Here is a 57,671-nt window from a genome sequence, read left to right as displayed (position 1 = left end):
CTCCAAGTACTTCAACCAGTTCGGCCTCGACGGCAAGACCCTGTGGGAGCAGGCCAAGGACCGCGGTTTCCAGACCGTCCAGTCTGGTGATGTCGCCGGCTTCAAGGCCCTGAAGGAAGCTGACCAGAGCAAGCCGGTCCTCGCGCTGCTCGGCGACGGCAACCTGCCGACCCAGTACAACCCGTCCGTCGCCACCAAGTACAGCGCGGACAAGGACGCGAACCCGACCGTCTGCACGCCGAACGACAAGTGGCTCGGCAACCAGGGCGCCTCGCTCGCCGACTTCACCAACAAGGCCATCGACCTGCTGTCTGCCAACCCGAACGGCTCCAAGAACGGCTACTTCCTGCAGGTCGAAGGCGCGTCCATCGACAAGCAGGACCACAACGCCAACGCCTGCGGCCAGATCGGCGAGACCGACGACCTCGACAAGGCCATCTCTGCCGCGCTCGCCAAGGTCGACCTGAACAACACGCTCGTCATCGTGACCGCCGACCACGCGCACACCTCGCAGATCGTCGAAGCCCAGCCGTACTACGCGCTGAGCACCGTGCTCAAGAACCACGACGGCTCCAAGACCGTCATCTCCTACGGCACCTCCGACGCCCCGGTCTACCAGGACGCCGACGGCAACGCGATCGACGACGACGAGTACACGCAGGGTGAGAACGGCGACGCCAACACCGACGAGAAGTTCGCCGGCGCGCAGGGCAACATGAGCCACACCGGCACGCAGCTGCGCATCGCGGCCTCCGGCCCGGGCGCCTCCCGCGTGGACGGCCTGACCGACCAGACCGACAACTTCTACACCATCGCCAACGCGCTCGGCCTCGCGGCCGACACCACCGCGCAGAACGCGCTGTCCGACGGCGCCAAGGTCGAGGTCAAGAAGAACGCCGACGGCAAGTACTTCGCCGAGGCCACCGGCTTCAACGGTGACGCGGTCCTGTCCTACAAGCTGACCGACAAGGCCAGCGGCAAGGTCGTGGCCCAGTCCGCCGACAACGACACCAACAAGACGCCGGTCGCCGGCGTGCGTGTCGCCACCGCGCAGACCACCGAGATCGCGCTGCCGAGCGACTTCACCCCGGCTGAGGGTGCGAACTACACGCTGACCGTGACCGGTCGCCAGTCCGCCAAGGCCGTGGCCGTTGACTTCGCGGGTGCCAAGGGCTCCGCGGACAAGCAGCCGGGCGCCGATAACAACGGTACGAACAACGGCAAGACCGATGCGAACGGCAACCAGACCGTCGCCTCCGGCGAGGTCAAGAAGCCGGCCGCTCCGCTGAGCAGCACCGGTGCCGCCGTGCTCGGCGTGGTGATGGCTGTGCTGGCGCTCGTCGCCGGCGGTCTGACCATCAAGTTCGCCAAGGCCGGCCGCCGCTGATCCTTCCGAGCTGAACGGTCGCTGATCTGACTGCAAGGGCTTCCCTGACTGATGTTGGGGAAGCCCTTTTGCGTGTGGCGTGGTGTGCGCGGGATCGGTCGCCGAGCGACCGATGCTGTTGGTTGGCGGCGCTGATGAGCCGCCGGCGCTCCCTCAGCCGAGGGGGAGACGAGGGGCTTTCTGATTGTGCTGGTTTTGCGACTGCGGACAGCCTTCGGCTGGCTGGCTGGCTGGTTGGCGCCGCTGTGCGGCCGCGTACCCCAACCCGCCCGGCCTTCGCCGGGCACCCTCCCCTGAAAGGGGAGGGAAGTGTGGACGGGTTTCCCTCCCCTTTCAGGGGAGGGTGTCAGCGAAGCTGACGGGTTGGGGTACGCGGCGCATCAACGCCGCCAACAGCACAGCCAGCCGAAGGCTGTCCGCATCTGCGAGACAAGCCGTATCGAATCCAAAGGTGACTCGGCTCCCTCGGCTGAGGGAGCTGGCCGCCGTAGGCGGACTGAGGGAGCGTCCGCGGCGCGCGGCGCCGCCAGCAGCACAGCATCGGCCGAGGGCCGATCCCGTTTTCCGATGCGCTTCCCGTCTCCCCAAAAAAATCTTCGGGAATCGGGAATAAAAAGTTGCGACACAAAGTTGAGTGGTGTAGGCTCAAGTTTTGGAAAACAAAAAAAGGCCGACATCCTCGAGACGAGGGCGGTACGGCGGCGATCATGAGATCGCGGCCGCGCGGCTTCCCGGAACTTGAGCGAAGAAACGTCAACGAATCATCAATCAAAGGAGCACATTATGGGACGTGCAGTAGGTATTGATCTTGGTACTACGAACTCCTGCATCGCTACGCTGGAGGGCGGCGAGCCGACCGTCATCGTGAACGCGGAAGGCATGCGTACCACGCCGTCCGTCGTCGCGTTCTCCAAGTCCGGCGAGATCCTTGTCGGCGAGGTCGCCAAGCGTCAGGCCGTCACCAACGTCGACCGCACTATTTCTTCCGTCAAGCGTCACATGGGCACCGACTGGACCGTCGAGATCGACGGCAAGAAGTGGACCCCGCAGGAGATCTCCGCGCAGATCCTGATGAAGCTGAAGAGGGACGCTGAGGCGTACCTCGGCGAGCCGGTCACGGACGCCGTCATCACCTGCCCGGCATACTTCAACGACGCCCAGCGTCAGGCCACCAAGGACGCCGGCACGATCGCCGGCCTGAACGTGCTGCGTATCATCAACGAGCCGACCGCGGCCGCACTGGCGTACGGTCTCGAGAAGGGCAAGGACGACGAGCACATCCTCGTCTTCGATCTGGGCGGCGGCACCTTCGATGTCTCGCTGCTGGAGATCGGCAAGGACGAGGACGGCTTCTCCACCATTCAGGTGCAGGCCACGAACGGCGACAACCACCTCGGCGGCGACGACTGGGATCAGAAGATCATCGACTGGCTGGTCGGCGAAGTCAAGAACAAGTACGGCGTTGATCTGAGCAAGGACAAGATCGCGCTGCAGCGTCTGAAGGAAGCCGCCGAGCAGGCGAAGAAGGAATTGTCTTCGTCCACCTCGACCTCCATCAACATGCAGTACCTGGCCATGACCCCTGACGGCACCCCGGTCCACCTTGACGAGACGCTGACCCGTGCGCACTTCGAGGAAATGACCTCCGACCTGCTCGGCCGCTGCCGCACGCCGTTCAACAACGTGCTGCGCGACGCGGGCATCGGCGTGAGCGACATCGACCACGTCGTGCTCGTCGGCGGTTCGACCCGTATGCCGGCCGTCAAGGAGCTCGTCAAGGAGCTGACCGGCGGCAAGGAAGCGAACCAGTCCGTGAACCCGGATGAGGTCGTGGCCGTCGGCGCCGCCGTGCAGTCCGGCGTCATCAAGGGCGACCGCAAGGACGTCCTGCTGATCGACGTGACCCCGCTGTCGCTGGGCATCGAGACCAAGGGCGGCATCATGACCAAGCTCATCGAGCGCAACACCGCCATCCCGACCAAGCGTTCCGAGGTCTTCTCGACCGCCGAGGACAACCAGCCGTCCGTGCTGATCCAGGTCTACCAGGGCGAGCGTGAGTTCGCCCGCGACAACAAGCCGCTGGGCACCTTCGAACTGACCGGCATCGCGCCGGCTCCGCGTGGCGTCCCGCAGATCGAGGTCACCTTCGACATCGACGCCAACGGCATCGTGCACGTGTCCGCCAAGGACAAGGGAACCGGCAAGGAGCAGTCGATGACCATCACCGGCGGCTCGGGTCTGCCGAAGGACGAGATCGACCGCATGGTCAAGGAGGCCGAGGCCCACGAGGCCGAGGACAAGCAGCGCAAGGAGGAGGCCGAGACCCGCAACCAGGCCGAGGCGTTCGCCTACCAGACCGAGAAGCTCGTGAACGACAACAAGGACAAGATCTCCGACGAGATCGCCAAGGAAGTCACCGAGAAGGTCAACGCGCTGAAGGAAGCCCTCAAGGGCGACGACATCGAGAAGGTCAAGACCGCGCAGAGCGAGCTCATGACCTCCGCCCAGAAGATCGGCGAGGCGCTGTACTCGCAGCAGGCCGCGGCCGGTGCCGCCGGCGCTGCTGGCGCGGGTGCCGCCGCTGGTGCCGGTGCGTCGGGCGCCTCGAACGGTGGCGACGACGACGTGGTGGACGCCGAAGTCGTGGACGATGACGACGACAAGAAGGACAACAAGTAATCATGTCCGAGTTCAACAAGGACGATTACCTGAACGACCTGCCGGACGTGGATGACGTGGCCGCTGGTGCGGCTACGTCGGGCGCGGCCGGCTCGGCCGCCTCTGCGACGGCTGGTTCGGCGAAGACCGAGCAGCCGGCCTCGGCTCCCTCGGCTGAGGGAGCTGGCGCGGCGAACGCCGCGAATGAGGGAGCGTCGGAGGGCAAGCCCTCCGCAAAGGAAGAATCGACTGAGAAGTCCGAGGATTCCAAGGCCGCTTCCGCTGATTCCGCTGCTGCCGCTTCCGACAAGTCCGCCGACGACACCCTCACCCCGCTTGGCAAGGCCAAGAAGGAGGCCGCCGACTATCTCGAGGCCCTGCAGCGCGAGCGTGCGGAGTTCGTCAACTACCGCAACCGCGCCCAGAAGGAGCAGGAGCGCTTCCGCCAGCATGGCATCATCGATGTGCTGACCGCGCTGCTGCCCGCCCTCGACGACATCGATCGCATTCGCGAGCACAGCGAGATGGATGATTCCTTCAAGGCTGTGGCCACGAAGATCGACAAGGCGTTCGAGAAGTTCGGCGTCGAGAAGTTCGGCGAAAAGGGCGAGGACTTCGATCCGACGAGGCATGAGGCGATCCTGCACAAGCCGGACGCGTCGGCCGAGAAGGAAACCGTCGACACCGTGGTGGAAGCCGGCTACCGCATCGGCGACCGCGTCATCCGCGCCGCCCGAGTAGTCGTAGCCTCCCCCCAAAACTAAATCCCATCCCAATCCCCAACAAAAAACGGTTTGTAGAAGTCGCCCATCCGATCCCAATCATCGGCAGTCGTCTTCTACAAACGGGGATAGGTGAAACGCACATAACTGAACGTATATATCGACCGACGTCAGTTATATGCGTAACCGAGCGTGGGGCGGCGGTATATGTTGCCCGGCCGTAAGACTCGGCCGAGCGGCCTGGAGCGTGCCGGGCAACATATACCGCCGCCCCACGCGGCCACCGCAGCAAATAAAACTGCATGAGCCGTATCAATCGTTTATCTTTACCCCCTCAGTCAGTTACGCTGACAGCCCCTATCAGGAGCGCAAAAGGGAAACGTAACAACTCGCCACGCGCGAGGTAAGAAGAAAGGAGACATGATGGCTGAAAATGAATGGCTGAGCAAAGACTTCTACAAAGTCCTTGGTGTCTCCAAGGACGCCAGCGAAGCCGACATCACCAAGGCATACCGCAAGCTGGCCCGCAAATACCATCCTGATCTGAACAAGACCAAGGAAGCCGAGGAGAAATTCAAGGACATCTCCGAGGCGTACGACGTACTCAACAACAAGGAAACCCGTCAGAAGTACGACGCGATCCGCCAGTTCGGCATGGGCGGCGCGCGCTTCGCCGGCGGCTCCGGCAGCGGAGGATTCGACGCGTCCGGTTTCTCCGACGTCTTCGGTTCGATGTTCGGCGGCGGCAACGGCGGCAACATCCGCTTCTCCACGAGCGGCGGCGGCCCGACCAATCTCAACGACATCTTCTCGATGTTCGGCGGTGCGGCGGGTGCCGGCGGTCGTGGCGGCTTCGGTCAGCAGGGCAGCCCGTACGGCCAGTATTCGCAGTACGAGGCCGCGCCCGAGCCGGAGAACGGCGAGGATCGCACGTCGAAGATCAAGTTGACGTTCCGTCAGGCGGTCAAGGGCGCGACTGTGTCCTTGAGCGTGGACGGCAAGAAATTCAAGACGCATATTCCGGCCGGCGTGAAGGACGGTCAGAAGATTCGTCTGGCCGGCAAGGGCAAGCCGGGCCGCAACGGCGGCAAGACCGGCGACCTGTACCTGAACGTGAGCGTGGCGGATGACCCGAAGTTCACGATGAGCGGGCATGATCTGGTCGTGGATCTGCCGGTGACCGTGGGCGAGGCCGTAGCCGGCGCGAAGGTCGAGATGAAGGACATCGACGGCGAGCCGGTGACGTTCAAGGTGCCGGCGGGTTCGTCGAGCGGTACGGAAGTGCATGTTGCCGGTAAGGGCGTGAAGAACGGTAATGCGTTCGGCGACCTGATCGGGCGCGTGCAGATTCATGTGCCGGCCAAGCCTGGTCTGGGTCTGAAGCATGCGGCGAAGGAGTTCGACAAGGCGTCGGGCGACTTCGCGGCGGAGCTGGCCGAGCAGCGGTGATGTGACGTCCTTGAATGGTCCGAATAGTCGTCAGTGTGCGCTGACGGCTATTCGGGCTTTGATGTGATGACATTTTCACCCCCTCAGTCAGCTTCGCTGACAGCTCCCCTTCAGGGGGAGCAGGGCACTTGGCTGAGGATGTGGTCATGCGGCCATCTGACAGCCCCCTGAAGGGGAGCAGAGCATGACGAGGCGTTCCGATTGGTCGTAAGGCCATGATAAATGAACGATAAGGAGATGAGTGCATATGGCGAGAATCGCGCAGGAAGTCAAGCGTGCCTACGCTGCGTGTGCGGCGGCGCTCGTCTCCGGTCGTGCCGATCTCGACGCGGTGGACTCGTTGGGATTGAATGTGGAACTGCCCGTGTTCGCGGTCGGGCAGGCGGCCGAATTGGCGGGTGTGCACCCGCAGACGCTGCGGCAGTATGACCGGCTCGGGCTGGTCGTGCCCAAGCGCACCGAGGGCGGTGCCCGCCGCTACACGTTGCGCGACATCGACCGGCTGGCTCAGTCCCAGCATCTGAGCCAGGTCGAAGGCATCAATCTGGCCGGCATCACGCGCATCCTCTCGTTACAGGAGGAGAACCGCCAGCTGCGCCGGCAGAACCGACATCTGCGCCGTCGTCTCGAGGGCGACAGCGTGTTCGAGGCCGGTATCGATGGCGAGGTCGTCGAGGTGCGTCAGGCCAAGTCGAAGTACTACCGCATCTGGCGTCGCGGCAGTGGCAAGCCGTTGCAGATCACGGCCGGCCCGGCCGACGAGGCCGAACTCGTCCCCTCGGAACTTGTGCTGCTTGGCGATTGAGAGGCTGAATCCGTTTGCTGTTTTGGTCGGTTTAACGATCGAGAGGCATACATTCGTGGGATATGACCCATTCTAGGGGTGTAATTGCGCTAAAACGGGCTTGGCGACCGGGATGGGCGCCTCTCTATCGTCAAACTGACCCGTGCAAGTGCCTGTTTTAGCCTCTCGATCGTCAAACCGTGGTGCCGCGGCTGTCTGAACAGGCTTGCCCGATCTTGATATGGGCCGATACGGAATCAACATCGACCCGCGCGCGCTCGTCCGTGAGGTTTGGTGAGATAGAGGTATCAGTCAAATCGTTTCGAGCCGCGAAACGATCGAGGGAAAGGTGCCTTGCGATGTTGCTCAAAGCCGTGTTCTGGGATATGGATGGCACGCTGATCGATTCCGAACCGTACTGGCATGCCGGCGAGATGGAGATCGCCAAGGCGCATGGCGGCTACTGGGATCTCGATCTCGCATGGCAGGGCTCCGGCACCCCGGTGCCGCAGGTCGCGCAGCGCATGGTCGAGCACGGATGCCAGCTGTCGATCGAGGAGATCGGCAAGGGCATGATCGACTATGTGGCGAAGGCCGAAGCCGCGCACATGCCGTGGATTCCCGGCGTGACCGCCGTGCTCGAATCGTTGATCGCCGTGGGCATCCCGTCCGTGCTGGTCACCACGTCGCCGCGTCATCTGGCCCAGGGACTGGTCGACCAGGCGCCGAAGGGCGCGTTCGCCGGGTTCATCTGCGGCGACGACGATGTGGAGAAGAAGCCGTCCCCCGCGCCGTATCTGGCCGCGGCCAAGCTGCTGGGCATCGCGCCGGAGGACATGGCGTATTGCGTGGCGCTCGAGGATTCGATGAGCGGGCTGAAGTCGGCCGCCGCGTCCGGCGCGACGCTGATCGCGCAGACCGGATACATCAATACGGACACGTCCAACGGCCCGCAGTTCGCGTCGATCTCCTCGTACGACGGCGTGACGGCCGAGACGCTCGACGGCTACGTGCGCCAGCGCGTCGGCGCGTGAACATCCCCGAAAATATAGCTTGCGGGGAGTAGGCTGGACAATGACCATACACGCGTATTAAGGAGGCGTATCATGGCTGATTTTGATTTTGGCGATGGCCTGCGCAAGGTGTTCCTTGCGGGCATCGGTGTTCTTGCCACCACCGTGGAAAAGAGCCAGGAGATCGTCGATGATCTCGTCAAGAAGGGTGAACTGACCGTCGAGCAGGGCAAGGCGCTTAACACCGAACTCAAGCGCAAGGCCGCCGAGGTCAAGGAGGAGTCCGCCAAGAAGGATGCTCCCGCCGCCCCGGCTGCCGACGAGACCAAGACCGAGTGACCGCGCGGTCGCTCATGGTACTGACGTGACGACATCACGATCGAACATCGGTGTTGCACGTTGTCATTTCGACCGAACGTCAGTGAGCGGAGAAATCCTGTGAAGCCTACCGGCGCATAGGGTTTCTCCGCTTATCATTATCAGGGCCGACCAGGGGGTGTTCATGGCCAGCGAAACCAACGCATACACGCAGACCGAATGGCCGGGCGAAACGCTCGACCTGTTCGGCCCGCGCCGCGACGTGTTCTCCGAACGGTACCATCTCACCCGTTGGGGCAAGATCAAGCGGCTCAAGCAGATCGCCGGCATCGCCAGGCAATTCGACGTCGCCCACGGTCTGACCCCGGTCAAAATGCGGCTCATGCTCGAGGCGCTCGGCCCCACGTTCGTCAAGGTCGGCCAGATCCTGTCGATGCGTTCGGAAATGCTGCCGCAGTCGTTCTGCGACGAACTGGCCAAACTGCGCGCCGATGCCGATCCGATGCCGTATGAGACCGTCGTCGAAACACTCTCCCACGAATACGGCCGCCCGGTCGACGAGATCTTCGAACATATCGACGCCACGCCGCTCGGTTCCGCGTCGCTCGCGCAGGTCCACCGCGCCACACTCCTCACCGGTGAGGACGTGGCCGTCAAGGTGCAGCGGCCCGGCGTACGCGAAACGATGGCGCAGGATGTGTCGATCATGCGATCGATCGCAAAAGTCGCCACCAAAGTCGTCTCCACCGCGCAGGTCGTGGACCTCGGCGGCGTGGTCGAGGAGCTGTGGGACACGTTCGAATCCGAGACCGACTTCCTCGTCGAGGCGCGCAATCTCGCGGAATTCAAGCGATTCTGCGAACCGTACCGGTACATGGACTGCCCCAAGCCGTACATGGACCTGTGCACTGAACACGTTGTCGTGATGGACTACATCGAAGGCATCTCCGTCTCCCATCCCGAACGACTCATCGCCGCCGGCTACGACCTCAAGGAGATCGGCACCAAACTGGTCGACAACTACGCCACGCAGGTGCTTGACGTCGGTTTCTTCCACGCCGACCCGCACCCCGGCAACATCATGGTCGCCGGCGGACAGATCGTGCTGCTCGACCTCGGCATGACCGGCCGGCTCAACATGAAGACGCGCTCGGTCATGAAGCAGATGATCTTCGCCGTCGCCAAACAGGACACGCCCGCGCTCGCGGACGGTCTGCTGCGGTTCGCCGGTTCGTCCAACGATCCCGAGGACTATCCCGCGCTGCTCGCCGATCTCGACACGATCGTCGCCGAATACGGCACCGTCGACCTGTCCGATCTGGATATCGCCGCGTTCATCACCGCGCTCACGCAGCTCGCGCAACGGCATGGGATCGAGGTGCCGAGTTCGGTCACGACGGTCGGGCGCGCGCTCGTGACGCTCGAGGGGCTGCTGGACGAGTTCATTCCCGATGTGAACATGATCGAGATCATCTCGAAGCATATCGCGACGAGCAAGTCGCCCAAGCAGGCCGCGAAGGACGAGCTGGAATCGCTTGGCGTCGAGGGGCATCTTGCGCTGCACGGGCTGCTGAGCGCGCTGGGCGAGGCGAAAACCGCGTCGCGGATGCTCACGCGCGGACAGCTGCGCGTCAATGTGGAGCTGATCGGCGCGGAGGAGCCGATGAACAAGCTTTCCGACATGGTGAACCGCCTGACGATGGCGCTGATCGTGGTCGGCCTGTTCGTCGGCTCGTCGATCGTGTATTTCGCCGGCATGAAGCCGATCATCTTCGGCATCCCGGTGGTCGGTTTCATGGGGTATGTGGTCGCGTTCGTGCTGTCCGTGTGGATCGTCTTCGACATCAACTTCAAACGCCGCAAAAAGCGGTGAACGCGGGGTGCTTGGTCTACGGTGGCGCCATCGTTGTCATTTCGACCGAGCGCAGCGAGCGGAGAAATCTTCCGCGGATTTGCGTTTCGGAAGATTTCTCGACTCGGCTTCGCCTCGCTCAAAATGACATAAAGACAGGCTTGATTCGCTTGAAATGACGGTCGTTCACTGACACAGCATCCACTGCCATGCGGGAATGATGTGAATGGGTCCGTTGGCGGTATGCTCGGTGCCATTTTCTCGTAGGGTGATGATGGTGCTTTCGATGCCGGGCATGCGTTTCATGGTCTGCTCGAGCGCGGTGATTTCGCGTGTGCGGGTCTTGGAACTGTCCATATTCACGGTGACTTGTATGGCGCTGTAAGGTTCCGCGCCAAGAGCGTCGCCGATAAGGAAGTCTACTTTTTCCTGTTTTGCGGTGGGTAATGTCAACGATGTGATGAAATCGGTGCGGCGGCCGGCTTGGCGTCGACGTAGCTCAAGGTATACGGCAGTTTCGAGTCGTTTGCCGATATCTTGTTGGTTGGCTCGCGACACTGCATACACTAGGCCGGGATCTTCGGCGTAGATCTTCGGCACCGTAGTACTGTCTGGTTTGAGCGACGTGGTGTATTCGCTGACTTCATAGCAGAGGAATGCCTGTTCAAGCAGGTCGAGAATGCGTCGTGCCTTGTTCCAGTACAGTTTGTAGCCGACTTGCTCGAGCTGCGCGGTGAGTTTGCTGACGGACATCTCGCATCCGGTGTTGCGTAATACGAATAATGCAATCTGATTCGCTAAGGTGATGTCGCCGCGGCCTAGGCGTTCCGCGACATCTCGCGCGACGACATCTCGCATGTAGCTTTGGAGCATATCGATGCGGCCGGCCGATGGCAATGATTGGACGCCAGGGAATCCTCCGTCGATAAGATAGCGGTCGAACGCCGATTCCATCATGGTTGCGGTTTGTGGCGAGAACGAATTGGCGCTTGTTTCCGGCGCGTCGATGTGGTGGAAATCGCAGTATTCGCGGAAGGAAAGTGGTAGTATTTCATGCGAATATGAACGACCTCGGAAATTGGTCGATATCTCTTCGCTTGATAATTTGGATGACGAACCGGTGATGACGAGGGTCACTGTTTCGTGTTCGGCTAGCCGCTGGCAGAAGCCTTGCCAATGTTCGGCTTCCTGCACTTCATCGAGAAAGAGATATGTTCCAGTCTGCCGTGATTCGGGGCATTGCCGCCAGAACTCGGTGACGACTTGATCGAGCGCATCGTCCGGCATCGGCTGCAGGCGTTCGTCGGAGAAATTGAAGTAGAAGATGCGGTCGCGTGGAATGCCGGAGTTCAGCAGATCGTTGATGATCTGGAAGAGATGAAATGTTTTGCCGCAGCGTCGCATGCCGGTGAGGATGTGGACGAGATTGAACATGGCCGGTGCTGGCAGCTCGTCGATAATTGGCGTGCGGCGAATGGGTGTCGGGAAATGGTATTCGCGCATTTCCTGAACGAGTGATGGATAGTCGGGATGTTGTGCTGGCATATCGACCGACCTCCTGACGTAACTTCATAAAATAATTATGAAGATTATAGCAGAACTTCATAAAAATTTTATGAAGTTGTGGCGGTGGGGTGGGGTTCAGAGTCGGGGCGGGCGCATGCTACCGACGGCGGGAGGAGATCCACCAGTTGAGGATGGAGCCGGCGGCGACGAGGAGCGCGCCGCACCAGAACGGCAGGGACAGCGCGAGGCCGAGCAGGACGGCACTCGCGGCGGTGGACAGGACCGGGGCCGCGTAGCTCGCCATTGCCAACGTGCGCATGCTGCCGTGCAGGATGCCGTGACCCCAGCAGGCATAGCCGCCGGAGATCGACGCCGCCGCGCCGAGCACGGCCAGCCATCCCCAGATCGATGGGGCAGTTGCCGGCCAGCCTTCGCCCGACGTGAAGTGAATCACCCACAACACCACTGCCACGAACGGAAAGAACACGGACGTGCCGTCCTTGCCGTCGGCCATCACGGGCGTGAACACCGCGTACACCGACCACGCGGACGCGCCGGCGAACGCGAGCAGATACGGCAGCGGATTCGAGGCGATATGTTGTGCGGCCAGTCCCCAATCCAGTCCGCTGTTGCCGCCGACCGCCAGCACCACGCCCGCCGTCGCCACGATCGCGCCCGGCAGTACGCGCAGTACGGAACGCAGTCGGCTGGGTCGTGCGCTGTCGTCGCTGCGCCCGTCGACGCCATCAGCGGTGCCATCGTTGGCAACCGCGGTGGTATTGCGGCGATCCGTCGCGTTGCCGCGCCGTCGCACGGTCGGGAACACGGCGGCCGTCAGCAGCACCATCATCGTCGGCCACAGATAATTCACGAGACTCACCTCGACCGACGATTCGGCCGTGCTTGCGAGACCGACCGACAGCGAGATCGACGATTCGTAGAAGACGAACAGCAGGCCGCCGAACAGCAGGTACCTGCGCGGATATTCGCGCAACGGCGCGGGGCGGTGGAAGATCATGAGCAATATGACGCCGGTCGTGTAGATAAGCGCCGAGCCGAGCGTTGCGCCGAACGAGTCGGCGACCACGCGCACGAGACCGGTCATCATGCTCCACAGCAGGATCGCGCACAGGCCGACTGTCGTGGCGGCCGACGAGATGGCGTGGCCGCCGGCGAGGGATGGCCGGGCCGGTGCTGGCGGCTGCTGTTGGGCGGATTGCTGCGGATGATCGGTCATGACGGGTCCTTCGGCTGGGATGATGCTGATGCCAGGGCCATTCTATGTGGGATGGTGCCGGGGCGACTCACCGACGCCATATGCGTTGCGCCCCGCGGGGATGGCGGTAGGTGGAGCATCATCCAGACGACATCCTGAAATCGCCTCGCTGGAGGGGTTGCTGACGGGGCATGGTGATGATGTCTTCCTGAAATTGCCCCGCTGAGAGAGGGTTGGGCGGGGTGGGTCGCTGATGCATGCTCGGAGTTGCCCCGCAGGCAGACTCTGGCGGGGTGGGAAGCCGGATGTCTCCCGGGTTTGCCCCCGCTGAGGGGTGCTAGCGGGGCAAAGTGTTGATATCTTCTCGGAATTGCCTCACGGGGGTGCCAGAGCGGGGCAAGTTGCTGACGGTGTCGGCGTTTTTCCTCATGGGGAGAGTGGTAGGTGGGGCATCATCCGGACGATGTTCTGGAATCGCCCCGTTAAGAGGGGCGCTGGCGGGGCGTGCGTCGATGGTTTCTTGGAGTTGCCCCGCTGGAAGGGGTGCTGGCGGGGCGCAATGCTGAGGTTTCCCCGGGTTCGCCCCGCGAGGTGGTCGTTAGCGGGGCGTTAGCTTGGTATCTTCTCGAAGTTGCCCCGCTGGAGGTACGTTAGTGAGGCAAGACGCTGGTGCTTTCATGGAGTTGCCCCGCTAGAGGGGCTGTTAGCGGGGCGTGCGCCGATAGTTTCTAGGGTTTGCCCCGCAGGGAGAGCCGTTAGCGGGGTGGGTCTCTGATGCCTTCCGGAAGTTGCCCCGCGGAAAGGCTGTTGGCGGGGCAAAGCGCTGATGTCTTCGCGGAGTAGCCTTGCAGGGGAGGATGCAGCGGGGCTACTCCGTGGTGATACCGGCGTTTTGCCTCGCTAGAGGGGCTGTTGGCGGGGCGTGGTGCTGGTGCCTTCCTGGAATTGCCCCTCTGAGAGGGGTGTTAGCGGGGCAGAACGCTGATACCTTCTCGGGTTTGCCCCGCTGGGAGAGGAGTTGGCGGGGCTGACCGCTGATGCATGCCCGGAGTTGCCCCGCGGTGGGGCGGCCGCGGCGCGCGGGCGCGTCAGGCGCTTTGACGGTTGAAGATGCGGCCGGTGCTTTCGAGCGGGGTGCGGCGTGTGGGATCGGTGGACTCGCGCACGACCATCGGACACTCCACGGTGAACACCCCGTGGTGCGGCCGCCCGGCCAGCGCGTCCAACAGATACCGCGCGGCCATCTTGCCGAGCATCGGAATGTTGTTGTCGAACGTGGTTAATGTCGGGTGCGCGTTCGCCGCGAACACGAACCAGTTGTCGTGCCCGACCACGGCCACGTCCTGCGGCACGCGCTTGCCGGCCGCCATCAGTCCGCGCACCGCCCCGCGCGCGATCTCGTCGCTCAAACAGTAGATCGCGTCGAGATGCGGGTGCTGCTCGATCAGCAGCCTCGCCGCCCGCTCGCCCCATTCCTCGCTCCACGCATCGAACAGCACCGCGATGGGCCGGAAATCATATAGTGTGAACGTTCGCCACGCCCCGCGCGCACGGTCCTTCGCGGCCTGAAAATCCTCCGGCCCAGCGATGATCGCGATGTACCGCCGCCCCAGGCTGAGCAGGTACTCGATCGCCTGCGCTCCTGCGCCAACGTTGTCACAGATGATCGAGCAATCGGCCGGGTCGCGCGACGGATCGTATGCGTAGATGACCGGAAGCCCCATCGTCGTCTTCGGATCGAGCGGCGGCCGCGAGTTGGTCGTGTTGCCGACGACGATCAGACCGTCCACGCCGTGCGCCGCGAGGCGGTCGATATGGCTGCGTTCGAGCGCGGGACGGCCGTGCGAACTCATGAGCAGTGCGGCGTGATTGGACGCGCCCAGCGTGGTTTCTGCGCCGGTGAGCATCGGCAGCGCGAACCGGCCGTTGTAGTCGGAGGTGATGAGGCCGACGAGTCCGGAGCGTTGGCGGCGGTGCGATGACGACGGCGAGACGGATTCAGTCGACTTGCGATAGCCGAGTTGCTGCGCGGCTTCGATGACCGCGCGCTGCGTTCCTGCGGAGATGCGATCGGTATGGTTGAGCGCTTTTGATGCGGTGGCGATGGATACGTTCGCAAGACGCGCGACGTCGGCGAGGGTGGGGCGGCGGCGTGACGGTTGCGGGGCGGGAGGAAGATTTCTCGACTCGCTGCGCTCGCTCGAAATGACAGAAGGAATGGGAGGCTCGCCCGAGGTGGCAAGAGGAGGAATGGGAGGCTCGCCCGAGGTGGCAGAAGAAGGAACGGGACGTTTGACTGAAGTGGCAGGAAGAGGAACGGGACGTTCGTTTGAAATGGCAGAAGGAGGAACGGGGTGTTCGACTGAAGTAGCAGGAAGAACGGGGCACTCGCTCGGGATGCGGGTAGGGGCAGGCTGTGCGGGTGAAGTGGCGGGCTGTTCGCTCGAAACGAGAGAAGAGTCAGTGCGACGTGACTGCTTGGTGGGGCGGCGCTGCGCGGCGCGCAGTGCTGCGGTGGTCGGCGATGACGTATCGGCGGCATGGTCGATGGCTGGTGATGGTTGGTTGGCGGCCGCAGCCCGCGCAACGGGGGAGTGAGCGTTCACAAACGATAGCGTATGCGAAAAATTTCGCATTCGCAAGACCTGCGGACGCGACAGTTAACGCTCACTTAATATCGTCATCGACAACAGCCGAAAGGGCGCCACCGCATGGCAGCGGACCTCTCCCGACGGCCGGAAACAACAGCAGTAAGCAGTACCTACAGTGTCGAAAGGACGCACCATGACTACGCAACATGTCACGGTCACTTCGCCGTTCTGGAAGCGGTATCGTGAGAACGTTGCCAAGGAAGTGATCCCCTACCAGTGGGCGGTCATCAACGACGAACAGAAGATCGACATCCCGCGCGACCCGTCCGGTGCCAAGCAGGATATCGACTACCACTACAGCCGCGCCGTGCGCAACCTGCGCATCGCCGCCGGCGACGAGAAGGGCGAGTTCAAGGGCTTCGTCTTCCAGGATTCCGACGTGTACAAGTGGCTTGAGGAAGCCGCGTACTCGCTCGCATACGAGCCGGACGACCAGCTCAAGGAACTGTGCGACAAGCTCGTCGACCTCATCGCCCGCGCCCAGCGCCCGGACGGCTACCTTGACACCCCGTACATCATCAAGTCGGGCGCGTTCGCCAAGCGCAACTGCTTCACCCAGATCCAGCAGAGCCACGAAATGTACGTGATGGGCCACTACATCGAGGCCGCCGTCGCGTACTACGAAGTCACCGGCAACGAGCAGGCGCTCGACGTCGCCAAGAAGATGGCCGACTGCCTCGACGCGAACTTCGGCGAGACCGACGGCAAGATCCCCGGCGCCGACGGTCATCCGGAGATCGAGCTCGCGCTCGCCCGCCTGTTCGAGGTCACCCACGAGGACAAGTACCTGAAGCTCGCGCAGTTCTTCATCGACGTGCGCGGCAAGGACCCGAGCTTCTACGACAAGCAGAACGAGAAGATCGGCGACGGCTCGACCGACATCTTCCCGCAGATGCGCGGCTGGACGCACGAGTACACGCAGACCGCCCGCCCGATCCGCCAGCAGCAAACCGCCGAAGGCCACGCCGTGCGCGTCGGCTACATGCTCACCGGCGTCGCCCACGTCGCCCGCCTGACCGGCGACAAGGAGCTCGAGGAGACCGCCAAGCGCCTGTGGCACAACATCGTCACCAAGCGCATGTACATCACCGGCGGCGTCGGCTCGACGCACGTCGGCGAGGCATTCACCTACGACTACGACCTGCCGAGCGACACCATGTACGGCGAGACCTGCGCGTCCGTCGCCATGAGCTTCCTCGCACGCCAGATGCTCGAACTCGAGACGCGCGGCGAATACGCCGACGTGCTTGAGAAGGAGCTGTTCAACGGCTCCATCGCCGGCATCGCGCTCGACGGCAAGCACTTCTACTACGTGAACGCGCTCGAGGCCGACCCGCAGGCCACCGAGCACAACCCCGACCGCTACCACGTGCTCATGCACCGCGCCGAATGGTTCGGCTGCGCGTGCTGCCCGGCCAATATTGCCCGTCTCATCGCGTCCGTGGACCGCTACCTGTACACCGTGCACGAGGATCGCCGCGAGATCATCGCCCACCAGTTCATCGCGAACGATGCCGAGTTTTTCGACGGCGTGAAGGTCTCGCAGAAGTCCAACTTCCCGTGGGACGGCCATATCGAGTTCACGGTGAGCGTGCCGGAAGGCGCGGAACCGGTGAAGTTCCTCGTGCGTATCCCGAGCTGGTCCGCATCCAAGCATGAGATGACCGTGAACGGCGAGGACGCGCGCCGCCTGCCGGTCGTCGACGGGTTCGTGACGGTCGCCGCGGCCGCCGGCGAGACGACGACCGTGACGCTCGACCTCGACATGGCCGTGAAGTTCATGCGCTCGAAGACGCTCGTGCGCCACGACATCGGCAAGATCGCCGTGATGCGCGGACCGATCGTGTTCTGCGCCGAGGAGACCGACAACACCGCGCCGCTGTGGAACTACCACATCGGCAGCCACGACGCCGACCGCGCGAAGGCCGAGTACCACTTCGGCGAGCTGGACGGCGTGGAGGTCATCACGATCCCGGCCACCAAGCGCACGCACGACGGCGACGACTTCCCGCTGTACGCGGACGTCGAGGAGCACCCGGTCGGGGAGAAGTCCTACGACCTCAAGCTCATCCCGTACTACGCGTGGGCCAACCGCGAGATCGGCCAGATGCAGGTCTGGTTCGATTCGGACTTCTGATCCCTTGCTCTCGGTCTCCTCGGCTGGGCATTGGGCCAGCCTCTGTCATTTCGACTGAGCGGAGCGGTTCCCACTCTGTCGTTTCGACCGAGCGAAGCGAGTGGAGAAATCTTACGCGAGCATATCGCATCGAAAGATCTCTCGACTGCGCTTCGCTCCGCTCGAGATGACAGTGAGGTGACTTCGCTCCGCTCGAGATGACAACGTAACAGTTTTTCACCAATCAACGAAGAAGGAACAACAATGAGTGCTGCAACTCAGGACGCTTCCGCAGTGAAGCTTTCCACGAAGGAGAAGATCGCCTACTCCTTCACCGACATGGCCGGCAACCTGCTGTACGTGACGATCTCGTCGTACATCATGTACTTCTACACCAACGTCTTCCACATCCCGGCCGCCGGCGCGCTGGGCGCGGCGACCATCCTGCTCGTCGCCCGCTTCGCCGACGCGATCTCCGCGATCGTGTGGGGCTCCATCGTCGACCACACCAACACCAAGTGGGGCCAGTCCCGCCCGTGGTTCCTGTGGCTGTGCGTGCCGTTCGCGGTCACCGTGTGGATCGCGTTCACCGCGCCGAGCCTGCCGGAAGGCGCGCCCAAGTTCGCGTACGCGCTGATCACCTACATCCTGGCCGCCGGCGCCGTCTACACCGGCATCCAGACCCCGATCACCGCCATCCTGCCGAACCTCACCTCCGACCCGACCGAGCGCAACAACGCCAACTCCTTCCGCATGGCCGGCGGCCAGATCGGCTCCTTCATCACCTCGTCCTTCACCATCCCGCTGGTCGGCGTCTTCGGCGCCATGGTCGGCGGCGGCGACAAGGCCGGCTTCATGATCGTCACCGCGATCTGGGGCGTCATCGCCATCGCGCTGCTCCTGTTCTCCTTCAAGAACCTCAACGAGCGCAACTACCACCCCGAACTCAACAAGCCGATCCCGCTGAAGGATTCCTTCAAGGCCGCCAAGGGCAACTGGCCGTGGATCATCCTCGTCGTCGCGTTCGTGATCTACTGGGTCGCCCAGTCCACCCGTAACGGCGTGTCCACCTACTACGCGCAGTACGTGCTCGACAACCGCAACCTGACCTCGCTGTTCAACGGCGTGCAGGTCCTCGGCCTGCTCGGCACCATCGCCATGCCGATCATCGCCAATAAGACCAAGAACAAGACCCTGACCATGATCATCGGCCTCGTCATCGGCGGCATCGGTCAGGCCCTCATGCCGCTCGCCGGCACCAACGTCCCGCTGCTCGTCATCTTCTGGACCATCGGCGTGTTCGGTGCGGCCATCGCCATCGGTATGCCGTTCGGCATGCTCGCCGACACCGTCGACTACGGCGAGTGGAAGACCGGCGTGCACGCGGCCGGCTTCCTGACCGCCGTCGGCTCCGCGTTCTGCATCCAGGTCGGCTCCGGCTTCGGCGCGTTCCTGCCGCTCGAGATCATGGGCGCGGCCGGCTACGACGCCAACAAGGAAGTCCAGTCGCAGTCCGCGCAGGACGCGATCAGCTTCTGCTTCATCTGGCTGCCAGTCATCGTCTACATCATCGTCGGCGTGATCATGTGCTTCTACCGCAAGTACGAGAAGATGGAGCCGCAGATCAAGGCCGAGCTGGCCGAGCGTCACGCGAAGGCGCTCGCCGAAGCCGGCGAGTGATCCCGCCCCGGCTGGTCGCTGTCGGTCGATCTGCCGGCTGATCGAAACAGCCGAATGCCGATAACTGAATAACCGATTCCGCGTGGAGCGTGACCCGGTGCGCGATTGGCCGGGGCGTCATCCGCGCGGAATCATTGTTTCAAACCGTCCGCAACAGTCGATCGCGACTCGTCAAGCGATTCTGCCGTGCGATGGTTCTCCGCAAAGCCGTGTGTATGTAGCGTTACGCCTCGCCGCATCCGCACGGCTTGCGTCGTTTGTGAGGCCGTTTGTGCCGGGGCAGAGTGTGGGCTAGGCTCGGAATGGAAATCCAAGCGGGTGGCCTAAGGGAGGAAACCATGGCATCCAATACGTTCCTCAAGCATCTTCTCGTCGGCGGCGCGGTGGCCGCCGGAGCCGCGGCGTGGGCGATCAAGCCGCGCTCGTTCACCGACAAGCAGCACAACTACGTGCCGTCCGTGCCGGACGTCTGGTATGCGCACCGCGGTCTGCACGACGCCGGTTCCGGCCTGACCCCGCAGTATGCGATCGAAAGCGGCGAATACGTGGCCCGCGCGCGTCGCATGGCCATGAAGGCCGGCTACGGCGACCCGTCCGTCACCACGTCGATCGCGCCGGAGAACTCGCTCGCCGCGTTCGCCGCCGCCGCGGAGGCCGGTTACGGCATCGAACTCGATTTGCAGCTGAGCGCGGACGGCCAGGTCATCGTCGTGCACGATCCCGATCTCAAGCGCGCGGCCGGCGATCCGCGCCGCGTGGCCGATCTGACGTACGACGAGCTGACCCGCATCCCGCTGTTCCCGAACGACGCGCCGGGCACCGCGGTCGCGTCCGAACTGCCCGGTGCCGACGACCCGGCGACCGTCACGACCCCCGCGAATCCGCCGGCCGGCTACTACCAGCACGTGCCGCTGTTCGAGGACGTGCTGCGCGTGGTCGACGGCCGCGTGCCGCTGATCGTGGAGTACAAGTTCGACGACAACGCCGCGTTCGGCGCGCGCGAGGAAGAGCTGATGGAGAAGGGCGACGCGCTGCTGCAGACGTACGACGGCGCGTATGTGATCGAGTCGTTCAACCCGCGGGCCGTGGAATGGTACAAGAACCACCGTCCGGAGGTGTGCCGCGGCCAGCTGTCGTGGCAGCCGAAGATCAACGGCGAAGGCGGTGTGCCGGAGTGGGCAGCCGGTCTGCTCGTGTTCGATTTCCTGTCGCGGCCCGATTTCGTGGCGTACGACTGGACGGGCGGCAACAGCCCGCAGGTGCGGTTGGCGCGTGCGATGGGCGCGACGGCCGTGTCGTGGACCGTGCGCAGCAGTGACGAGCTGGCCGAGTGCGACGGATGGTTCGACCGCCATATCTTCGAGGCGTTCGTGCCCGAGCGGTGACGTTGGGTTGGGCTGCGCGGCTGCGTGGGCGCGGCTTGGTCTCGATCGGAGGCTTTTGCGGGGCGGATTCCTGACGGCATAAGGGTTTCGCCCCGCTAGCGGGCGGCTCCGCGGGGCAGATCCGAGACAATATCAGGAAGTTGCCCCGCTGGGAGAGTCCTTGGCGGGGCAAACCCATGAAAGCATATGAATGTGCCCCGCTGTGGAATGGTCTCAGCGGGGCACATTCATGATGATCTGCGTATGTTGCCCCACTGGATGGCTACTTTGCGGGGCGGTTCCCTGAGAACATGTGGGTTCTGTCCCGCGGGAAATGGACCGGGCGGGGTAGAACGATGACGTCTTCGGGGTTTTGCCCCCGCTGGGATCACTCAGCGGGGGCAACTCCATGGCATCATACGCGAGTGGGGCTTTGCGGGGCGGTTCCCCCTATGGCGTATGGGCTTTGCCCTATTTGAGCAGCTCCCTGCGGGGCAGAACGAAGAAACCTTCCTGATGTTGCCCCCGCTAAGGATGCCTTAGCGGGGCGGTTCCCTGAGAACGTATGGGTTCCGCCCCGCGGGAATGGATCTGGCGGGGTAGGGTGGCGGCTCCGTCAGGAAGTTGCCCCGCTAAGGACGCTCTTAGCAGGGCAAACCCATGAAGGCATATGAATGTGCCCCGCCGAGACCATTCCCAGCGGGGCAAGTTGGAGAAGTCGCCGTCAGTCGACCACACCGTAGAGGCGGTCGCCGGCGTCGCCCAGACCCGGCACGATGTAGCACTTGTCGTTGAGCTTCTCGTCGACCGCGCACACGACGACCTTGAAGTCGATGGACGGGTCGATGTGTTCCTGCACGAACTGGATGCCTTCCGGCGCGGCGATGATGCACACCGCGGTGACGTCCTTGGCGCCGCGTTCGGCCAGATAGTGCGTGGCGGCGACGAGCGTGCCGCCAGTAGCGAGCATCGGGTCGATGAGGAAGCACTGGCGGCCGGTCAGGTCGTCGGGCAGGCGGTTCGCGTAGGTGATCTGCTGGGTCGGGTGTTCCTCGTCGCGCTTCATGCCGAGGAAACCGACTTCGGCGGACGGGATCATCTTGGTCATGCCGTCGAGCATGCCAAGGCCGGCGCGCAGCACGGGCACGATGATCGGGCGCGGCTCTGCGATGTGCTTGCCGACCATCGGAGCGACCGGCGTTTCGATCGGCTTGTCGACCACGTCGAGATTGCGGGTCGCTTCGTATGCCTCCAGCATGACGAGCTCGGAGACGAGCTCGCGGAAGGTGGCGGAGGAGGTGTTCTTGTCGCGCAGCACGGTGAGCTTGTGCTCGACCAGCGGATGGTTCAAAACAGTAAGTTCCATAAGACCTAAGCCTAGTCCATATTCGGTCCGCCGCGGTACGGTGCCGCGGGCCGCGTCGGACGACTGGTCCGACCGGCGGCGCGTATTCCGGCAAGATGCCTGATGCTCGCGCCAATTGTCCGGTTGTTCCTATCAGAGACGTTGCCGCCACACGACAGGAAGGAGCGGGCCATGCGCATGAAGAAGGATCTTGCCAACGAGTACACGTACCGGTTCCATTGGGATGAGGCCAGGTTCGTCTACCGCGTCACCTGCGAGGAGCTGCCAGAGCTGCCCGCGGCGGAATCGCGGGATTCAGACAAGGCGCTGGGCCGGATGAAACAGTCCGTGTGTACGAAACCGGGCAGGTTGCCGGAGCCGTTGTATCCCGGCCGCGGAGCGGAATTGACGGCCACATCGCAGGCCGGCGCGCGCAATGCGTGCCTGAGTCGCATGAACTGGGAGACGATTGATGCGATGTCGCCGTTGTCCGCTGACGACCGACGGCTGTTGAATCACCGGCTGCGCTGGGATGATGTCGATTTTGACGGTCACACGACCGCCGACCTGTATCGGATGGACTACGACGCCTACCGGGCGCTCGAAGCGATGCTGATTGGCTTGGCTGCAACCAGCCGCGATCACGATCAAGACAACGGAGACGCACGTCAAGCCGCAAAATACGACGCAAGACGGCATGATCTGGAACGTGAGTTCACCGCGCTCGACCGGCATGATCGAGACGCGGTGGTCGGCGCATTGACCGGCTGGCTGCGTGAATACGCTGCGGATTCGCGCCTGTTGTACGAGCATGAACCGCATCTGGAACCGGGCATGAGCGGCGAGGAACGCATGCGCGTCATCACCGGCAAGCCGTCGCTGCCGGTCCTGCGCGACCTGTTCGCGGTAAGCTGGCGCTCGAATATCAAACTCGTCAAAGCCCTGCAGCGCCACTGGCCGTGGGCTGCGGATCTCGAGCAGATGCCGGCGGGATGGAAAGTCCGGTTCGGCGCCGAACTGCTTGACGACATGCAGACCGTGATCGGCCTTGGCCTGACCGGGTTCAAACTCGATCAGGTCAAGGAGAAATACGGCGGTCTGCGCGTGTATTTCGACGACGAGGAGTGGGATGCGATGGCGCGCGAGGAACGGTCGGCGGAGTGGCTGGATCTGGCCAAACTGATGCGCTCGCTGATCGCCATGTACGAGAGCCTGTCGACGTGTACGTGCGTCGATTGCGGCGCGCAGGACGACATCCGCCGCCCGCGCACGGGATGGATTCTCCCGTTATGCGAGCGGTGCCATCTCAGCCGTCTCGTCAATGACGGCCATGCGAAGATGCTTGCCGCTACGCAGGCCTTCGACGATTGGGCGGACATGATCGGCCAGCAGGATGACGTGCCGCTGGCCGATTGGGTGCGTGGCAATGTTCGTGGCTGCGACGATCCGAGACTGGCGGGTCTGCATATTCACCAGTTGATACGACTGCGGGATGCCGAAAGCGGTGTCGCGGCGGGGAATGACGATCGCCGTGCGACCGGAAGCGTTGCCGTGCCGATATCGCCCGCAGCGGCTGATATCGCGATACTGAATCGTGCGACGACAGACCGCTCGCCGGCGGTCAGCGAGAAGAAGGAGACGACTATGACCGATGATCATCGCGTCGATCACGCATGGAAACCGCGCGCTGATTGGCGGACTCGCGCGGAACAATACCCGTTGCTCGCGCAGGTGATGGAGAACCAGTTGGTGCCGGATCGCGTGATTCGGCGCATCGTCGACCATCCGCTGTTCGAGCAGGCGGAATCGCATTTCCGCACGCCGATGGAGGGCAACGGACAGTACGATCATGGCGATCATCTGGACGATTTCCGTTACGAATTGTCGCCGGCGTGGATGATCGCACTGAGCGACCGGTTCGGAGGCCGGTACCTGTCTCCCAATCAGCGCATGCAGCTGTTGGCCGGCGCGGATGCCGGCGCGTGGGAGGGCGTGTTCGCCGCTGCCGCGAAGCGTTACGTGTCCCCGCATATCAGCGGCGGCACCAAGATGTTCGGCTGCAACCAGGAGTACGCGTATCTGCTGCGTGCGGCCGCCCGATTGCTCGACTGCGGCGGGCCGGAACTGTTGCAGGGGTTCCTGGCGATGTTCCGTCTCGCGCCCGCCGCGGGATGCCAGATGAGCATCGGCCGGAGCAGCTGCGAACTGATGTGGTGATGGGACGGCGCTTTAGCGGGAATGAGGGTGGTGGAGTGTGTCACCCCCTCAGTCAGCTGTGCTGACAGCTCCCCCTTCAGGGGGAGCAAAGACACGACTTAGGTGGGGTGTGGTTTGTCTTGGGCTGTTTGGCCCCTTTAGGGGGAGCAAAGACACGACGCCTATGCATGAACTAGGATAGGGGGCACAACAGCATATCGCGATATCGGTCATCTGTTTCGCGGTGGCGATCACGACTGTTTTCATAGACGGTTACGAACATTTGCTCCCCTGAAGGGGGTGTCTGCGATGCCGCTAGCAGTGACGGAAAAGCGCAAGATTTGCTCCCCCTGAAGGGGGAGCCGTCATGGAAAACAGCTCGGAAGACAGCTTCAACCAGATTTGCTCCCCCTGAAGGGGGAGCTGTCAGCGCAGCTGACTGAGGGGGGTGAAATACCCGTCACCTCGAATCCTCCCGCAACACCAGAACGATTGCCTACCTCGCCACGTCGATGAACCGCTGCCCGGCCAAACCGACCAGCCAGCGCTGTATGACCGCGTAACCGGGGTAAAGCCGTTCCAGCGCCTTGGCGTACAGGGCCTGCTGCCCGACATAGTCGTCGTGAAGCCGCCGCTCCCAGTGCGCGAGGTCATCACGCTCCTCGTCCCACACCGCGTCGGTTTTGTAATCGAACAACACGATGCTGCGCGTCTCGTCGTCGACATAGTAGCCGTCGATCACGCCGCGCACGACGATTCCGGCATCCGCCGACGCCTCGCCGTCCCTCGCGGAACCGAACTCGCCGGAACCATGCGCCCCGTTCGGATCCGCGATCCTGCGCAACTCGCGATCATCGAGCAGCAGCGAGAACGGAGCCTCGCGGAACAGCCGTCCGCGATGGGATCGGATGCCCGCCGGCAGCGACGTCCCTACGTCGTCCGCCCCATCGTCGCCCGGGCACACGAACCACATCATTCCGTCGAACAGCGGCCCCTGCTCGATCTGGCGCGCGGCCGCAGCGGAGATGATCTGCGTCATCTCAAGACGATGGATCACCTTGCGCAGCTGCTCGGCGCACGCGGCCGCATCCGGCGGCGTCGACCAGTCGAACTGCTCGAGCACGTTGTGCACGCCGGTGCCGATCTCGGCCGGGGACGGGCCGTGCCCGGCGTCCGTGAGGAAGTCCGGCAACGGGTAGGAGGAGAACCGCCACGAGCGCTCGTCCGCATTGTCCTGTACGCCGGCTTCGCCCGAAACCGCCGACGGATCCGCGTCATCATCGTCGTCCAGCTCGGGCGGTGCCGTCAGCTCGGCCCAGGAACGGATGCCGGACGCGTTGATCGTGACCGGTATGCGCTCGCGATCCGGAACCCGCTGATCGACGGATACGAACGCGGCCGCGGACGGCCGTTGCGCTGCGACTGCACTGGCTTCGGCGTGATCCGCGCCATCTGATTGCTTCGCTATAGCAGAATAATCAAACGTCCAAGAGATGAGTCGTGACGTCGCGTTGCCGGCGAAACTATCCGCGTCCAGACCGTCGGGAACCGGCATAACCGCATTCAGCAACCCGTCCGGCGTGCCGTCCGACTGCACGGCGCGATACCCGAATCCGTCTTCCGTCACGGTGTGCTTGCTGCCCGCCCATAGTGCGCTGACGATCCAATTCAGATACCGCTCGGATCCGGTGATGCTGTCATATTCCACGGTTCCGTCGTCGCGTACGGACGTCGGCAGCATGTTCTGCAACGCGGTTTCGGGGTCCTGGTTGAACACGCCGGCGATGATGAGCTTGCGCTCCGGCCGCGTCAACGCCACGTACAGCAGTCGCAACTGCTCCTCGATGGATTGCCTGTACACCATCTTGGCGATCTGCTTGCGCTGGAACGTCTCCAACCTGACCTGCGCGTGCCCGTCGAGTAGATTGCATGCCGCGATGCCGTGATTCGGATCGCCTGGTTTGGGAATGGTCACGTATTGCGGTACGTTTTGCTCGTTATAGACCTTCGAAGTTGAATCCGCGAGTATCACGACCTTCCACTGCAGACCCTTGGCCTGATGAATGGAGGTGATGTGCACCGCGTCCCTGGTGGGCTGGGTGGAGGCCTCCTCATTGACTTCCTTATCGTCGTTTTGCGCCCACTGATCCACGGCGTCCAAAAACGCGTGCACCCCGCGCTCGCCGGTGTTTTCGAAGGTGCGGGCCTTGGCGCACAGTTGGGTCAGGTTGGCCTGACGCTGCTTGCCGTCGGGCAGTTGGCCGCAATAGTCGTACCATCCGGTTTCCGTATAGATGTGCCACAGCAGTTCGTCGATCGGATGGGTGGCCGCATAGTCGCGGAAGTTCTCGAGCGACTCGAGGAACGCGGTCATTTGCTGCACGGTCGATTCATCCAGCGCGGTCGACGGTGCGGTGTCGCTGCCGTCGCCCTTTCCGGATGGACTGGACGCATCGGCTTGCCGTGCGATCCGCCGCAGGATGTCGTAGAAGCATCCCCGGCCGGACAGTCGCATGATGGCCAGTGCGTTGTCGGTGATGCCGAACGCGCGCAGCAGGGCGACCAACGGCACGTCCCGATGCGGATTGTCGATCGCGCGCAGCCAGTCCAACGCGATCAGGATCTCCGGTTTCTTGTAGTAGTCGCCCACGCCGCCGATCTCGACGGGAACATCGTCGGCGATTAGCGCATCGTAGAGTTCCGTGAACAGTTTCGAGCTGCGTTCCAGTATCGCGATATCGCCGTACTGGTATCCCTCCTCGTCATGCAGACGGTGGATGCGGCGCACGATCATATCGACCTGCTGCTGGTTGTTGCTGCTGCGTGACAGTTGCACGTTGCTCGGCTCGGTGATCGGATCGTCATCGCTGCCGTCATCGTCGTCCGGAAGCTGGCGTATGAGCAGTTCCACGGCGGCGGCATCGTACTGTTGCGGCACTGCGTTGAGCTGGAAACGATCCTGCAGATAATCCGCGCCGCCCATATCTTCGTGCATCAGATGATCGAATACCGTGTTGGCGAAGATGAGGATCTCCGGCACCGAACGGAAGTTGCGCACCAGCGTGGACTGATGTTCCTGCGTCACTTCCCGGCTTTTCTTGCGGAACTCTTCGGGCTGTGCGTACCGGAATCCGTAGATGCTCTGCTTGACGTCGCCGACCATCGTCACCTTCGCCGCGTCGCGGCCGATCAGATCGATGAACTCGTTCTGCAACGCGTTGTTGTCCTGGCATTCGTCCACGTAGATGTATTGCCATTGCTCGTTGGCGCGACGCAGCACGTCGGGCATACGCAGTGCCTGAATGGCCAGATGCGCGATGTCGGAGAAGTCCTGCAACGCCAGCCGCTGCTTCTCGGTGTCATAACGGTCCGCGAACGCTTCGGTCGCACGCACCAGCATATCGATGCGTCGCTCGGCAACGGCACTGAGCGCATCCGTGCTGTCGGCGGGCAGCGCGAACAGTTCGCGCAGTGCCGTGGCATGTTTGACCACCATCTGCAGCGTTCCCATCGCGGTTTTGTTACCGTCCGTGCCTTTGCCGATGGTCGGGAACACGTCCTGCACCACGGCTTCCCACTGGGGATTGAGACTGGAATATAGGCCTCCGCCCGGCTTGGCTTTGATCTGGTCCACGGCATCGTCGACGCGGGCGAGGCATGAGATGACATCGTCCCACGAGCCGGTGTCGTATGCCGCGTAGACATCATCCAGCGCGGCGAACACATTGCGGAACGCGGCGCAGTCATGCAACAGCCGCATGCCGTCACGGCCATCGTCCGCCAATCCGGCCAGCATCGTCGCGGCGGACTGCCGCAACTGCTCCAGTTCGATGTGCTGCTGGTCGACATAGTCGTCGACCAGCCAGCTGATGCCACGCGCAGGTCGTTTGCCGGCGAATCGCGCCCGGTACGGTTCGGACAATGTGGACAGCCATTCCAATCCGTTCGGCTTGGTCTGTGCCTGATCGTACAAGCGCAGGATCTCCGTGGCCAACGTGTCGTCGCGGTCCGCTCCGCCCGTATTGTCCAGCAGGTCGAGGAATGCATCATGCTCGGGCGACGCGGGATCGTACCATTGGGCGAACAGCTCGGTGACCATCCGCCTCCGCAGTCCGTCGCGAATGGCTTCGTCCGTCAGAATCTGGTATCCGGGATCGATATCGAGCGCATCGGCATTGCGGTCCACGATGTGTTTGTTGAGCGCGTCGATCGTGCTGATCTGCGAGGTCGGCAGCTCGTTGACCGCCTTCGCGAAAACGCGTTCGGCCTGCTCCGGATGTTGCCGGATCGCGTTCGTCAGAGCGCCGTGCTCGCCGCCGATGTAATGTTCGGTATCCTGCGGATCGTCTCCAGCCATAAGCGATTGCGCATAATCGACCGCGAACTCGAGATTGCGGTTCAGTTTGGCGCGCAGTTCCGTTGCGGCGGCGACCGTGAACGTGATGATCAGCGATTCGCGGATGGATGCGTTCGCGTCGTGACTGCTTCGCGCCAGCAGATCGGACATGACATCTTCCAGCAGTCGTGTGGTTTTGCCGGTGCCGGCCGATGCACTGATGAAATACCGGTTGTCGTTCACTGTGCTTCCTCCTGAATGCCATACGCGTATGCAAGTTGCCCGTTGTGGGCTGCCGCAATCAGCTGATCCAGCGTCTTCGGACGTTCGTATCGCCATGCCGTGCCGTCCAGCAGGTCAAGCGCCATCACATCCGGGTAATCGCTGTAGGTCATGCCGTCGTGGGCGTTGCTGTTGGTGCTGTCGTCGTCGTTGAGCGTGCGATACGGTGCGACCGGCATCATGCCGTCGAGCATGTTCTCGCAAGCCTGCTCGATCATGCGTCGCGCATACTCCTGCAATGCGGTCAGATCGTCGTAGCTGAGTACGGGTTGGGGTGTGTTCGCCCTGGTATTGCGCGGTTTCCACGGTTCGATGAGACATCCCGCGGTGGCGAGACCGAGCTTGCCTTCTTTCGGCAAGTGCAGTCCGGCGTGTGCGAGCATTCCCATCGCTGCATTGCCGGCGTCGGCCGGAAGCGGCCGTAGCTCGGTGAATACCGCTTTCGTTGCTTCTCGTTTGATCGGCAGGAACATCATGCCGGCGATCTCGTGCAGCGTTTCCCCGGAACATGCCGCCGCCAGCGCATATGTCAAGAGTTGCAGCCGGTGGCCGTAATAGACACCGGTGCCGTACAACACTTTGTCTCCGGAGCCTTTCGAGTCGAACAGCACACGCGGCGACGACTTGTAGTCGAGTATCAGCGAGCCGAGATGATCTCCACGACTGATCTCGTCGACACGATCGACTTTGCCTCGGATACGCAGCGTCACCGGGACCGGGCCGGTCGGCGCGTGACCGGTGATCGTGGACTCCAGCGCTCGCCAATCGGCTTGCTGACCGCGGATATCGCCGAACTGTTTCTCCGCAAACAGCGGCCGGTCGTCGGTCTGTACCAGCGGCTGCTTGGACTTGCGTTTGCTGCCCTTCTTCGTGGTCTCGCTTGCGGCGCTCGCATCGGCGAGCTGAAGATCGTTGCGCCAGGAATCGATCGAGTTGTCCAGCGCGCGCAGGAAGAGACGCAGCGCGTTCTTGAGCTGATCGTGCACGGCGATCATGCGATGGTCGGATGCGAGGATCGCGAATTTGGCGTTCTCCTGCAGCAGACTTGTTGCGGGCAGCGCAGAGCCCGGGATCGGTTCCGGAACGAAATCCAGCTGAGCGAACAGATCGATGAGTTCGCTGTCCGTTTTCAGTACGTCGCCGTTGCGGTACACGCTCGGGATGCTGCTCAGATCGTCGTCGTTACGCTGTGCCTGTTGTGCCGCGATCTTGACGTCGAGCAGCCGCTCCAGCACCGCATGATAGAAACTGCCTCTGGTGGCCGGATCGAACTGGAACGGTTCGACCGGCTGGAGGTTCAGGCCGCGATTGAGAAACACCTCGAACGGATTGCCGTAGAACGCTTCGGCGGCCGAGACGGACATTGACAGCACGCGGGGCGAGGAATCGTCGCCGGCATCTGCCGGCTTAGTGAACAGCTCGAGCATGATGCCCCGATCCAGCGGCCCCGCTGGCATATCCTGCAATGGCACGGCGTGCGAACCGTCCGCGTCCATCAGGCTCAGGTCATCGATGGTCTGCCACCGTGTCTTTTGCCTCGTGCCGTTGGCGGTGTTCGTTGTGCCGGCAGGCAGCTTCGGCAAAACCCGTGCCACGAACGGCGACAATGCCTGCGAGGTGTTGGCGCATACGCGCGGGCACAGGAATGTCACATGCCCGGCATAGCGAACCACGCGGTTGAACGCGAGGATTTCGCGTCGTGCCGCGCTCTGCAGGCTGAGAGTGCGCAAGGCTGCGGCCTCGACCGTCTTGCCGCATGCGTCGAGCGCCGAAGCGAGCCGTTGCCGTTCCGCATCATCCAGCAGACCGGATTCATGCGGCACCGCGGGAAGCGCCGACTCGGTGGCGCCGAGCACGAACACATACCGATACGGGCGCATCGCAGTCGGGAACGCCACCACGTCGACGGCGTTCGTGGCCCTCGGCTTGCCGTGCATCGGCTGTTCGCGCAGCATGGTTTCCAGGTTGGAGACGAATGTCGGACGGAAATCAGCGAACGGCTCATCCGAGAACCTGGAGACCAGCGAATCGAACGCGCCCATGACGATATGCCAGATCAGACGAGACTGCTCGAACAGACGCTCGCGTTGCTGCCGATATCGTTCGCTCTGCGGGTGTTGCGCGCTTGCCGACGACGAGTTCGACAAGACCAGTCGATTCACGCCGATTCGCACCAGGAAACGGGTGATGTCGCTCAGCGCATCACGCACGTTTCGATGGTCGGAGACTGCGCCGGCGTCTACACCGTCGGGCGCGAATACCGGTCGGGCTTCTTCGATGAACTCGCGCATGCGACGGATCGTATCGACCGTGGCATCATCGATGTCGACGGCTTGCGAGGGCCGTGTTTCCGGCAGCCATACCGCGATCGGATCGTTCGTATACAGCGCATCGGCCACGCGATCCACGTCACGCTCCGCGCAATAGAAACGGCCATGCAGCAGCCCGGACCGGAATACGCGCAGCAGCGTGGTCGTGTCGGGGACAGTCGCATACAGGCGTTCGTCCAACAGTCCGAGCAGCAGATCCGCCATCGGCTGGTCGGCCATCGTCGCGGTCGGCGTGGCGTTCGCCGGAATGGACCGGTAGGCGAACTCCGTTTCCAATGCGGCCTGGTAGGGGCTCAGATCGCGGGACGTGACCAGAACATCACCGTAGGAGAAGGAACGACCGTTCTGTTCGGCTTCGTTCCGCAGCGAAGCGATTGCGGCGGCCACGCGGCGGACCTCATCGATCTCGTCGGTCGCATAATGCGCATCCGCGCTCGCGGGAACGTGCACGTCGGGCAGCGAGGTCTCGATCGAAACCGCTGACGCTGCCGTGCCGTCTTCGACGGAGGACTGTTCAAGCACCTGCAGGAAACTGGGTCTGTCGGAGCAATCCACGCTCAGCGTGCAATGCGTATGCTGCGCCATCGCAACCGACGAACGCAGCTCGTCGGGCGTCATCTGCTCGAATCCGTACAGGTACGTGTGCAGTCGGTCGCCGTGGTCCTCGGCCCACGGGGCGATTACGCTTGCGTTGGCTCCCGGCATCGTGAAGTCGCCGAACTCGTCCTCGACCAGTGCGAGTAGTTTCGCCAACGCGAGCATACGATCGTCGGGATCGGGCATGCCGGTGATGTCGTGTGGCCGGATGCCGGCGTTGAGCAGTTCCGTCACCTGTGCGGCGAACTGGTTCGCGGAACCGAACGTTTCGCCGGCGGTGCGGAACGTCTGCGGATCGTGACGCATGCGTGCCGCCAGGAACGCGCGCAGCGTGAACGGACTCACCACCGGTTTCGCATACCGGCCGTCGTACCGGTTGCCGATCACCGAACGGGCCATGCTCGTGAACGAATGCACTTCGAGCGTCACGCCCGGTAGACTCGTGGGATGCGAGCCCAGATGTTCCAGCACTCGGCGCTCCACGTAAGGGCGCAGTCGTGCCGGCGTGACCAGAATGAACCGTTCTCCGGCCTGATCGTCGGCCTCATCCGCGCCGGATGCGGCCATATTGGCCGTGGCTCGCGTGATCAGTGCATCCAGCGCATCATCGTCGCCGGTGGTTTCCAGTATGTCCAAGACCATGAGGCCCCCTTGCGCCATATCCCTTACTCTTGCCAATCTACACTCTCTGCGCTGCGAAATCCCGCCGACTCGCAGTGCGGCTGCGCATCCGCACATCACCGCCGGACTTCTGCCGACAATCGCTAGTACTTTGTCGGACTTAAACTGATGTGTGCTTATTCTCGGCTCCCTCGGCTGAGGGAGCTGTCCGCGAAGCGGACTGAGGGAGCGTCAAGCCCACCGTATTAAATCCGACAAAACACCAAGCAATCATGCAACAAAGTCGGCCGGGTCCACGCCGATCAAACTGAAGTCCAGCTCGTCAAGCGGCGTATCCTCCATCGAATCGAGATAATCCTCCTCGTAGAACCACGGTCGCGCCACGAATTCCAGCCCGCTCATCAGCTGTGGGTCGCCGGCGCTGTCGTAGGCGAGCATGTGGTTGAGCCGAGCCAGACGGGTGATGTCCTCGAGGTCGCCCTGCCAGGTCGCGTTATCCGCATCCGGCTCCCACGCGGTGTCGGTGCCGTCCCAATCCGCGTCGAACAGCCACGCCTTGTCGCGCGTGCGGCGGATCGCGTATTCGATTCCAACGGCCTTCGCCCCGCGGCGCAGTCCCTGCGTTTCCGGCTTAATCATGATGGTCATGTGTGCTCCTTTCTCTTCTGCCGTTTGCTGCTGGTGCGTTCGGCTTACTGCAGGGAGGCGATCGGGCCCCATTCCTGGATGGTGTAGCGGGGCGGCAGCTCGCCGCGCAGCATGTAGCGCTTCATCTCCATCACCGGCGTGCGGCGGGCCATCGTGTCGCACAGGTAGCCGAGGTTCAGCGCGAAGTGGCGCGGGCAGTAGTAGTACGTCTCCAGCGTCGGCTCCGTGTCGCCCGGATCTGACGAATACGCCTTGATGTAGTACTCCGGCGTCTCCTGGCAGTTCTCGCGTTCGGCCGCCTTCGGGTCGCGCAGGTCCGCGAAGTCCTCGTCGGATTCGATGCCGTTGTACGCGTATACGCATCGCGGCTTGTCGTCGCCGTCGTCTTCGTCTTCGAGCGGAGGAAGTCCGGTGTCGTCGTCCTTGAACTGTTCGATCAGATCGTCGAAGTAGACGACGGACGGCAGCGTCGCGGTGCTCACGGTCGCGTTGACGTTGTGCCGGCGCACGAGCGTGGTCAGCAGTTGCGCGGTATCGGCTCGCATGATGAGGTCGAGCATGATGTCATTGGTTGTCGCGGTCATATTCCTGGGTCCTTTCCTTGAGTTCCTTGATCGCTTCACGCCAGTTGGCGAATTCCTCGGTGTCTCGTTTGGCGATCTGCTCGCCGAGTTCGCGGCTCCACCGTGCGATGTCGTCACGCAGTTCCTGCTCGCTGTACGTGCCTTCGGTTTCGTAGCGCTCGTTGCCGTTGTGGCTGCGGTATTTGCTGCGGGAGGCCATTGGCAGCACGCGGATCGTCATCATGTCGCCTTGGCCGACGATGAATTCGGCTCTCATGCCGACCGCGATCGGGATGACGATTCCGGTGGTGTGCTCGATGATCGCGTACACGTCCGGTTCGGCTTCCCCGACATTGTCGGTGAGCATGTTGCCGCGCATCGCCGTGTCGTAGTCGAGCACGTCCCACAGCCGATCGACGTGTGTGACGACGGGGGAGTCGGGCATGTCCGCGAACGCGGGGCGGAAACTGACCTTCATCAGCGGCGTGAGCTGGCGTGTGTTCAGCCGGTAGCGCAGATACGGGATGTGGATCTGCTGACGTTTGGGATAGTATTCGTTGACGATGCGGCTGCCGGTCGCATCGGTGACCGTGCAGTGTTCGATCCACTTGCCAGTCCAGTTGCCGTTCTTGTCCCGTTTCGGCTGGCGGAAGAACGCGGCGGAGAACTGCAACGGGGTTTCCGCGGTGCGCTTTTCCATGAACTTGACCAGCCAGTCCACGCGAGAGTTGGGGTAGGGGATGCTGAAATGCGCGGCAAAACGATGCTCGCCGGTCGGGATGGAACTGAAGTAGCGGTTGCCTGACACGTCCATGATGTGCTTCCTTTCTGCGTGTTGACGTTGACCGATATTGATGGATACCGGACAACGGCGTGATGCTCTGCCGTGATCGGCTGTTCCGATCGCCTCTGCCTGTCTCAACCGGACAAGGTTCTGCCGGCTGCTTGTGGATGCTCGACATGCTTGCAATAGCAACGATTCCTCGGCGCGTCGCGCGATTGTCCGGTTCATTCGGATAGAGATGCGATCAGGTTGAACACCGTCCATGCGTGAACGAGACGGTGTATCGGCCCGGTCGATCTGATAGAACGGTTGACAGGCCGGCCAAGAACCGGTTTGTCAGCGAAGACGAGAACAGAGAAAGGAAGCATGGCCATGAAAATCTGCGCCCAATGTGGAGCAAGCAATGATGATGGCTCACGATTCTGTACCAGCTGTGGTCGTCCGCTGGAAGTGCCTGGCCCGACCGTGCCGGCTCGGTCAATCCCTGACCAGACACGGTCTCCCGCGGCGATTCCGCTGGAGCGGGTGGCTGATGATGACGAGGCGTCCGACGCGTCGGTCTCGTCGGCCGGTGCTGTGTCGAAACGCAAGCCGCCGGTCGTGATGATCGTCTCCATCGTTGCGGCTTTTATTGCGGTGGCGGTGTGCGTGGCCACGTTCGTCACGTACAAGATGGAGCTGTGGGGCCCGCAGACCGTACCGACGGTCGAGGCGTCCAATGCGGACGATGTGGCCAAGCAGCTGACCGACAAGGGCTTCATCGTCAAAAAGAAGCAGCAGTACAGCGCGATCCGCAAGGGCGGCTACATCGGCATGGAAGGCGCGAAGTCCGGCGAACGCATCGACAAGGGCAGCCAGGTCACGGTGCTTGAATCGCTCGGCCCCGGCGTGCCCAAGGGGACGGTCGGTTCCACCGCCAAGCAGGCCGAGTCCGCGCTCAAGGATATGGGCGTGAAGGTTACCGAACATGAGGTCGTCTCCGAGAATCCTGGTAAGGTGTCCGTCACCATGCCGGCCGACGGCCAGCCCGTCACCGACACGGATGAGGGTATTCACATCGGTGTGGGCGTCGAAGGTGACGGCGTGCCCGTGGAGATCGCCGGCATGGATAAGGACCAGGCCGAAAGCGAACTGACGGGCAAGGGTTATACGGTCACGCTCGAGCCGCGGTTCAGCAGCAGGCAGTATCTCGGCAAGATCGTGGGCGCGAATCCCGGCATCGGTGTCAAGACCGATGCGACCGATGTCACGCTGTATTACGGCGTCGACGCGAGCGGTCGGTACGACGTGCTGTCCGGAGTTAAGGGCTACGACGGGAACGATTCCAAGGATGTGCTGCGCACTGATCGTTTGGCTGGACGATATTGCACTGAGGATGGTGACTGCGTCACCATGAGCACGGACGAATCGCAGCAGAGTGACACCACCTACTACGTGAGCGGCGAATGGAACAAGACTGACAGCCTGAATCTGTGTGGCGTTGCCCAGAATGTGAACGGGTGCACCCCCACTAATCAGATCGATGCCAAGGACGCACAGTCGTCCACGTTGAAGAACAACCTGATCTCCGGCGATACCGGAGCATTTGAGTTGTTTAAGGGACTCGGCACCGCATACTGCGGAGACGATCTCGCCCCGACCGGCCCCGGCTACATCTACTGCGACAACGGCCACCTCGCCAAGGGTGACGGTACGCAGCGCAGCAGCGGCCTGATCTATAAAGCCACGGATTTCTTCGTGTACATGCCGGTCGACGCGGACCTGTCCGCGATCGAATCGAGCGGCTACTTCACGAACACGTCCGACTACCAGCCAGACAAGGATCGCCCGTACGTCATCAAGCGCGACAATTCCGACTACAAGCCGGTGGCCATCGACAGCAAGGCGACCGGTCCGCAGTACAACCCGTACATTCCGTTCTCCGACAGCAAGATGGTCAAGTTCAAGGAGGCTCCGAACAAGAAGAACGTCTACTATCTGGTCGAAACCCCGATCGACTGGAGCCTGATCGACGGTACCGTTTCCTCCGACGGTACGGTCGACAGCGATGCCGATGACGATGTTCATTCCTACGGCGGTTCGTCCGGTGCGGACTCCAAGTCCGACGCCACGTGGAAGGAACTCGCCGGAACGTACATGTTCTCGTCCGGCGCCGGCGCATGGGATACGACGCTGTGGCTGAAGGACGACGGCACGTTCACGGGCTACTACCACGACGACAACTTGGGCGACATCGGCGACGATTACCCCAAGGGCACGCGGGACGAGGCGAAGTTCTCGGGTCGGTTCAAGTCGGTGACCAAGTATGGTAACGGCTCCTACGACTTGGTCTGCGTTTCGGACTCGCTCACGGTGGAAGGCACCAAGGGAGACGAGCGCATCGAAAACGGCAAGCGATACACCACCGGCGACGCGTACGGCATGACCCCTTGCGGCACGTTCACCGTGTATCCCAAGGGCTACGCCGCGTCCAAGATCGGCGAGGATATCCGCAATCAGGCCATCGGCGGCGGCTACGACTCGAAGTTCATCAGCGCTCCCGCCGCGATCCTGGTCAACGACTCCACCCAGGAGGCCTTCTACCAGCAGAGGCAGTAACCTGCGATCGTTCGCGCGTTCAACCAGTTCGGCCCTGTTACCGTTGCGCCGCGCCTTCGTGGCGTGCGCATTGCAGCAACAGGGCCCTTTTATAGGCAGTGGGCCATATAGAGCGGTATCCGCACGCGCTCGCCGTCGGCCTCCATACACGAAATCGACGGTATACGGACCCCTGTTTTTACACGAAATCGGCGGTATAGACATTGCCGAAACTACACGAAATCGACGGTATGAACCGCGCATGTTGTTGGAGCTCATGGTGATAGTGCGTGAAATCTGCTGAGATCAAGGGGCGTGGTTAACGCAATATGCCGCTTTTTTCGCCATATGCATCCTTAGTCGATGAATGTGTCCGGTACATATTAATGCCGGTATCCGCCGGCCGAGAAAACAGGAATCGCTAAGGAGATTCTGATGAACCAGAACGGAGACATCATTGCCGATACCCCTTGCAGTGCGCAGGGACTGATCTGGGTGGACGACACGACCTTAGCGGGATACCCGTCGCGTTTGCAGAAGCAGTTCGATCGGATCGGCAGGATCATGCCGAAGTTCACAATCCGACCGTTCGCCCCGTTTCAGAACCGCGCTCGCGACCAGTGGGGTGTGCCCTGCGATTGCCGGCTGATCGAACATAAATGGGATGATTCGGCGGATATGGTCCGCGACCAACGGTGGGGATCGGGCAACGGATGGGCGTTCGACATCAGCGGGTTGCGGCGCTGCGCTCCATGCAACAATCATTGCCTCGCTGACCTGTTCCTGCGCTATACGGTTTTGGATGACGGGCGGATCGTTCCCGATTGGGACGCGTCGCACCAGTATTTCTCCGCGATGAGGCTTGACGACCTCGAGTCACGCAACATGCTGGCCAAGCCGCGCGGCCGGCGCGAGAAGGGCGTTGTCGCTTTGGTGGAGGAGCGTTCCGGCTTGGTGCTGCCGTTGCCGTCCGGCTGTGTGGTGTCGTGGATGTATTTCGGAGATGGCTCCGGCGTGGAGATCGCCGTGTACGACGGCATCGCCATGCGCGACCGTATGAACCGGTACCCCGAATACTTCGATACGGAGGTTGTGCTCAACGAGGATGACGTCGAACGGGATATCGCCGGCTGCCTGGATGTGATCGAAAAACTGGAACAGGGTTTCTTCACACAGGATGATCTGCTGAACAACATGCCGCGATACCCGTTCGCACAGTCTCATGGTGGCAATGGCGGCAATACCAATCTCAAGGAAAGGAACTGACTGATATGGCTATGGCATCAACGGCGACGATCGAACGTGTCCAGACGTCGCTGTCCGTCGAGGACTGGGAGCAGATCGAGGACGATTTCGACGACATCATCCACGGCGGCTATTTCGATGAAGGCGGCGATGGTCCGCACGATGAGTTTTGCCAGTTCTACATCGGCGAATGTGATCAGATCGCACGTTTCTGGCTGGTCACGTCGGGGAACGGAGAGAAGCGGTTCTACTGCCCGAAGCATTTCGCGCTCGTCCTGCACGACATCGTCGACGCAATGGCTCACAGCACCTACTTCGCTGCGCAGCAGACCCCTGCGCAGCGTCGTGATGTATTCCACACGTTCCTCATCGAATGGGGTCGATTCGGCTTCTGAACCCCGCCGCGACACGCCGAACAAACCGTTGGAATGACGTGGTTTTCTTTGTGTGAATGTGCGGGAAGCCGTGATTGTCCGGTTAAAGAAAGTGTAAAGGAACAAACGATTCTTTACCAGACGGGTAAAAGAATCCTGAGTGAAACGAGGTACAACAAATGTCATCTGACAAGAAAGCATTCGGCACTGCAGGAGAACTGCTGATCGCGAAGCACATCCCTTGTCCGAAGTGCAAGACCGGAAAACTGTGCCTATTACGGCAGAACTTCAAGTGCGTGGACGTCATCTGCGACTTCTGCGGATTCCTTGCTCAGGTGAAGAGCAAGCGCGTGCAGGAACTGCCGGATCATTTTGACGGGACGATTCCGGGCGCCGCATGGGGGCCGCAGAAGGAACGGATGGACGCTGGCATCTATTTCAGCCTGTACATTGTTCTGGCGGATGCCGATGACAATGCGAAAATCTTCTTCCTTCCCCAAGAGATGCAGACACGGGAGATGTTCCAGCCGAGAGAACCGCTGGGCCCGGATGCCAAACGAGCGGGCTGGCAAGGCTTCAGCATCGTGTGCAGCAAAGCCTTGGCCGCCCCGATTCCTCTGCGCATCGATGAAGAAAGCGTCTTTCATCTGGAGTACGAACGCAACGATAAGTGATTGCTCCCGCACTGTAGACGCCGGCCTGCTTGGCTTGCCTCGGTTCCGCTGAACTCGGTAGTAGACTGAAAAGCGATTGCCGTTCAGCGGGAGGGATTATGACAGCGAAGTACAACAGGGAAGCTCTCGACAATCGCAATTACTGGGCACTGTATGAACTCCTAGAGAGCTACTTTTCCCGGCAGTTGCAGAAGTATCCTGCAGTTGCTTCTCGATATGGAAACAATGCAGACAGATGGGCTTTCACCTTTATCTTCAGCAACACGAAGGAAAAGATGGAATCCTTGGTCGATGGCATTCCCGATGTCGTTTCCACATATAATCCCAAACTCGATGAGCTCTTCGATTCATGCGAAACCGATGAGGAATTCGAGAGGAATGTGTTGGGGTCGGCGAAACAGTGGTTCGGCAATTTGTTCGACCAAACTGAATTCGGTCGAATAAGACGTGTCGTCGAAAAGGATATGGAGAATCATAAGGAAGAGTTCGCCAAGGTGCCGGAAACCAACCTGTGGCATCTGCTGACCTGTTCTTCTATTCGCTCCGACCTCACGGAAGAGGAACTGCGTCCGACCGCACGGCGTCACAAGACGCTCATCAAGTGGCCTGAAGATCGGAAATATGACGAATTCCGACAGGGGAAGCGATCGTACATGCCCCAATTAGCGCGAGCTCCGATGGTTGCCTGTCTGCATGATATTCTGCAAACCGCGCAGGGAGCGGTGGAGATCAATGTTCTGACGCGGCTTATCGTCGGATTGCACCCGTACATGGTCCAGGATGGTTCGGATGTCAACGTTCAGGAAATGGACGATGTGGACTGGAGCCAGGAAGGCATCATGTCCGGCGAACGCGGAACCACCAGTTATACCTACTAATCGACGTGGAAGGTGAATCATGGTAGAACACACTCATGATACGAAGAAGCACCGGTTTGCGCTTCCCGCAGTCGAGATCCCGAGCGAGGTCATTCGTTTGGAAGATCCGAAGCACATTGCAGAGCGACTGCAGCAGCCGGTGGCGGCTGGGCAGCTGTGGATGGCGAAGACCGATGCCGGCGCCCAGTATGTGCTGGTCAGCGGTGTGAGCGATGATGCGCGCATCATCACGGTGATCCCGATGAGCAACAATACGGCTGTGCGAACCGAAGGCTCGCTGATAGTTCAGCGCACTCCGTTGGGTCGGCCTATGGTCGCGTGGCCTGAACTGGCAGCCGAAGTGCCGGTTCGCATACTGTTCAAGCCGCTGGACGAGTTTGAGAAGGCCGTGGCCGACGCGCTGGCCAGCGACCGTGACGACAAATCGCTTGGCGTGGAACGTGCGACTGCGCCGGAGGATCCGATGACATCCGCGGAACGGGAGATCGTCGAAGTCCGCCGTCACATGGAAGCTTGGCACGCCATGTGCGCGCAGCTGCCGAAGCTGCACTCGGACGAGGAACGTTCGTCGACGACGCCCGCGCGTGCCTTGTATGTTCGCTCTTTGGTGGAGGTGCTGGGACTGTCGTTCGAGGATGCCGCCGCCGTTGTTGATGGCAATCTTGCCCTAAACCCTGAGCAGGAACAGCAGCTGGCGGACGCCGGCGTGCATACGGAACAGTTCCGTTCGCGTTCGTTCCATTTGCCGAAGGATCTGTTGATCGAAATCGAGCAGCCGGCATATCGGCAGATGGCGCAACAGTATTCGGTCGGTCGTGATGGTGATCCGCGCATCAACTTGGCCAAGGACGCGTTCGTTCTGGCTGCTCGCAAAAGCGGGTACGGTCGGGATTCCTGGCGCGGATTGATCAAGAAGGTCGCGCAAGACTGACCGGCCGACGAAACTACATTCGTGTCACCTTATTGAGGAGTAACGGGTCATGCAGGAATCCACATATCAATGGGTCGTTGAGCAAGTCGAGGGAATGCTCGCAACGGCTATGCGAATGCATCAGGACTTCCAGGACGACTGCCTGCATGACCCGTTCCGTATTCCGCGTCATTGGGATGACCGAGTGATAGTTCGCCGGAACAAACAGAATTCAGATGAAGCCGCGAGCACGGACGATAATGACAATACCGGCCCGGCAGGCTTCTGCGTATGCTCCGAGCAGTCTGGCGGCCGGTACCTGTTGGTGGTGAACGAGTGCGGATACCCGCCACGCGATTACTTCACGCTGCTCCACGAATTAGGTCATTACTTGCAGCATACGGACCTCGATCTGTGGATGCGCCTGTACGTCTTTGACGACAAGGTGACGGCCAAGGAAGCCGAGGAAACGGCATGTAACCTTTTCGCTTCCAAAGCCTTGATGCCGGATTACCTGATTGACCGAGTGAGGGAGAACAGCTGGAAAGCTGACGTGGCAGCGAAGCTGTATCAGTTGGTCCGTGCGTCACGCCCAGCAGTCGTGAGAAGAATCGCACCGCTTCTACCACCCGGAGCGTGGCTGACGATGGTGGATCGGGAGCAGGATGAGATGAAGGTTCGTGCATATTCGAATTGGTCTCAGGAGTATGGGGATCTGTTGGATGTGGAACGACTGGCATTGCGGCGGTTCCGTAAGGGGCATACCGGCAATTCCGGTATCGCGGAGCAGACCTTCACCGATGTGTCCGGTAAGGATAGGCAGGGACGATACACGATCAGTGTGGCGCTGTCCCCAAGCAGCACGCAGCAGCCGTTCTGGTTCATTCTCGGTCAGCGTCAACCGGGTGAATGAGGACAGAAGCGAGTAGGAAACGGAGAGGAATATGGCAGTGGCAGACACCGATATGCGGCAGACACAGACGATGCCCGCGTTGCCGGAAGTTGGCAATATCGTTGAGGTGCGTGGTGCCACGTGGGCGGTTACGGATGTGACCGAGCAGGGGTTGTCCCGTAGCCCTGCGGACGAGTCGCGTGGTGGCCGTCAGCATGTCGTGTCGTTGCAGTCCTTGGAAGAGGATCGCATGGGCGAGGAACTGTCGGTGATCTGGGAGCTGGAATGCGGTCAGACCGTGGTCCCGAGCCGTGGCTTGCCTGATGTGATCAGTGTTGATTCGTTCGACGATCCGAATCGTTTGGGTGCGTTCGTGGATGCGATGCGGTGGGGTTCGGTGACCAGTGCGGACGACAAAAAGTTTGAGGCGCCGTTCCGTACCGGTGCGAATCTGGAGCCGTACCAGTTGGAGCCGTTGCGTCGTGCGATCGCTGCTCCGCGTACGAACCTGCTGCTGGCCGATGACGTCGGCTTGGGTAAGACGATCGAGGCCGGCATGGTGATTCAGGAGCTGTTGCTGCGGCATCGTGCCCGTACGGTGATCATTGTGTGCCCGCCGTCGTTGTGCCTGAAGTGGCAGGAGGAGATGCGTGAGAAGTTTGGCTTGGACTTCGTCATCGTCAACTCCGAGGCGTTGGCTGATGCGCGTCGCCAGTATGGGTTGGGATCGAATCCGTTCCGCCTGTTCCCGCGCGTGATCGTGTCGATGGCATGGGTGCCGTCGATTCGCGCGCAGCGTCTGTTCGAGGAGGTGTATGCGGATGCGGGGCGTGTGAACAGCGCCCGCAGGTATTCGTTCGATTTGCTGGTCGTCGACGAGGCGCATCACGTCGCGCCGGCCGCTCCGAACATGACGGGCAAGGCGCGTGGCTATGCGGTGGATTCCAAGCGTACGGAGACCGTGCGCCGTCTGGCCGAGCATTGCGAGCATCGCCTGTTCCTGTCCGCAACCCCGCACAACGGGTATTCGGAATCGTTCACCGCGTTGCTGGAGATGGTGGATTCCCGTCGTTTCACCCGTGGCGCGGGCATTGACGAGAAGGCGTTGGACGAGGTGACCGTGCGCCGGTTGAAGACGCAGATCAGCGATCTGAACTTCAAGGCGCGCAAGATCGAGACCATTCCGTTCACACCGACCGAACTTGAGGAAGAGCACTACCAGCTGCTGGACGATATTCTCGAGACCACGAGAAAGGAACAGCAGGGGAAGCGTTCGCTTGGCGTGACGGCGTTGCTGTTCAAGAAGCGTCTGCTGTCGAGCCCGTGGGCGTTCGCGGTCACGTTGGGTCGTTTCATGGATGAGCCTGATTCCGATGATTGGGATCCGTTCGATGACGGCTATTACGCAGAGGTCATGGGTTCCGGCCAGTCGGATGAGGAGGAAGGGCTCGAGGACCAGCCCGAGTTTGAGGCGTTGCGCAAGGGCAAGGCGGATAATCCGCTTGAGGCCGCGAAGGAAGGCCAGTTGGACGAGTTGTCTTCGTGGGCGCGCGGGTTTGAGGGCAAGCCGAACTCGCGGTTGCAGGCGTTGATCGACTGGCTGGATTCGGTCTGCCGTCCGGATGGTCGCAAGCAGTGGAACGACGAGCGTGTGGTCGTGTTCACTGAGTATGCGGATACATTGGACTGGATGCAGATGGTGCTCGAGTCGCGTGGTTATTCCGCGGATCGTCTGGCGGTCATCAACGGCGCCACATCCGCGGAGGACCGCGAACGCATCCGAGCCCAGTTCAACGCGGATCCCAAGAAGGAGCCGATTCGCGTGCTGCTGGCCACCGATGCGGCCGGCGAGGGCATTGATCTGCAGACGTATTGCCATCGTCTGGTGAACTTCGATGTGCCGTTCAACCCGTCCAGGCTTGAGCAGCGCATCGGACGCATCGACCGGTACGGCCAGACGCAGACGCCGGAGATCTACTATTTCCGCCCGGAGAACACGAAGAGCGCGTTGTATAACGGCGATGTGGAGTTCATGCAGCGTCTCGCGCAGAAGGTCTCCATCGAAATGCAGGATTTGGGCACCGTGAACCCGTTGGTCGACCGTGAGATCGCGGACCGGTTCCTGCACACGAAGAACGCGGTGAAGGCGTCTGCGAACGATGAGCTGGCGCGGCGGGCGAATGATGCGATCAACCGCACGCTTGCGGGCAGCATGGAACTGAACCAGCAGCTCACCCATCTCGCGCAGGAGTATGACGCGAGCAAAAGGGCGATGCACCTGTCGCCCGAAGCCGAGTTACGCGTGGCCGACACTGCACTGGAACTGACGAACCAGCCGCAGCTGATCCCGGTCGAGCATGACGGTCAGCCGGAGGAGGGCGTGTTCCGTCTACCGGATCTCAACCGCAGCTGGCAGCCGATTGCCGAAGGATTGCGCACGCTGCTCGATCCGACGGTGATCCGTCCGATCACGTTCGACCCGGATATCGCCAAGCGGTATCCCGATGTGGCGTATGAGCATCTGGGCAGCGAGCTGATGTCCAAGGCCGCCCGCGTGCTGCGCGGCAACCTGTACGGTCAGGAGTCGAAGCTGCATCGCGTCACGGCGGTCGTCGTGCCGGATCTGGAATACACATGCGCGGCGGCCGTGTCCCGCATGGTGCTGGTCGGCCGTGGCGGCTTGCGCGTGCATGAGGAGGTGTTCGTCACGGGTCTGCGGTTCGGCGCGCAGAACATGGCCGGCGACAAAGCACAGGATCTGCTCGCCACCGCGCTCGATGCGTCTCATCGGCTCGAGATCGCCGATCCGGCGGTATTGGAGCATCTGAGTGAGGCGTGGATGGCCAATAACGGTCGTCTGCGCACGCGTCTTGAGGATGCCGTCAACCGTCAGGCCGAAACGTTGCAGCAGCGCAGCGCTACGAACCTGGAGGCGCGGCGTGACGCCGACCTGAACCGTGCCAAGGGCATTTTCGAGCAGTTCCGCGAGAATCTGCGTGACTCGCTCAAACAGTTGCGCGATCAGGATGAGGAACAGCAGGGGCAGCTGATGCTTGATCTGCTCAGCGATGATGAGAAGCGCCAGCGTCAGCGCGATATCCGCAAGATGGAGGATCGTCTCGATTCGCTGGATGAGGAAGAGCAGCGGGAGCTTGACATGATCCGCACCCGGTATATGGATGTCAAGCCATACACGTCGATCGCGGCGCTGGTATTCGCCGTCAGCGAGCAGGACGCACGCATGTGGGAGGAGGACCGCTAATGGCCGCAACACGACGCACCGCTCGGAAAGGTCGCAGGGGCGCAGACCAGATGAGCGCGGCGCAGATGCATCGCAACTGGCTGCAACTGGTCACGACCGATGGACCGTTCCTGGCCATTCCGCCGCTCAAGAAGGCATGGCCTCAAGGCATGCCTTCGATCCGCCAGCGTCAGGACGGTGGTGCCGTTCTGGCCGAATTGCGCGATCGCAAGACAAAGTTCGAGAAGACGTGGGACGACTGGTACCGTTCGCTCGCGAAGGACGACCCGCAGTCTCGCGAGAACTGGTTGAATAGGTATCGGGAGCAGCGAGATGAATGGGTGGAGTTCGTGCTGCGCGACATGCTCGAATGGGAGCACACGTATGTTCCGTTGTCCGCTGGTTCCGCGGATGCGGCGGCCTACCGCGTCACGTCGCCGAACGAAGCCATTCAGGTGGAGCCGACCGGCATGATGCGGTTGGGTGACCGCGTCGGCGCGCTGGTGCTGACGGTCGATCCGGTGCAGGGCACGTTGAGCGACGATCTTGGCGACGGTTGGTCGGCCAACGCGCTCGACCGTATGGAGAACATGCTGCGCGTCGAGGATTCGGCCTGTTCGATCGGCGTGGTGACCGACGGCCGCTGGTGGGCGATCGTGAGCGCCCCGAAGAGCGGGTCGGCGGCATGGGGACAGTTCGACTCGCAGATGTGGATCGACACCCCGGCCGTGCGCGACGCGTTCGCGGCGCTGTTGGATGTCCGCCGGCTGCTGACCGGCGCGGAGGAGAACCTTCTGCCTGTCCTGTTCGCCAAATCGGTGACCGCCGCCGAGGAAGTGACCGATGCTCTGGGCAGCCAGGTGCGTCAGGCGGTGGAATTGGTGATCGCCGCGTTCAGCGAGGCATCTGCACGCGCCCGCGAAGACGGCTTGCCTGACCCCCTACCTGAGGACGGCGAGGAGATCTATGAGGCGACCGTCACGATGATGATGCGCGTCGTGTTCCTTCTGTTCGCGCAGGAACGCGGTCTGCTGCCGCAAAGCCAATTGTTCGAGAGCGGGTACGGTCTGGCCGGCGTGCTTGACCAATTGGATGACCGTGCGCGTGTGGACGGCGAGGAGTCGATGGACGGCACGAGCATGGTCTGGCATCGTTTGCTCGCCACCTCGCAGGCCCTGTACTATGGCGCAACGTTCGAGGACATGCGACTGCCCGCCTATGGCGGTTCCGTGTTCGATCCGGAACGACACCCGTTCCTGACCGCGATCAACGAGCGTGGCGAACTGGCATTGAGCGTGCCCGATCGTGTCATGTACCACGTGCTGCGAGCCGTGCAGATCGCCAACGTGAACGGAGAGGCCCGTCGTATCTCCTTCCGCGACATCGACGTGGAACAGATCGGTTACATCTACGAGGGCCTGCTCGGCTACACCTGCCGGCGCAGCGACGATACCGTGCTCGGCCTGAACGGCACGATCGGTTCGGAACCGGAAATGCCGCTCGCAACCCTCGAACAGCTCACCGCGGACCTCACGGCATCCGATGCCAAGGGCGGCAAACGCGCCGCCGCCATCGCCGCTTGGATGAAGGACAATGCCACCGCGTCCAAGGCTCCGACAACCAGCGCGATGGCCAAGATGATCGCCGGCAAGGAACCGGACGACGGCGAACGCGCATTGCTGTCCGTCACCCATGACGTCGCACTGCAGGATCGGCTGCGCCCGTGGCTGGGCCTGATCCGCCGCGACCTGCGCGGCAAGCCCGTCGTGTTCCTCAAGGGCGACCTGTACGTGACCGAAACCCCGTCGCGCAAGAACGCCGGCGCCCACTACACGCCCAAGACCCTGGCCGAGGACGTGGTGCGCTACGCGCTCGAACCGCTCGTCTACAAGCCCGGACCATACCAGACCAACGACCGCGACAAGTGGAAGCCCATCTCATCCGACGACCTGCTTGACCTGCATGTGGCCGACATCGCGTGCGGTTCCGGCGCGTTCCTCGTGGCCGCCGGCCGATACTTGGCCGACCGGCTCGTCGAGGCATGGCGCCGCGAGGGCACGACGCCGGACGGCACGTCGGAACAGGTGCGCAACAAGGCCATGCGTCAGGTCGTAGCCAAATGCCTGTACGGCGCGGACATCAACGAGATGGCCGTCGAGATGTGCAAGCTGTCGCTCTGGCTCGTCTCGCTCGACCCGCACCTGCCATTCAGCTTCGTGGACAACAAGATCTTCCACGGCAACTCGCTGCTCGGCGTGACCAACCTCGCGCAGGTCAAGACCATGCGCATCGACGCCAAGCCACAGCATGCACAGGGTAGCCTGTTCCTCGACATCGCCGGTGGCGATATGGTCGAGGCGGTGGACGTGGACGGCATCCTGCGCAAGGTACGACGACTGCGCGACCAGCTGTCCGACGAGATCAACAACGATGATCCGCAACGATCCGCCAATGCGAAGCGCAGGCAGATGCATGCGATCGCGGAGGCCTTGGCCCAGGTGCGGCTGATCGCCGACGGCGTGATCGCCGCCGGACTGCAGGTTGGCGGCAAACCCGGCAAGCAGCTGGACGAAGCCTACGACAATCTCGCCGTGGCGGCCGGCCGCGCGTTCCCCGCACACGGCGAAGCCGACGACGCCATGCTGCGCAGCATCGTCAAGCGCGGACTCACACCCACCGTGCCGACCGACTACGAGCAATGGCAGTGCCTGCACTGGCCACTCGAAATCCCCGAAGTCATGGAAAACGGCGGTTTCGACGCCATCATCGGCAACCCGCCATTCTTGGGTGGGCAGAAACTCACCGGCGCAATGGGCGAGAACATGCGCGAATGGTACGTGAACGTGCTCGCCGGCGGGAACCGCGGCAGCGCCGACCTGTGCGCATATTTCTATCTTCGGGCGCTTGATCTGTTGCGCAAGGGTGGCACGTTCGGCCTTTTGGCTACGAATACCATTGCACAGGGCAGTACTCGTGAAGTCGGCCTCGACCAAATGGTTGAACGCGGGTTCACCATCACCCGAGCCATCCAATCGCAATCATGGACCGTTGCTAGCGCTAATGTGGAATATGCCGTGGTATGGGGGCCCAAAGGCAACGTGGATGACGCAATCATGAAGGACTGCGATGGCGTGAAAGTTAACCGTATTTCCACATTGCTGGAGCCAGAAGGGCGGGCAGGTGGAGCGCCGCAGACATTGACAGAAAATCTGGGTATTGCATTCCAAGGATGCATTGTGCTCGGCCAGGGATTCGTTATTGCGCCGGAAACCGCACAGCGGTGGATTGCTGATGATCCGAAGAACAAGGACGTGCTCTTCCCCTACCTCAACGGAGACAACCTGAACAAGAACCCGGATTGCTCCGCGTCACGTTGGGTCATTGACTTCAATGATTGGCCGGAGGACAAGGCACGGAACTATCAGATGCCATATCAGCATATTCTGGAATTAGTAAAACCTGAGCGCCAACGAAAGAAGTCTGACGGCTCATACCAGTTGCGTAAGCCGTTACCTCAAAGATGGTGGCAGTATGGTGAAAAGCGTCCCGCCATGCGCAAAGCGATTAAACCGTTTGGCGAAGTGATGGTTATCGCTCTTGTCAGCAAGAGCTTAATGCCGATGCGAGTTCCTACAGGAACGGTGTTTAGTCATGCGTTGGGTGTTTTCGCGACTGACAGTTATGCCATCCAAGCGGTACTTTCGTCGTCTCTGCATCAGATGTGGGCAATTAACCGTGGATCTGCTATGCGTGGAGACCCACGATATACGCCGTCGGATGTATTCGAGACACTGCCACGTCCCGAATCGAATCTTGATCTCGAAGCCATTGGCAAGACGCTCGACACCGAGCGCCGCGAGATCATGCTGCGTCGTAACCTCGGGCTGACCGACCTGTACAACCTCGTCAACGATCCCGATCTTGCCGATTCGTCGGATGCGGACGTGGCTCGTCTGCGCGAGATCCACAAGACGCTCGACGAGACGGTTATGGCCGCCTACGGGTGGAGTGACGTGCCGCTCAGGCACGGCTTCCACACGTACCGCAAGATGACCCGTTGGACGGTATGCCCCGAAGCCCGCGTCGAGATCCTCGACCGTCTCCTCGAAGAAAACCACCGTCGCTACGCACTGGAAACCAAATCCGACCAGCAGGCCAAATAACAGGAGGAACTGTGATGGCAGACACCACCCAACCGAAACAGTCAAGACCGGCGAAGATGTACGAGCTGCATTACCCGCTTAACGGCAAGTCCTACACGGTGCGCGAGAACCTGCAAGACATTCTCGAGCGCGAACTCCTCGGCCCGTCCGACGGTGAGGATGAGCTGATGGACGTCTCCCCGAAGATGAAGTACATCCTCGGTCGCATCGCGCCGACGCGTATTCGCCCGGACAACGGCGACCCGGATCATAAGAGCGGACTGCCGTACCTCGACGCCGTCGCCGACGACGATGACGAAGAGGACGACGACTCCGAAGACGTGGAAAGCGGCGGCTCCGAGAACCAAGACGAACCGCAGCGCCGTGGCCTCATGATCCCCTCTTCGATGGGCTTGCGGTTCCAAGTGCCCGACGATCTGGAAACGGTCACCGTGCACTGCTCGTGGGGCGTCTACAACTCCGAAAAAACCGGTGAGGAAACCGAAGCCGGCAAGGAGATCCGCAAGTTCCGCCGCACGCCGATGCACTATCCGGTGACCATCCGTCTTGCCGAACTGCGCGAGGGACAGACCAAGTCGATCAAGGTGACCTCGTCCGACGCCGATTCGGTTGTACTGCGCGTCGATGTGTACAACGAACCGGACCGGCATCGCCGACTCATCGAAATCGCATTGTGCAACGACGAGGAGACCGAGCGGAACATCCCGGTCTCCAAATGGCTGTTCCAGACCAAGCTCGAAGTGGACGCCGGCGGCCAAGCCGTGTTCCTGCCCGTGCACGACTGGATGGAGGACACCTCCTTCGAGGACGAGACGGACGTGGAGGAGCAGCGGCTGCACCTGCAATACCGCAACAAGCTGGAATTCGCCATCGGTCGTACCTGCTCCGCGGACTGGAACGTTTCCCCTGACCATCCGCGTCGCGCAGTCACCGTGCGCACCACATGGCTGCCGGTAGCGGATATTCCGCAGACCAAGGCCGAAACCGTTCCGGGCACGATTCTCGACATGACCGAACTCGCGACCGCCGACGCCGAAACCGTGCGCAACGGTCTGCGGCCCATCGCCGACGGGTACGCGGTATGGCTGAACGAACAGCAGCAGATCGCCGATCGGCTGCCCGAACACCTGCGCGATACCGCCGATGAGGTCATCGCGGAAGCCTGGCAGGTGCAGCGCCAGCTTGCCGACGGCATCGAGTTCCTCACCCACGACGAGGAGGCATTGCGCTGCTTCCACTTCATGAACAAGGTGATGGCCGACCAGCGCGTGCATACGCAGATCGCCGCCAGACGCGCGAACAACAGCAAACTGTCGATGGCCGAGGCCGAGCAAGAAGTCGAAGCATCGCCGTTCCCGCATCATTGGCGTGTGTTCCAGATCGCGTTCATCCTCATGCAGGTGCACGCGCTCAGTGACCCGTCGCTGAAGGTCCGTTCCGATCCGGAATGGTCGATGGCCAAGGCACAGCTGCTGTTCTTCCCGACCGGCGGCGGCAAGACCGAGGCCTACCTTGGTTTGGCCGCCTACGCGTTCGCCGTTCGCCGTCGTCGGGGCATCATCGACAGCCCCGACGGCAAACTGAACGGCAACGAGGGCGTGACCGTGCTTATGCGCTACACGCTGCGACTGCTCACCTCGCAGCAGTTCCAGCGTGCGTCGGCGCTCGTGTGCGCCGCCGAGCTGGAGCGCCGCCGGAACCCGGAGATCTGGGGTGACGAGCCGTTCCGCATCGGCCTATGGGTCGGCACCAACGTGACGCCGAAGCGCGTCAAGGAAGCGGATAAGGAAATCAAGCAGCTGAACGATCGCGGCGCGGATAAGAACCCCAGTGTGCTGCAGATCATGAACTGCCCGTGGTGCGGCAGCTCTCTGGCAGGGTATCCGCCAAAGGTTGATACGACGATTGGGCGAGTGTTCGTGCGTTGCTCCGACACGATGGGCCAGTGCCCGTTTGCCGAGGGTGGTTTAGTCGAAGAAGGCATCCCCGTGCTCACCACGGATGAGGAGATCTACCGGCTGGTGCCCTCCTTCGTGATCGCCACGGTCGATAAGTTCGCCCGTCTCGCGCGCGAAAGCGCCGCCTCCGCCTTGTTCGGCTATGTCGGGCGCAAATGCGACCGGCACGGTTATGTGCCGCAATTCGGCGCCGACGGCAGTGCCGACTACGCGGAATGTTCGGTCAAGGACGGCCATCCGAGAACAAAGGACGGGTATCCGAAGGCGCTCGTGCATCCCGCGATGCGGCTGCGCCCGCCGGATCTCATCATTCAGGACGAGCTGCATCTGATCACAGGCTCGCTCGGCACCACGGTCGGCCTGTTCGAGGCCGGGATTGACGTCATGTCCACGTGGAAGGACGCCCAAGGGCATGTCATCCGCCCGATGATCGTGGCTTCCTCGGCCACCGTGCGCAAGGCCGCCGACCAGATCAAGAACCTGTACGCCCGCGGCACCACCATGTTCCCGCCGCAGGTGCTTGACGCTTCCGACACGTTCTTCTCCAAGGAAGTACCGGTATCGGCCGAGCATCCCGGTCGTCGGTACATCGGCATCTCCGCCACGGGCGTGCGCCTGAGCAACGCGGAAATCCATACGGCCACGACCCTGCTCAAGGGCGCACAGCGGCTCATGGACGATCCCGACGGCGGCAACGCCGCCGACCCGTACATGACCTTGGTCGGATACTTCTCCACCACCCGTGAACTGGCCGGCATGGCACGATTCATGCAGGACGACATCAGCACCCGAGTGCGCAGCTACCGTCTTGGCAGCCTGCTTCCTCTGCGCCGTGGTGCCCGAGGCAATATGCTGAACGTAGGCGAGCTGACGTCGCGTATCGCGTCCTCCGACATCGTGGGAACGCTGAACGCCATGAATATCAGGTTCGACCGTAGATACGAATCGACTGAGGCGTGGGCGCGCAACAGCGAGTTGCAGCATCAGGGCAAAAAGCCGCTATACCGTCCGGGCGAATTTCCGTTCGATGCCGTGCTCGCCACGTCGATGCTGCAGGTCGGCGTCGATGTGCCGCGACTGGGCCTGATGATGATCGTGGGCCAGCCGAAGAACACGGCCGAATACATTCAGGCTTCCTCCCGAGTCGGGCGTGACGCCAATCGCCCCGGTCTGGTCGTGACGCTCGGCAATTGGGCACGTCCACGTGACCTGGCCCATTTCGAGCAGTTCCGCGCCTACCACGATTCGTTCTACGCACGCGTCGAGCCGCTGTCCGTCACGCCGTTCTCGATCACCTCGCTGGAGCGCGGCATCGAAGGACTGCTGGTCAGCGCGGCCCGAGTCCTGCAGGCGAACGTCCAAGACGGCCTGTCTCCCGAGCACAACGCCGGCGAAGTCGACGGGCAGCAATCGTTCCTCGAATATCTCGTCAAGGCACTTGAGGAACGCATTCAGTATGCGGCCCGCGATAACAACCGGGCGCGCTACGCGGCCGAACTGTTGAACAACCGACTCACTACATGGCGGGAACTTGCTAAAACGGCGCGCGGCAAGGGGCGCACGCTCGTCTACGAGCGAGTTCCCGAGGGAAACGACACGCTCATGCCCCTGATGTGCTCTGCCGAAGAGCTGAGCGATCCGACGCAGGCCGATACGAGAGGCAAGTTCGTGGTCGCCAATTCCATGCGCGAAGTGCAGCCGGAGATCAACATTCTGGTCTCTCCTCTGCCCGAGAAACTCGGCCGCGTCGACAAGGGTGGAGAACTGCCGTGGCAATCCCAAGATTCCGATGACGATAACGAACAGAAGGCCTGATCATGAGTGACGACAACAACCTGTTTTATGACGAGGAAGCCATCGTCGATCCGCTCGGCGACGATGAGGAGCAGGACAGCCAGCAAAAGAATAAGAACTATGCCAAAGTGGGGTCTTCCCGTTGCTCCACATTGCTGTACACCTACGGACCGGGAGCCATCATGGACCTGCCGCATTTCACGGTTATGCCTATGGGGCTGGAAGCCTGGGAACGTGTATGGGACAATGCCAATTTCAACATTCCGGATATTCACGCGCCGCGGCTGCTGGAAAGCGTGCGAATCATGCTCGGCCGTCAGGTGCAGGAATTGCGTCCGTTCCCGCGTGAATCGACACCTTCCGGAGTCCCTTCGCAGGAGGGTGGAAGACTTGGCGTGCCGGCTCGTGTATTCCCGCAATGGCTGCGATGCACCGGCTGCAACAAGTTGGCTCCGGTCGCGGATTTTGCGAACGGCTATCGCAACGTCAACCGTTACCGTCCCGATCAGGCGCAGTTCATGCACCGCGATTGCAAGGGGAAAAAAGGCAATGGCAAGAAAACCGCCCGCCCGTGCATTCCTGCCAGATATCTACTGGTATGCCCAAACGGCCATGTAGATGAATTCCCTTATGACTGGTGGGTGCATTATGGCGAGGACTGTACAGCTGCTGCATGCCCGGATCTACGCATGACCGAAGGCGCCAGCGGCGGCACCATGATCGAGTGCGTAAGCTGCGGCAAGCACCGTTCCATGAGCGAAGCGCAGGGGCCGGAAGGGCAGAAGAAACTGCCGAAATGCCGCGGCCGGTTCCCGCATCTCAACTCGTATGATGAGCACGGCTGCAATCAGCAGGTTCGCCTGATGCTGATCGGCGCGTCCAACTTGTGGTTCCCGGTGACGCAAAGCATCGTAGACATGCCGCGACTCGATGAAGCCAAGGAACGACAAGACCTCTATGAGGAACTAACCAAACTGCTTTACGAGAGCGGTAATGCGTGGATGTTGGAAGACAATGATTATGACAGTATTTTCAAAACCATCTCGCACCATCCTAGAGCGGGTGCTCATCTCAAAAATTCGATAACATCTCCTGTTGAGCTGCAATCCCTGATTTATCAAGCAAGCAAAGATGAGGAGAACAAAGAAAAGGAACTACAGGAACGGCGGAAGAACTGGGATCCGTCCGATCTTCTGGTGCCTGAATGGAAGTTCCTGCAGCGTGATCTTTCCCGAGACGGATACACCGATCCGGTCAGCAAACTCACCGTCCATCATGAGGACGTTGCCGCGTCTGTGTCCGATGCGGGTATCTCCCGTATTCTCGGCGTCGACAAACTGCGCAAGGTCAACGCGCTGCTCGGCTTCACTCGTATCGATGATTTCGAGCGCGCCAACGATGTCGGTCATCGACTCGTCGGACTCAAACACGACAAGCCGGATTGGATCCCCGCCACCGAAGATCTCGGCGAAGGCGTCTTCATCCAATTGGACGAGGAGAAAGTCGCCCAGTGGGAGCAGCACGTGCTGGCCAGCGATTTGTGGGAAGCGCATCGTCAGGCGCATCGTCGTAACTTCAACAACCGCTTCTCCGAAACAGCGAAGGACATCGACCCGGACGATCGCTTGCCCAAGCCGCGCTACTGGCTGGTGCACACGTTGTCTCACGCGCTCATCAAAACGATGGCCATGTCAGCCGGGTACGGCATCCCCAGCCTGAACGAGCGCATCTACGCGTGGCCGGCCAAGGATGATCGACCGGCCGCGGCCGGTGTGCTAATCGCCACCACGGCATCCGATTCGGACGGCACGCTCGGCGGTCTGGTCAGCCTCGCGGAACCGGACAGTTTCGAGCGTATCTTCAACGAGACCCTGCAGGAGATCCGCCGCTGCTCTTCGGACCCGGTGTGCGCGCAACGCGTGCCGAAAGATCCCGAGGACTTCCTGCATGGCGCGGCCTGCCACTGCTGCTGCATGCTGTCGGAAACATCCTGCGAACGGGCAAACCGTTTCCTTGACCGGCGATTCCTTGTACCGCTGCCGGGCGAGTATGCCGATCTTGCGTTCTTCGGAGACTGACGATGGACGAACAGCGGCAGAACGCGCTCGTGGCCTTGGGAGCATATCTGACCGGCATCGAAGCGGGGGAGATGGCCAGCCGGCTTGAAGCCGGCGAGACGATCACCCAAGCGCTCGGTGCCGTGCAACCATCCCGCAGGAAACATATCCGAGAACTGTTCAAGATCGCGGGATACGGCATCGCCGGCGACGAACAACGGCAGTTGACCGTCGCCGGCCTGCGCGGCATCCAAGGCGCACATTCCGATATCTCCAGAGTCTCTCCTGTCTGGACCGCTCCGCACCTGCTGGCCAACGTCGGCGACCTCAACCTGTCGCGCAACCGACTGGTACAGGACGCCCGTGTTTCCGTCGTCTGCTCGACATACAACTTCCAAGAATCATCGGAACTGTGGAAGGCGTTGACGGACTTGGCAGAGGCGCATCCCGAGGTCGCCATCCGGATTTACGTCGACGCTTCCGCAAACGACGGGAAGACCACCGGCGGCAGCAGGAGCTTGGAGCCGGAAGACATCGCACGTGGTCTTCCTCGGGCAGCCGTATTTCGCACCAAGGAATATGCGGAAGGCAAATGCTACCGCAACCATGCCAAATTCCTCTCCATCGACCATCAGCTGCTGCTGGTCACCAGCGCGAACTTCTCGTACAGCGCCGAGAACCTCAACATCGAACTCGGCCTGAAAGTCGAAGACCGGAATCTGGCGGAACTGGTCGAGAACGAAATGCGTCGGCTTGAATCACATGTCTACGAACAGATATGAGCTGCCCGGCGCCGCACGTGTAGCGGTACGCACATAAGAGAAAGTGAAATACCATGCCAACCACAAACAGCGCTCCCGTGACGATTGTGCTGTACCTCAATGCGGTCGCGGAACTGAACAACTTCCAGAAGAGCACGCAAAAGGCATTCCGTGAATTCGTCCAGCAGCTCCGTGAGAATCCCGCACTGCCGCGACTGCACGTTGAGCCGCTGAAGAACACCAAAGATCGGGAGATCCGGTCCATCCGAATCAACAACCAAGGCTGCCGGGCCATCGTGGCCAAGGAGACCAAAACCAACACCTATACGATTCTGCATCTCAACGAGGTGCATGATGATGCCTACGAGTGGGTGAAACGTCATCGCATTACCACGGACATGCTCACCAACACCATTCGTTTGGAAGATACGCCCGACCCGGCCCAGCTGGCACAGCTGCTGTCCGGCGTATCGGGAGATGAGCCGCACACGGACCCGTTCGCATCGTTCAGCGACGATGATCTGACCGGGTTCGGCGTGCCTTCCGATGGCATATTCGTATTGCGAGGGGCGCCTTCGGTGCAAGCCGCAGGTACGATGGCCCATCTGTTGCCTTCTCAAGCTCGTTCATGCATTGAACTTGCCCTCGAAGGGTTCGGAAAGGACGAGATCGACATCGCGCTTGCCGATGAACGCAAACAGAGCACGTCGTATGGCTTTGCGCAGACCGAATCCTCGCAGCAGTTCATCGATGCGGCCGGCGACGATCAAGCCGAACGGGATATGCGCACGATGCTTACGTCGAACGGCACGCAGCAGCAGTTCATGGTGATCAATGATGACGACGATCTCGAACGACTGATGAATGCGCCGCTGGCGCAATGGCGCGTGTTCCTGCACCCGACGCAACGTTCGATCGTCAATGGCGATTATTCCGGTCCCGCACGAGTCACGGGAGGTGCGGGCACCGGCAAAACCGTAGTCGTCATGCACCGCGCACGTCGTCTGGCGCAGAGTCTTATCAAGCAAGGCAGCGATCGCAAGGTGCTGTTGACCACGTTCACCACCAATCTGGCCGACGACATCCTCAACAATATGAAACTGCTGTGCACCAAGGAGGAATTGTCGCACATCGAGGTCGTCAATCTTGACCAATGGCTGTTTTCGTTCCTGCATGACAATACGAAATACAGCATTCAGTACAAGAAGACCGGCAATCTATGGCTTCGGGCCAAGTCGGTTGCATCGGACCAGTCGGTACGGGCGTTGACTGCTGACTTTTTCGCGCAGGAATGGGAACAGGTGATACTTGCGAACGATATCAATGGACTGAACGAGTATCTTGAGATTCCCCGCCGAGGACGTGGGGAACGCCTCACCAAGGCGCAACGCGAGCAAGTCTGGGCAGTGGTGGAACGGTACCGTCAGCTTATGGCCGAGCGTAAGGAGTACGACCGTGCGTACGCGATGCATCTTGCGGCCAAACTGCTTGATGGTCCGTATTCGGATCGCAAATTCGCGTTCGTGGTCGTCGACGAGGGGCAGGATTTCAACGCGCCGGCATACCGTCTGCTGCGCAGCATGGTCGATCATCATGCCAACGATATCTGGCGCTTGTGTTGTTTTCGTGGGTGTGGGTTCGTCGTTGAGCCGTTGAGGGAGTAAGAGAAGAGCGCTTCCTGGGTAGGATGTTTTCGACCAAGATAAACAAACAACCAAAAAGCGCCTGA

At 61.6% G+C, this 57,671-nt stretch carries 34 protein-coding genes and 1 pseudogene (1 of these 35 running past the window's edge); 26 read left to right on the top strand and 9 right to left on the bottom strand.

What is annotated here, in order from left to right; genetic code table 11:
- From phoA to AC1A0G_RS09570, 8 genes are all read left to right on the top strand, one after another.
- On the top strand, positions 1-1,387 hold the 3' portion of the coding sequence (phoA, locus tag AC1A0G_RS09605) for an alkaline phosphatase (RefSeq protein ID WP_476529277.1). 809 nt of this gene lie to the left of the window's left edge; 1,387 of the gene's 2,196 nt are visible here — the last part of the coding sequence; the start codon falls outside the window, past its left edge; its stop codon occupies positions 1,385-1,387.
- A gap of 783 nt (positions 1,388-2,170) precedes the next feature.
- A complete protein-coding gene (gene dnaK, locus AC1A0G_RS09600) occupies positions 2,171-4,066 on the top strand; it encodes a molecular chaperone DnaK (protein ID WP_476529275.1) in 1,896 nt (631 codons plus the stop codon).
- A 2-nt stretch (positions 4,067-4,068) separates the two neighbouring features.
- A complete protein-coding gene (grpE, locus tag AC1A0G_RS09595) occupies positions 4,069-4,809 on the top strand; it encodes a nucleotide exchange factor GrpE (RefSeq protein ID WP_476529273.1) in 741 nt (246 codons plus the stop codon).
- Between the two features lie 381 nt (positions 4,810-5,190).
- Positions 5,191-6,216 carry a DnaJ C-terminal domain-containing protein gene (locus AC1A0G_RS09590; protein WP_476529271.1) on the top strand — a complete coding sequence of 342 codons (1,026 nt, stop codon included), beginning with the start codon at positions 5,191-5,193 and terminating at the stop codon, positions 6,214-6,216.
- Between the two features lie 247 nt (positions 6,217-6,463).
- Entirely contained in the window at positions 6,464-7,021 is a 558-nt protein-coding gene (locus tag AC1A0G_RS09585) for a heat shock protein transcriptional repressor HspR (protein WP_476529269.1), read from the top strand.
- 338 nt (positions 7,022-7,359) lie between these two features.
- On the top strand, positions 7,360-8,034 hold the full coding sequence (locus AC1A0G_RS09580; protein WP_476529267.1) for an HAD family hydrolase: 675 nt from the start codon (positions 7,360-7,362) through the stop codon (positions 8,032-8,034).
- Positions 8,035-8,106: 72 nt separating this feature from the next.
- Positions 8,107-8,352 carry a phasin family protein gene (locus AC1A0G_RS09575; protein ID WP_476529265.1) on the top strand — a complete coding sequence of 82 codons (246 nt, stop codon included), beginning with the start codon at positions 8,107-8,109 and terminating at the stop codon, positions 8,350-8,352.
- A 163-nt stretch (positions 8,353-8,515) separates the two neighbouring features.
- Positions 8,516-10,204, top strand: coding sequence for an ABC1 kinase family protein (locus tag AC1A0G_RS09570; protein WP_476529263.1), 1,689 nt, complete (start codon positions 8,516-8,518; stop codon positions 10,202-10,204).
- A 165-nt stretch (positions 10,205-10,369) separates the two neighbouring features.
- Here AC1A0G_RS09570 and AC1A0G_RS09565 read toward each other — a convergent pair whose 3' ends face one another.
- The 3 genes from AC1A0G_RS09565 to AC1A0G_RS09555 form a co-directional block, all read right to left on the bottom strand.
- Positions 10,370-11,728, bottom strand: a complete 1,359-nt coding sequence (locus tag AC1A0G_RS09565) for an ATP-binding protein (protein ID WP_476529261.1) — start codon at positions 11,726-11,728, stop codon at positions 10,370-10,372.
- A 118-nt stretch (positions 11,729-11,846) separates the two neighbouring features.
- Positions 11,847-12,926, bottom strand: coding sequence for a drug/metabolite transporter permease (locus AC1A0G_RS09560; protein WP_476529259.1), 1,080 nt, complete (start codon positions 12,924-12,926; stop codon positions 11,847-11,849).
- A 1,067-nt stretch (positions 12,927-13,993) separates the two neighbouring features.
- A complete protein-coding gene (locus tag AC1A0G_RS09555) occupies positions 13,994-15,541 on the bottom strand; it encodes a LacI family DNA-binding transcriptional regulator (RefSeq protein WP_476529257.1) in 1,548 nt (515 codons plus the stop codon).
- A 148-nt stretch (positions 15,542-15,689) separates the two neighbouring features.
- On the opposite strand from AC1A0G_RS09555, the gene AC1A0G_RS09550 reads away from it, so the two are divergent.
- From AC1A0G_RS09550 to AC1A0G_RS09540, 3 genes are all read left to right on the top strand, one after another.
- Positions 15,690-17,693, top strand: coding sequence for a glycoside hydrolase family 127 protein (locus AC1A0G_RS09550; protein WP_476529255.1), 2,004 nt, complete (start codon positions 15,690-15,692; stop codon positions 17,691-17,693).
- A gap of 243 nt (positions 17,694-17,936) precedes the next feature.
- Complete coding sequence (locus AC1A0G_RS09545) at positions 17,937-19,352, top strand: MFS transporter (protein ID WP_476529253.1); 1,416 nt, start codon at positions 17,937-17,939, stop codon at positions 19,350-19,352.
- A 338-nt stretch (positions 19,353-19,690) separates the two neighbouring features.
- Positions 19,691-20,737 (top strand): glycerophosphodiester phosphodiesterase family protein, encoded by a 1,047-nt coding sequence (locus AC1A0G_RS09540; protein WP_476529251.1) that lies wholly within the window; start codon positions 19,691-19,693, stop codon positions 20,735-20,737.
- 703 nt (positions 20,738-21,440) lie between these two features.
- On the opposite strand, the gene upp is transcribed toward AC1A0G_RS09540, so the two are convergent.
- Positions 21,441-22,082, bottom strand: a complete 642-nt coding sequence (gene upp, locus AC1A0G_RS09535) for a uracil phosphoribosyltransferase (RefSeq protein ID WP_476529249.1) — start codon at positions 22,080-22,082, stop codon at positions 21,441-21,443.
- 171 nt (positions 22,083-22,253) lie between these two features.
- Here upp and AC1A0G_RS09530 point away from each other — a divergent pair, with 171 nt between their 5' ends.
- Entirely contained in the window at positions 22,254-24,278 is a 2,025-nt protein-coding gene (locus AC1A0G_RS09530) for a hypothetical protein (protein ID WP_476529248.1), read from the top strand.
- A 475-nt stretch (positions 24,279-24,753) separates the two neighbouring features.
- Here AC1A0G_RS09530 and AC1A0G_RS09525 read toward each other — a convergent pair whose 3' ends face one another.
- The 5 genes from AC1A0G_RS09525 to AC1A0G_RS09505 all read right to left on the bottom strand — a co-directional run bounded on the left by AC1A0G_RS09525 (position 24,754) and on the right by AC1A0G_RS09505 (position 34,448).
- Positions 24,754-28,836, bottom strand: a complete 4,083-nt coding sequence (locus tag AC1A0G_RS09525) for a UvrD-helicase domain-containing protein (protein WP_476529246.1) — start codon at positions 28,834-28,836, stop codon at positions 24,754-24,756.
- Entirely contained in the window at positions 28,833-32,444 is a 3,612-nt protein-coding gene (locus AC1A0G_RS09520) for a PD-(D/E)XK nuclease family protein (RefSeq protein WP_476529244.1), read from the bottom strand. The genes AC1A0G_RS09525 and AC1A0G_RS09520 overlap by 4 nt, the downstream gene beginning before the upstream one ends.
- A 249-nt stretch (positions 32,445-32,693) precedes the next feature.
- Positions 32,694-33,071, bottom strand: a complete 378-nt coding sequence (locus AC1A0G_RS09515; RefSeq protein WP_476529243.1) for a hypothetical protein — start codon at positions 33,069-33,071, stop codon at positions 32,694-32,696.
- Between the two features lie 44 nt (positions 33,072-33,115).
- On the bottom strand, positions 33,116-33,655 hold the full coding sequence (locus tag AC1A0G_RS09510; RefSeq protein WP_476529241.1) for a hypothetical protein: 540 nt from the start codon (positions 33,653-33,655) through the stop codon (positions 33,116-33,118).
- The gene (locus AC1A0G_RS09505) at positions 33,636-34,448 is read right to left on the bottom strand and encodes a hypothetical protein (protein WP_476529239.1); all 813 of its coding nucleotides are present in this window, start codon (positions 34,446-34,448) and stop codon (positions 33,636-33,638) included. The genes AC1A0G_RS09510 and AC1A0G_RS09505 overlap by 20 nt, the downstream gene beginning before the upstream one ends.
- Before the next feature lie 336 nt (positions 34,449-34,784).
- Here AC1A0G_RS09505 and AC1A0G_RS09500 point away from each other — a divergent pair.
- The 14 genes and pseudogenes from AC1A0G_RS09500 to AC1A0G_RS09435 all read left to right on the top strand — a co-directional run.
- Positions 34,785-34,859, top strand: a pseudogene (locus AC1A0G_RS09500) (zinc-ribbon domain-containing protein); the annotation flags it as partial.
- 84 nt (positions 34,860-34,943) lie between these two features.
- Positions 34,944-37,016: a protein kinase family protein gene (locus tag AC1A0G_RS09495; RefSeq protein ID WP_476529281.1), complete on the top strand. Its 2,073-nt coding sequence runs from the start codon at positions 34,944-34,946 to the stop codon at positions 37,014-37,016.
- 414 nt (positions 37,017-37,430) lie between these two features.
- The gene (locus AC1A0G_RS09490) at positions 37,431-38,261 is read left to right on the top strand and encodes a hypothetical protein (RefSeq protein ID WP_476529237.1); all 831 of its coding nucleotides are present in this window, start codon (positions 37,431-37,433) and stop codon (positions 38,259-38,261) included.
- Between the two features lie 5 nt (positions 38,262-38,266).
- The gene (locus AC1A0G_RS09485) at positions 38,267-38,635 is read left to right on the top strand and encodes a hypothetical protein (protein ID WP_476529235.1); all 369 of its coding nucleotides are present in this window, start codon (positions 38,267-38,269) and stop codon (positions 38,633-38,635) included.
- A 158-nt stretch (positions 38,636-38,793) separates the two neighbouring features.
- The gene (locus AC1A0G_RS09480; protein WP_476529233.1) at positions 38,794-39,288 is read left to right on the top strand and encodes a DpnI domain-containing protein; all 495 of its coding nucleotides are present in this window, start codon (positions 38,794-38,796) and stop codon (positions 39,286-39,288) included.
- A 98-nt stretch (positions 39,289-39,386) separates the two neighbouring features.
- On the top strand, positions 39,387-40,166 hold the full coding sequence (locus tag AC1A0G_RS09475; RefSeq protein WP_476529231.1) for a hypothetical protein: 780 nt from the start codon (positions 39,387-39,389) through the stop codon (positions 40,164-40,166).
- Positions 40,167-40,185: 19 nt separating this feature from the next.
- Positions 40,186-41,097: a hypothetical protein gene (locus AC1A0G_RS09470; RefSeq protein ID WP_476529229.1), complete on the top strand. Its 912-nt coding sequence runs from the start codon at positions 40,186-40,188 to the stop codon at positions 41,095-41,097.
- A gap of 49 nt (positions 41,098-41,146) precedes the next feature.
- On the top strand, positions 41,147-41,989 hold the full coding sequence (locus AC1A0G_RS09465; protein WP_476529227.1) for an ImmA/IrrE family metallo-endopeptidase: 843 nt from the start codon (positions 41,147-41,149) through the stop codon (positions 41,987-41,989).
- Between the two features lie 31 nt (positions 41,990-42,020).
- Positions 42,021-45,230 carry a DISARM system SNF2-like helicase DrmD gene (gene drmD / locus AC1A0G_RS09460; RefSeq protein WP_476529225.1) on the top strand — a complete coding sequence of 1,070 codons (3,210 nt, stop codon included), beginning with the start codon at positions 42,021-42,023 and terminating at the stop codon, positions 45,228-45,230.
- Positions 45,230-49,372 carry an Eco57I restriction-modification methylase domain-containing protein gene (locus AC1A0G_RS09455; RefSeq protein WP_476529223.1) on the top strand — a complete coding sequence of 1,381 codons (4,143 nt, stop codon included), beginning with the start codon at positions 45,230-45,232 and terminating at the stop codon, positions 49,370-49,372. Before drmD ends, AC1A0G_RS09455 begins: the two co-directional genes overlap by 1 nt.
- A gap of 14 nt (positions 49,373-49,386) precedes the next feature.
- Positions 49,387-53,145, top strand: coding sequence for a DISARM system helicase DrmA (drmA, locus tag AC1A0G_RS09450; protein WP_476529221.1), 3,759 nt, complete (start codon positions 49,387-49,389; stop codon positions 53,143-53,145).
- A gap of 2 nt (positions 53,146-53,147) precedes the next feature.
- A complete protein-coding gene (gene drmB / locus AC1A0G_RS09445; RefSeq protein WP_476529219.1) occupies positions 53,148-55,202 on the top strand; it encodes a DrmB family protein in 2,055 nt (684 codons plus the stop codon).
- Between the two features lie 2 nt (positions 55,203-55,204).
- Positions 55,205-55,963 (top strand): DISARM system phospholipase D-like protein DrmC, encoded by a 759-nt coding sequence (gene drmC, locus AC1A0G_RS09440; RefSeq protein ID WP_476529218.1) that lies wholly within the window; start codon positions 55,205-55,207, stop codon positions 55,961-55,963.
- A 53-nt stretch (positions 55,964-56,016) separates the two neighbouring features.
- Entirely contained in the window at positions 56,017-57,606 is a 1,590-nt protein-coding gene (locus AC1A0G_RS09435) for a UvrD-helicase domain-containing protein (RefSeq protein WP_476529216.1), read from the top strand.
- Positions 57,607-57,671 lie beyond the last annotated feature (65 nt).

Source organism: Bifidobacterium sp. LH_230 (assembly GCF_056357555.1).
The sequence above is the reverse complement of the archived record's forward strand: the minus strand, read 5'-3'. Positions and strand labels throughout refer to the sequence as shown.

Coding starts and splice junctions, on each gene's coding strand:
- dnaK (WP_476529275.1), top strand. CDS start 2,171: ATGGGACGTGCAGTAGGTATTGATCTTGGTACTACGAACTCCTGCATC.
- grpE (WP_476529273.1), top strand. CDS start 4,069: ATGTCCGAGTTCAACAAGGACGATTACCTGAACGACCTGCCGGACGTG.
- AC1A0G_RS09590 (WP_476529271.1), top strand. CDS start 5,191: ATGGCTGAAAATGAATGGCTGAGCAAAGACTTCTACAAAGTCCTTGGT.
- AC1A0G_RS09585 (WP_476529269.1), top strand. CDS start 6,464: ATGGCGAGAATCGCGCAGGAAGTCAAGCGTGCCTACGCTGCGTGTGCG.
- AC1A0G_RS09580 (WP_476529267.1), top strand. CDS start 7,360: ATGTTGCTCAAAGCCGTGTTCTGGGATATGGATGGCACGCTGATCGAT.
- AC1A0G_RS09575 (WP_476529265.1), top strand. CDS start 8,107: ATGGCTGATTTTGATTTTGGCGATGGCCTGCGCAAGGTGTTCCTTGCG.
- AC1A0G_RS09570 (WP_476529263.1), top strand. CDS start 8,516: ATGGCCAGCGAAACCAACGCATACACGCAGACCGAATGGCCGGGCGAA.
- AC1A0G_RS09565 (WP_476529261.1), bottom strand. CDS start 11,728: ATGCCAGCACAACATCCCGACTATCCATCACTCGTTCAGGAAATGCGC.
- AC1A0G_RS09560 (WP_476529259.1), bottom strand. CDS start 12,926: ATGACCGATCATCCGCAGCAATCCGCCCAACAGCAGCCGCCAGCACCG.
- AC1A0G_RS09555 (WP_476529257.1), bottom strand. CDS start 15,541: ATGCGAAATTTTTCGCATACGCTATCGTTTGTGAACGCTCACTCCCCC.
- AC1A0G_RS09550 (WP_476529255.1), top strand. CDS start 15,690: ATGACTACGCAACATGTCACGGTCACTTCGCCGTTCTGGAAGCGGTAT.
- AC1A0G_RS09545 (WP_476529253.1), top strand. CDS start 17,937: ATGAGTGCTGCAACTCAGGACGCTTCCGCAGTGAAGCTTTCCACGAAG.
- AC1A0G_RS09540 (WP_476529251.1), top strand. CDS start 19,691: ATGGCATCCAATACGTTCCTCAAGCATCTTCTCGTCGGCGGCGCGGTG.
- upp (WP_476529249.1), bottom strand. CDS start 22,082: ATGGAACTTACTGTTTTGAACCATCCGCTGGTCGAGCACAAGCTCACC.
- AC1A0G_RS09530 (WP_476529248.1), top strand. CDS start 22,254: ATGCGCATGAAGAAGGATCTTGCCAACGAGTACACGTACCGGTTCCAT.
- AC1A0G_RS09520 (WP_476529244.1), bottom strand. CDS start 32,444: ATGGTCTTGGACATACTGGAAACCACCGGCGACGATGATGCGCTGGAT.
- AC1A0G_RS09515 (WP_476529243.1), bottom strand. CDS start 33,071: ATGACCATCATGATTAAGCCGGAAACGCAGGGACTGCGCCGCGGGGCG.
- AC1A0G_RS09510 (WP_476529241.1), bottom strand. CDS start 33,655: ATGACCGCGACAACCAATGACATCATGCTCGACCTCATCATGCGAGCC.
- AC1A0G_RS09505 (WP_476529239.1), bottom strand. CDS start 34,448: ATGGACGTGTCAGGCAACCGCTACTTCAGTTCCATCCCGACCGGCGAG.
- AC1A0G_RS09490 (WP_476529237.1), top strand. CDS start 37,431: ATGAACCAGAACGGAGACATCATTGCCGATACCCCTTGCAGTGCGCAG.
- AC1A0G_RS09485 (WP_476529235.1), top strand. CDS start 38,267: ATGGCTATGGCATCAACGGCGACGATCGAACGTGTCCAGACGTCGCTG.
- AC1A0G_RS09480 (WP_476529233.1), top strand. CDS start 38,794: ATGTCATCTGACAAGAAAGCATTCGGCACTGCAGGAGAACTGCTGATC.
- AC1A0G_RS09475 (WP_476529231.1), top strand. CDS start 39,387: ATGACAGCGAAGTACAACAGGGAAGCTCTCGACAATCGCAATTACTGG.
- AC1A0G_RS09470 (WP_476529229.1), top strand. CDS start 40,186: ATGGTAGAACACACTCATGATACGAAGAAGCACCGGTTTGCGCTTCCC.
- AC1A0G_RS09465 (WP_476529227.1), top strand. CDS start 41,147: ATGCAGGAATCCACATATCAATGGGTCGTTGAGCAAGTCGAGGGAATG.
- drmD (WP_476529225.1), top strand. CDS start 42,021: ATGGCAGTGGCAGACACCGATATGCGGCAGACACAGACGATGCCCGCG.
- AC1A0G_RS09455 (WP_476529223.1), top strand. CDS start 45,230: ATGGCCGCAACACGACGCACCGCTCGGAAAGGTCGCAGGGGCGCAGAC.
- drmA (WP_476529221.1), top strand. CDS start 49,387: ATGGCAGACACCACCCAACCGAAACAGTCAAGACCGGCGAAGATGTAC.
- drmB (WP_476529219.1), top strand. CDS start 53,148: ATGAGTGACGACAACAACCTGTTTTATGACGAGGAAGCCATCGTCGAT.
- drmC (WP_476529218.1), top strand. CDS start 55,205: ATGGACGAACAGCGGCAGAACGCGCTCGTGGCCTTGGGAGCATATCTG.
- AC1A0G_RS09435 (WP_476529216.1), top strand. CDS start 56,017: ATGCCAACCACAAACAGCGCTCCCGTGACGATTGTGCTGTACCTCAAT.